The sequence below is a fragment of the Gracilimonas sp. genome, assembly GCF_031581265.1.
GTDB lineage: Bacteria > Bacteroidota > Rhodothermia > Balneolales > Balneolaceae > Gracilimonas.
In genome coordinates, this window is the sequence record NZ_JAVLBQ010000015.1 from 1 (window position 1) to 57,671 (window position 57,671).

The 57,671-nt window shown below is 41.4% G+C and carries 48 protein-coding genes and 1 tRNA gene (1 of these 49 running past the window's edge); 17 read left to right on the forward strand and 32 right to left on the reverse strand.

Annotated elements, in window-relative coordinates; translation table 11 throughout:
• From RI561_RS07070 to RI561_RS07100, 7 genes are all read right to left on the reverse strand, one after another.
• Positions 1 to 611: sodium/proton-translocating pyrophosphatase (locus RI561_RS07070; protein WP_395079531.1), on the reverse strand; the 611-nt coding region annotated here is incomplete at its 3' end.
• Between the two features lie 47 nt (positions 612 to 658).
• Positions 659 to 1,216 (reverse strand): aminoacyl-tRNA hydrolase, encoded by a 558-nt coding sequence (gene pth / locus RI561_RS07075; RefSeq protein ID WP_395079532.1) that lies wholly within the window; start codon positions 1,214 to 1,216, stop codon positions 659 to 661.
• A 37-nt stretch (positions 1,217 to 1,253) separates the two neighbouring features.
• A complete protein-coding gene (locus RI561_RS07080) occupies positions 1,254 to 1,973 on the reverse strand; it encodes a 50S ribosomal protein L25 (RefSeq protein ID WP_395079533.1) in 720 nt (239 codons plus the stop codon).
• Positions 1,974 to 1,991: 18 nt separating this feature from the next.
• Positions 1,992 to 2,924 carry a ribose-phosphate diphosphokinase gene (locus RI561_RS07085; protein ID WP_395079534.1) on the reverse strand — a complete coding sequence of 311 codons (933 nt, stop codon included), beginning with the start codon at positions 2,922 to 2,924 and terminating at the stop codon, positions 1,992 to 1,994.
• 107 nt (positions 2,925 to 3,031) lie between these two features.
• Positions 3,032 to 3,102: transfer RNA gene (locus RI561_RS07090), tRNA-Gln, on the reverse strand.
• A 48-nt stretch (positions 3,103 to 3,150) separates the two neighbouring features.
• Complete coding sequence (locus RI561_RS07095; protein ID WP_395079535.1) at positions 3,151 to 4,317, reverse strand: DUF2851 family protein; 1,167 nt, start codon at positions 4,315 to 4,317, stop codon at positions 3,151 to 3,153.
• Positions 4,310 to 4,621, reverse strand: a complete 312-nt coding sequence (locus RI561_RS07100) for a YtxH domain-containing protein (RefSeq protein ID WP_395079536.1) — start codon at positions 4,619 to 4,621, stop codon at positions 4,310 to 4,312. The genes RI561_RS07095 and RI561_RS07100 overlap by 8 nt, the downstream gene beginning before the upstream one ends.
• 123 nt (positions 4,622 to 4,744) lie before the next feature.
• Here RI561_RS07100 and RI561_RS07105 point away from each other — a divergent pair, with 123 nt between their 5' ends.
• Genes RI561_RS07105 through RI561_RS07120 form a run of 4 tightly spaced genes read left to right on the forward strand, consistent with a single transcriptional unit; the run spans position 4,745 to position 8,166 of the window.
• On the forward strand, positions 4,745 to 5,242 hold the full coding sequence (locus RI561_RS07105; protein WP_395079537.1) for a phosphoribosyltransferase family protein: 498 nt from the start codon (positions 4,745 to 4,747) through the stop codon (positions 5,240 to 5,242).
• Between the two features lie 11 nt (positions 5,243 to 5,253).
• Positions 5,254 to 6,129, forward strand: coding sequence for a DUF3078 domain-containing protein (locus RI561_RS07110; protein WP_395079538.1), 876 nt, complete (start codon positions 5,254 to 5,256; stop codon positions 6,127 to 6,129).
• On the forward strand, positions 6,129 to 7,469 hold the full coding sequence (locus tag RI561_RS07115; RefSeq protein ID WP_395079539.1) for a pyridoxal phosphate-dependent decarboxylase family protein: 1,341 nt from the start codon (positions 6,129 to 6,131) through the stop codon (positions 7,467 to 7,469). The genes RI561_RS07110 and RI561_RS07115 overlap by 1 nt, the downstream gene beginning before the upstream one ends.
• Before the next feature lie 28 nt (positions 7,470 to 7,497).
• Positions 7,498 to 8,166 carry a hypothetical protein gene (locus tag RI561_RS07120; RefSeq protein WP_395079540.1) on the forward strand — a complete coding sequence of 223 codons (669 nt, stop codon included), beginning with the start codon at positions 7,498 to 7,500 and terminating at the stop codon, positions 8,164 to 8,166.
• 154 nt (positions 8,167 to 8,320) lie between these two features.
• On the opposite strand, the gene RI561_RS07125 is transcribed toward RI561_RS07120, so the two are convergent.
• Together RI561_RS07125 and RI561_RS07130 are read right to left on the reverse strand one after the other, a co-directional pair.
• The gene (locus RI561_RS07125) at positions 8,321 to 9,427 is read right to left on the reverse strand and encodes a carboxypeptidase-like regulatory domain-containing protein (protein ID WP_395079541.1); all 1,107 of its coding nucleotides are present in this window, start codon (positions 9,425 to 9,427) and stop codon (positions 8,321 to 8,323) included.
• 62 nt (positions 9,428 to 9,489) lie between these two features.
• A complete protein-coding gene (locus RI561_RS07130) occupies positions 9,490 to 12,825 on the reverse strand; it encodes an amidohydrolase family protein (RefSeq protein ID WP_395079542.1) in 3,336 nt (1,111 codons plus the stop codon).
• 463 nt (positions 12,826 to 13,288) lie between these two features.
• Here RI561_RS07130 and pyrF point away from each other — a divergent pair, with 463 nt between their 5' ends.
• The 5 genes from pyrF (at position 13,289) to RI561_RS07155 (ending at position 18,318) form a co-directional block, all read left to right on the forward strand.
• Entirely contained in the window at positions 13,289 to 14,128 is an 840-nt protein-coding gene (gene pyrF, locus RI561_RS07135; protein ID WP_395079543.1) for an orotidine-5'-phosphate decarboxylase, read from the forward strand.
• Entirely contained in the window at positions 14,121 to 14,564 is a 444-nt protein-coding gene (gene rnhA, locus RI561_RS07140) for a ribonuclease HI (RefSeq protein ID WP_395079544.1), read from the forward strand. Before pyrF ends, rnhA begins: the two co-directional genes overlap by 8 nt.
• Before the next feature lie 152 nt (positions 14,565 to 14,716).
• Positions 14,717 to 16,036 carry an LVIVD repeat-containing protein gene (locus RI561_RS07145; RefSeq protein ID WP_395079545.1) on the forward strand — a complete coding sequence of 440 codons (1,320 nt, stop codon included), beginning with the start codon at positions 14,717 to 14,719 and terminating at the stop codon, positions 16,034 to 16,036.
• Between the two features lie 30 nt (positions 16,037 to 16,066).
• Positions 16,067 to 16,621, forward strand: coding sequence for a hypothetical protein (locus tag RI561_RS07150; RefSeq protein WP_395079546.1), 555 nt, complete (start codon positions 16,067 to 16,069; stop codon positions 16,619 to 16,621).
• Complete coding sequence (locus RI561_RS07155; RefSeq protein ID WP_395079547.1) at positions 16,621 to 18,318, forward strand: multicopper oxidase family protein; 1,698 nt, start codon at positions 16,621 to 16,623, stop codon at positions 18,316 to 18,318. Before RI561_RS07150 ends, RI561_RS07155 begins: the two co-directional genes overlap by 1 nt.
• Positions 18,319 to 18,606: 288 nt before the next feature.
• Here RI561_RS07155 and tsaD read toward each other — a convergent pair whose 3' ends face one another.
• The 5 genes from tsaD to RI561_RS07180 form a co-directional block, all read right to left on the reverse strand.
• On the reverse strand, positions 18,607 to 19,581 hold the full coding sequence (gene tsaD, locus RI561_RS07160; RefSeq protein ID WP_395079548.1) for a tRNA (adenosine(37)-N6)-threonylcarbamoyltransferase complex transferase subunit TsaD: 975 nt from the start codon (positions 19,579 to 19,581) through the stop codon (positions 18,607 to 18,609).
• A 613-nt stretch (positions 19,582 to 20,194) separates the two neighbouring features.
• The gene (locus RI561_RS07165; RefSeq protein ID WP_395079549.1) at positions 20,195 to 23,272 is read right to left on the reverse strand and encodes a peptidase S9; all 3,078 of its coding nucleotides are present in this window, start codon (positions 23,270 to 23,272) and stop codon (positions 20,195 to 20,197) included.
• 498 nt (positions 23,273 to 23,770) lie between these two features.
• Positions 23,771 to 25,735: a molecular chaperone DnaK gene (gene dnaK, locus RI561_RS07170; protein WP_395079550.1), complete on the reverse strand. Its 1,965-nt coding sequence runs from the start codon at positions 25,733 to 25,735 to the stop codon at positions 23,771 to 23,773.
• Between the two features lie 198 nt (positions 25,736 to 25,933).
• The gene (locus RI561_RS07175; protein WP_395079551.1) at positions 25,934 to 26,368 is read right to left on the reverse strand and encodes an Hsp20/alpha crystallin family protein; all 435 of its coding nucleotides are present in this window, start codon (positions 26,366 to 26,368) and stop codon (positions 25,934 to 25,936) included.
• Between the two features lie 195 nt (positions 26,369 to 26,563).
• On the reverse strand, positions 26,564 to 27,805 hold the full coding sequence (locus RI561_RS07180; protein ID WP_395079552.1) for a 6-bladed beta-propeller: 1,242 nt from the start codon (positions 27,803 to 27,805) through the stop codon (positions 26,564 to 26,566).
• 208 nt (positions 27,806 to 28,013) lie between these two features.
• Between RI561_RS07180 and RI561_RS07185 the strand changes: the two genes are divergently transcribed.
• On the forward strand, positions 28,014 to 28,541 hold the full coding sequence (locus RI561_RS07185) for a macro domain-containing protein (RefSeq protein ID WP_395079553.1): 528 nt from the start codon (positions 28,014 to 28,016) through the stop codon (positions 28,539 to 28,541).
• Positions 28,542 to 28,639: 98 nt separating this feature from the next.
• Here the strand turns inward: RI561_RS07185 and RI561_RS07190 are convergent, their stop codons facing one another.
• The 5 genes from RI561_RS07190 to RI561_RS07210 form a co-directional block, all read right to left on the reverse strand.
• Positions 28,640 to 30,004 (reverse strand): replication-associated recombination protein A, encoded by a 1,365-nt coding sequence (locus tag RI561_RS07190; protein WP_395079554.1) that lies wholly within the window; start codon positions 30,002 to 30,004, stop codon positions 28,640 to 28,642.
• A gap of 116 nt (positions 30,005 to 30,120) precedes the next feature.
• A complete protein-coding gene (locus RI561_RS07195; protein ID WP_395079555.1) occupies positions 30,121 to 31,599 on the reverse strand; it encodes a hypothetical protein in 1,479 nt (492 codons plus the stop codon).
• Positions 31,600 to 31,675: 76 nt separating this feature from the next.
• Positions 31,676 to 32,497, reverse strand: a complete 822-nt coding sequence (locus RI561_RS07200; RefSeq protein WP_395079556.1) for a hypothetical protein — start codon at positions 32,495 to 32,497, stop codon at positions 31,676 to 31,678.
• Positions 32,481 to 33,119 (reverse strand): hypothetical protein, encoded by a 639-nt coding sequence (locus RI561_RS07205; protein WP_395079557.1) that lies wholly within the window; start codon positions 33,117 to 33,119, stop codon positions 32,481 to 32,483. The genes RI561_RS07200 and RI561_RS07205 overlap by 17 nt, the downstream gene beginning before the upstream one ends.
• A 75-nt stretch (positions 33,120 to 33,194) precedes the next feature.
• Positions 33,195 to 34,766: a cryptochrome/photolyase family protein gene (locus tag RI561_RS07210; RefSeq protein WP_395079558.1), complete on the reverse strand. Its 1,572-nt coding sequence runs from the start codon at positions 34,764 to 34,766 to the stop codon at positions 33,195 to 33,197.
• Between the two features lie 74 nt (positions 34,767 to 34,840).
• On the opposite strand from RI561_RS07210, the gene RI561_RS07215 reads away from it, so the two are divergent.
• From RI561_RS07215 to RI561_RS07240, 6 genes are all read left to right on the forward strand, one after another.
• A complete protein-coding gene (locus RI561_RS07215; protein ID WP_395079559.1) occupies positions 34,841 to 35,332 on the forward strand; it encodes a TIGR00725 family protein in 492 nt (163 codons plus the stop codon).
• Positions 35,333 to 35,387: 55 nt separating this feature from the next.
• On the forward strand, positions 35,388 to 35,765 hold the full coding sequence (locus tag RI561_RS07220; protein ID WP_395079560.1) for a BlaI/MecI/CopY family transcriptional regulator: 378 nt from the start codon (positions 35,388 to 35,390) through the stop codon (positions 35,763 to 35,765).
• Between the two features lies 1 nt (position 35,766).
• Positions 35,767 to 37,821, forward strand: a complete 2,055-nt coding sequence (locus RI561_RS07225; protein WP_395079561.1) for a TonB family protein — start codon at positions 35,767 to 35,769, stop codon at positions 37,819 to 37,821.
• Positions 37,822 to 37,953: 132 nt separating this feature from the next.
• On the forward strand, positions 37,954 to 38,136 hold the full coding sequence (locus RI561_RS07230; RefSeq protein WP_395079562.1) for a PspC domain-containing protein: 183 nt from the start codon (positions 37,954 to 37,956) through the stop codon (positions 38,134 to 38,136).
• A gap of 63 nt (positions 38,137 to 38,199) precedes the next feature.
• The gene (locus RI561_RS07235; protein WP_395079563.1) at positions 38,200 to 39,054 is read left to right on the forward strand and encodes a hypothetical protein; all 855 of its coding nucleotides are present in this window, start codon (positions 38,200 to 38,202) and stop codon (positions 39,052 to 39,054) included.
• A 98-nt stretch (positions 39,055 to 39,152) separates the two neighbouring features.
• On the forward strand, positions 39,153 to 39,506 hold the full coding sequence (locus RI561_RS07240; RefSeq protein WP_395079564.1) for a hypothetical protein: 354 nt from the start codon (positions 39,153 to 39,155) through the stop codon (positions 39,504 to 39,506).
• Positions 39,507 to 39,737: 231 nt separating this feature from the next.
• On the opposite strand, the gene RI561_RS07245 is transcribed toward RI561_RS07240, so the two are convergent.
• The 4 genes from RI561_RS07245 to RI561_RS07260 form a co-directional block, all read right to left on the reverse strand.
• A complete protein-coding gene (locus RI561_RS07245; protein ID WP_395079565.1) occupies positions 39,738 to 40,595 on the reverse strand; it encodes an SDR family oxidoreductase in 858 nt (285 codons plus the stop codon).
• A 78-nt stretch (positions 40,596 to 40,673) separates the two neighbouring features.
• The gene (locus RI561_RS07250; RefSeq protein WP_395079566.1) at positions 40,674 to 41,858 is read right to left on the reverse strand and encodes a thiolase family protein; all 1,185 of its coding nucleotides are present in this window, start codon (positions 41,856 to 41,858) and stop codon (positions 40,674 to 40,676) included.
• A gap of 26 nt (positions 41,859 to 41,884) precedes the next feature.
• On the reverse strand, positions 41,885 to 44,230 hold the full coding sequence (locus RI561_RS07255) for a 3-hydroxyacyl-CoA dehydrogenase/enoyl-CoA hydratase family protein (RefSeq protein WP_395079567.1): 2,346 nt from the start codon (positions 44,228 to 44,230) through the stop codon (positions 41,885 to 41,887).
• A gap of 115 nt (positions 44,231 to 44,345) precedes the next feature.
• On the reverse strand, positions 44,346 to 46,133 hold the full coding sequence (locus RI561_RS07260) for an AMP-dependent synthetase/ligase (protein WP_395079568.1): 1,788 nt from the start codon (positions 46,131 to 46,133) through the stop codon (positions 44,346 to 44,348).
• A 183-nt stretch (positions 46,134 to 46,316) separates the two neighbouring features.
• On the opposite strand from RI561_RS07260, the gene RI561_RS07265 reads away from it, so the two are divergent.
• Positions 46,317 to 46,745 (forward strand): hotdog fold thioesterase, encoded by a 429-nt coding sequence (locus RI561_RS07265; RefSeq protein WP_395079569.1) that lies wholly within the window; start codon positions 46,317 to 46,319, stop codon positions 46,743 to 46,745.
• Between the two features lie 20 nt (positions 46,746 to 46,765).
• Here RI561_RS07265 and RI561_RS07270 read toward each other — a convergent pair whose 3' ends face one another.
• From RI561_RS07270 to RI561_RS07310, 9 genes are all read right to left on the reverse strand, one after another.
• Positions 46,766 to 48,412: a class I adenylate-forming enzyme family protein gene (locus RI561_RS07270; protein ID WP_395079570.1), complete on the reverse strand. Its 1,647-nt coding sequence runs from the start codon at positions 48,410 to 48,412 to the stop codon at positions 46,766 to 46,768.
• Positions 48,413 to 48,530: 118 nt separating this feature from the next.
• A complete protein-coding gene (locus RI561_RS07275; protein WP_395079571.1) occupies positions 48,531 to 49,880 on the reverse strand; it encodes a M24 family metallopeptidase in 1,350 nt (449 codons plus the stop codon).
• A gap of 152 nt (positions 49,881 to 50,032) precedes the next feature.
• Positions 50,033 to 52,048: an LVIVD repeat-containing protein gene (locus RI561_RS07280; RefSeq protein WP_395079572.1), complete on the reverse strand. Its 2,016-nt coding sequence runs from the start codon at positions 52,046 to 52,048 to the stop codon at positions 50,033 to 50,035.
• A 44-nt stretch (positions 52,049 to 52,092) separates the two neighbouring features.
• Positions 52,093 to 52,824, reverse strand: a complete 732-nt coding sequence (locus RI561_RS07285; protein ID WP_395079573.1) for a DUF305 domain-containing protein — start codon at positions 52,822 to 52,824, stop codon at positions 52,093 to 52,095.
• Between the two features lie 134 nt (positions 52,825 to 52,958).
• The gene (locus RI561_RS07290; protein ID WP_395079574.1) at positions 52,959 to 54,749 is read right to left on the reverse strand and encodes a M61 family metallopeptidase; all 1,791 of its coding nucleotides are present in this window, start codon (positions 54,747 to 54,749) and stop codon (positions 52,959 to 52,961) included.
• A 258-nt stretch (positions 54,750 to 55,007) separates the two neighbouring features.
• A complete protein-coding gene (locus RI561_RS07295) occupies positions 55,008 to 55,565 on the reverse strand; it encodes an ABC transporter permease (RefSeq protein ID WP_395079575.1) in 558 nt (185 codons plus the stop codon).
• A 19-nt stretch (positions 55,566 to 55,584) separates the two neighbouring features.
• The gene (locus RI561_RS07300) at positions 55,585 to 55,893 is read right to left on the reverse strand and encodes a hypothetical protein (protein WP_395079576.1); all 309 of its coding nucleotides are present in this window, start codon (positions 55,891 to 55,893) and stop codon (positions 55,585 to 55,587) included.
• 83 nt (positions 55,894 to 55,976) lie between these two features.
• Complete coding sequence (locus RI561_RS07305; RefSeq protein ID WP_395079577.1) at positions 55,977 to 57,344, reverse strand: ABC transporter permease; 1,368 nt, start codon at positions 57,342 to 57,344, stop codon at positions 55,977 to 55,979.
• Between the two features lie 240 nt (positions 57,345 to 57,584).
• Positions 57,585 to 57,671, reverse strand: the final stretch of a protein-coding gene (locus RI561_RS07310; protein WP_395079578.1) for a homogentisate 1,2-dioxygenase. It continues 1,068 nt past the right edge of the window; the window shows 87 of its 1,155 coding nt (coding positions 1,069-1,155); its start codon lies beyond the right edge, outside the window; the stop codon is at positions 57,585 to 57,587.

A 57,671-nucleotide genomic window follows, 5' to 3' on the forward strand; every position in this document is an offset into this window, starting at 1 on the left:
CCTACAAGGTCCGCTCCTACATCGGCAGCTTTAGTATAGATACCACCGCCTACACGTGCAAAAAGAGCAATAGAAGATGCCCCAAAAGAAAACCCGGTTACAACAGCCAATACTTTATTCACTGCACCGGCTCCTTCAAGACCAAAATACATTCCGAAAATGATAAACAGCAAACTAAGTCCCAAAACACCAAGACCAACAACACCAAGCCCCATAACAGAACCGCCGGCAAACGCTACTTCAAGACCTTTACCAAGGCTTGTTCGTGCTGCATGAGTGGTTCTAACATTGGCTTTGGTTGCAACCTTCATACCAATAAAACCGGCAAGACCGGAACAAATTGCACCTACAATAAAGGAAATGGCAACCATCCAGCTAGAAGTTGTTGGATCAGCGCTAAAAGCTAATAAAACAGCTACAACAGCTACAAAGATAGAAAGTACTTTATATTCCGCTTTAAGAAAGGCCATCGCTCCAGAAGCAATGTGCTTGCTGATGCGTTCCATTTTTTCTGTCCCGATTTCCTGCTTGGAAACCCAAGAAGTTTTAAAAAGAGTGTACAAGAGTGCAAGCACCCCAGCCACCGGTATTAAATACATGATTGTTTGCATAGTTCCGATTGCGTTAGTTGTGATTTACTTGTGCCCTTAAGGCTGTATTAATTAAAATGGTTCATCGTTTTTTGAATGCCTTCCCGTGTAAAATAAAGAGCAGCATCATGGGCTTTATCAATACCCTCTTCTAAATACTTTTGATCAGTTTTTTTAAATGGAGATAAAACATAATCAACTTGTTTGCCTCTTGGAAAATCGTTACCGATTCCAAATCGTAAGCGGGGGAAATCCCTGCTTCCCAACAGATCAATAATATTCTGTATTCCATTATGGCCACCGGCACTACCCGTTGATTTAAGCCTGACATCACCTACCTCCAGGTTTAAATCATCATAAACAATCAGGCAATTTTCTTTATCTGATTTATATGACGAAAGGGCTTTACGCACTGCCAGCCCACTTTTATTCATATAAGTAGTGGGCTTTATCAATACGACATTTCTGCCTCTGTGTCTGCCCTCTGCAACCACAAAAGGCCCGTTGCCCGGGCCAAATGTAGTAGAAAGTGTTTCTGCTAATGCATCAACAATTTCAAAACCAATGTTATGGCGCGTACCTTCATACTCCTGCCCAATATTTCCTAATCCTACGATAATGGACATGATTGAAGGCTTGCGTTACAAGGTTGAAAGTTTAGAATTATTCTTCTGTACTTTCGTCAGACTCTTCATCTTCACCTTCTGCAGGCTCCTCACCTTCAGCTAATTCTTCTTCACCTTCAGCAACCTCTTCTCCTTCAGCAGCCACTTCTTCTTCAGCTTCATCCGTAACTCCGGCAACAAGACTTTCAAGGAAATCAGCTCCTTTAGGAGGACGAATAGTTACTATCGTTCGGCTCATATCATCCAAAGGAATAATGCCTTCAAGATCCAAATCTGAGATATGGAAAGACTGACCAATACCTAATTCACTGATATCAATCTCGAATTCTGCAGGAATCACTTCCGGAAGAACTCGTACTCGTACAAAATTCATAGGCTTGAATACACGCCCACCGTCTTCTACTACACCTCTTGCGCTACCAGTAATTTTTATAGGAACTCGGATGGTAACTTTATGACCATCTGCAAGAACATAAAAATCAGCGTGAACAGGACGGTCAGTAACCGGGTCAAATTCAGTTCTTTTTAAAAGTGTTTTATATGTTTTTCCGTCAACAGTTAGTTCCTGAAGCTTCGTTTGAGGCTTTCTGAGAATTTTTTCTAATTCAAGTTCGTCAATGGAAAAATGAACATTCTCTTCAATTTCAGGACCATAGAGTACCGCAGGAACGCGAAGTTCTTCTCTAAGCGCTTTATTCGCTTGTCTGCTGGTCTCTCTTTTCTTTCCTTCAAGTTTTACTAATTCTGGGTATGCCATAATGCGTTTACCTTAATCTTAATTATCAAACAGTGCACTGATTGTGTCGTTAGTATGTATGCGTTGTATAGCTTCAGCAAATATATTCGCAATGCTCAATACCTTTATCTTCTCTGAAGGTTGGCGAAGCTGAACCGTATCTGTTACTAACAACTCGTCAATTGGCGAATCTTCTATTCGCTGATATGCCGGACCCGACAAAATCGGGTGTGTACAAATTGCGATAATGTTTAGCGCTCCTCTTTCTTTCAGAGCTGCTGCTGCATTCGTCAATGTTCCGGCGGTGTCGATTAAATCATCGACTATTAACACATTCTTTCCTTCCACTTCTCCAATCAGATTCATAATCTCTGATTCATTGGCTTTGGGTCTTCTCTTATCAATAAAAGCTAAACTCGCGCCTAACTTTTTAGAATATGCCCGCGACATTTTAAGGCTACCTACATCAGGCGCCACTACAACCAAATTATCTATTGGATTGGAGGTGAAATGATCAATAAAAGCCCTGCTTGCATATAAATGATCAAGAGGGATATCAAAAAATCCTTGTATCTGAGCAGCATGTAAATCCATGGTCAGAATTCGATCTGCACCGGCTTGAACCAATAAGTTTGCCATCAGCTTCGAAGCAATGGATACCCGCGGCTGATCTTTTCGATCTTGGCGTGCATATCCAAAATATGGAATTACTGCTGTTACCCGTTTCACAGATGCCCTTTTTGCTGCATCTAATAAAAGCAACAACTCTAAAATATTATCTCCAGGCGGTGGTGTGGATTGTATGACAAAAATATCCTCACCACGAATGCTTTGCTCATATTTAACATATTGCTCACCATCAGAAAATTTCCGGATAGTAACTTCACCTAATGTTGTACCATATTCTTCGGCAATTGCTCTTGACAGAGCCGGGTTACTGGTACCGGAAAAAATCGCCAGGGGAGTATCCACAAGTGCGGGCTTTCTATTTAGGTTAATTTAATATGGTTTATTTATCTGCCAATCATTGACAAATAAACAAAAAGGATGGCTTACCAGTCATCCTTTTAAAATCTGTGTTGCCCGGGGAGGATTCGAACCCCCACTGACTGGACCAAAACCAGCTGTCCTGCCATTAGACGACCGGGCAATGCATGTCGTTGACAGACTCCAAAGATAGAAATCACTTTAAAAGCAATCAAGACTGAATCGCATTTTTTAGTACAAAACATTCTGAACACCGAACGGGACCACAATATGATTTTAATTGATGTATAGTCCCTAGTTTTTTGCGATATAATTTTGAATCAACCGGCAAAAAATTGAACTTTTTAAGTAATGAAGAGGGAATCGGTGTTTTCAATTCTTTCCATTTTGAGAGTACTTCTTCGGAAAGCTTTTGATGGGCATATAATTTTGATAATACATACAAGGAAGGCAGGAAAACTGTACCATATAATATTTCCATTCTTGAAGAGCGTTTCACAGAAATATTTTGCGTCCATGTTTGCCACAGATTTAAGGAACGGATGCTTAAAAAATCTTCAAAGGAATTTGCTAAAATTTGAAGAGTAATTACTACCGCCTGCTCTATTCGTTTTTTTGGATGATTGGCGGGACGTACTGATTTAAAATTCCAGCTTATATCAGATGTTTCTTCTCCTACCCCTGCTAAATTCTTAGCCAAATGGATACCTTCCTTTACAGAACCACCCTTCCATCTTTCTAAAAAATACCGGGCTGTTTGCTGCATGGACTGCCGGTTATATGAAATACCCAATCCATCCCAAACGGATAGTATCAATGCATGCTTCCATGCTTTTGAAGGGAGTAGTTCCGGGTTATAAAATTTCAGAAAGTCATCCGATTTCTTTTCAAAATATTCGATGTGTGCTTTCTCTATTTGCTTAAGAAAAGCTTCTTCTGAAATAAAATTTAAAGCTGAACCACAAGGGAGTCCTTTTGTAGTTTGAAAGCTTTTAAGAAATACTTTCAGTTCATCCGGTAAATAATTTGATAAATTTAAGATATACGGCTTTGCCCCATTTTCGCATGTAACTTCTCTATTCTCTCCTTCTGCTACTACATGAAGTACCACCGTATTGAAATTTGGATCTTTATCATGACCATGTGCATGCCAGCCATTACTTTTTAGGTGAAGTTCTATATCTCCGTACCATTTTACCCCACCAATATCTAATTTGGCTTGTTTAAAATCAGGGCCATCGGTACTGTTAAGGCTTCCCGGATTAATGATTTGGACACGTTCTCCGCTAGCGGTTTCGAGTTCCGCAAAGTCGAAAAGTAAATTTTCCCAGATCCATTGTAGAAAAGCTTCTGAATGCTGGAATTCAGATTTAGCCATTTTGAGTTAATTCTTCCAATTCTTCTTCCTCGGAGAAACTAATGTCTTCTGTAGCTTCATACAAATCGGGGAGAGAATCTTTGACCGTTTTTTTAATACCTTTAGATACACGATCGATCCTTTTCTCACTGTCGTTTTTAATTTTCCGGCCTTTGATTTCTAACCATCGTTTGGTTTCATCACTTTGATCTTTAACCCAGCGACGATTTTCTTTTCCACTTTTAGGAGTAAGTAATAAACCGGCCACGATGCCCCCGGTAAAGGCTGCAGCTCCAAATAATAATGTTCCAATTCCTTTTTTCATAGGTCTCTCTATTTTAGTTCAAGTTAACACTGTTAAGATAAGAATTTCGAGTATGTTTTTTTGTTATTTTTTGAACACTATGTATAGAAAACCCTACCTTTCAACGAAATTTAATATCGTCCTATGGAAAAGCAACTTACTTTAATGGATCAACCTCGCATCAAGCGCACACTAAAGCGTATTGCTATTCAGGTTTGGGAAAAAATAGAAGATGTCGACGATTTAATTATTATTGGGTTAAATGAACGGGGATTTGCGGCTGCAAATGAACTCGCCAACCATTTATCTACCTATACCGAAAATGCCTCACCTGTGTACCAATATACGGTATACGGTACTTCAACAGATACTAAGCTTCCGGATTGCAACGATAAATTTGTGCTTCTGGTTGATGATGTAATATTTAGCGGAAAAACCATGTTCAGTGCACTATCTGCTGTTTGCAGTATATACGATCCAAAGGCGGTTGAGATTGGGGTTTTAATTGACCGCGGACATCGTAAATTTCCTTTATCTACCAATATGTCGGGTATTACAGTGCCTACTGAAACCGGTGAGCACATTGAAGTAATGCTAAAAAATGGTCAGTTGGAAGAAGCTATACTTTTCAAAAATAAATAATTACATCACCAATGAAGTTTTTTACTAATTCTCTTTTATTAATCAGCATTTTTATTCTAAGCAGTTCTTTAACCACAGCTCAAAGTATTTCCATCCCGGATACCCTGAGTGGCTGGGATAAAAGCTGGACCGCCAGTGCCAATGGCTCACAGGCTGCCTATGACAATTGGTCTCAAGGTGGTGTAAGTTCCATAAGCGGTACTGCTTCATCTGTTTTTACTTTACTGCATCGAGATGGTCAATTTAGTTACGGATTTCGCACCAGCCTAAAATACGGCCAATCTAACATCAGAGATGGTGGTGTCAGAAAAACGGATGATCAGATTTCAATAAGAAATCGCTTTAATTACCTTTTTCGGAAAGATGGTTCTATTTCTACTTACGCTACCATTCATTTCAGAACCCAGTTTGATAAAGGGTACGAATATTCTGATCAAGCCGGGAAGCCGAACATTTTAATTTCCAGATTTATGGCTCCAGCCTATCTCAGCGAGGGATTAGGTCTCTCATTCAGCACCTCAAGCACATTCTCGCTTGAAGCTGGTTTAGGTCTTAAACAAACTTTTGTGACTGACGATAATCTTGCCTCTGTTTATGGATTGGAGCGAGGAGAAAATTTTCGTTCAGAGGGTGGTTTAACTACCGGTATCAATTTTGAAAAAGAAGTTTTTGAAGATATTCTGTACTCAAGTTCCCTGGAAACATTTACCAACTTACTTATTCCTGTTGATGAAACGGATGTATTCTGGTCTAATGAAATTGTTGGAAAAATTAACAGCATTGTAAGTGCCTCTTTCCAATTTGAACTTCGCTATGACAATGATTATTCCAGTGAGCTACAGGTGAAACAGGTTCTCTCAGCCGGTGTTTCTGTAAGCATTTATTAATGGATAAGCAGTCTAACAATACTTTAGATCAATCACTTAACGCATTAGAAGAATGGAAAAATTCTTTCGGTGAATGGGAGCAAGATTCAACACTTGTTGTTCCTTCACAAAAAGTGGAAAAAGTATTTGATCGTTTAGCCCAGCGGCTTCAATGTAATTTTCCGTTTCACCATCCAATTTATGCCGGGCAGATGCTCAAGCCCCCACACCCTTTAACTTGGGCAGCATATGCCATGGCGATGAGTATCAACCCCAATAACCATGCACTGGATGGAGGACCACCTTCTTCTGAAATGGAAAAGGAAGCCGTTGCCATGTTAGCTGATTTTTTTGGTTATGGTGATTCCCACTTAGGCCATCTAACCGCAAGCGGTACCATCGCCAACCTTGAGGCGCTTTGGGTTGCACGAGAATCTCATCCCGATAAAAAAATCGCCTACTCTGAAAACTCTCATTATACCCACGAAAGAATGTGTTCTGTATTAAGGGTTGAAGGAGTTAAAGTTCCTGTAATGCAAACCGGACTTTTTGATCTTGATTCCATCAATCCTAAAGAAATTGGAACCATTGTGGTGACTCTGGGTACCACCGGTCTTGGAGAAGTTGAACCACTGGATCAGATTTTACCCTGGGCAAAAAAACATGGCGTTCGGATTCATATAGATGCTGCTTATGGAGGTTTTTTCCGGGCATTAAAAAACTCCCAACTCATTGACGGGGCTTCATGGAATTTGATGCAAGAGGCTGACAGCATAGTTGTAGATCCCCATAAACATGGACTTCAACCTTATGGATGCGGCTGTGTACTTTTTAAAGACCCGGCTGTCGGTAAATTTTATAAACACGATTCTCCATATACCTATTTTACCTCAGAAGATCTTCACTTTGGAGAAATAAGTCTTGAATGTTCCCGGGCCGGAGCGGCAGCTGTTGCCTTTTGGGCTACCCTGCAAATGTTCCCGCTAAAAGAAAATGAAGGCTTCGGACCTATACTTACCAAATGCCGAAATGCAGCTTTAAAAATGTATGGCCTTGTGGAATCAAGCTCAAAACTTAGAGCATACAAAAAGCCGGAACTCGACATTCTTGGTTACTTCCCATGCAATGTTGTTTCGACTTCAGAAATTTCGGCTAAATCAAAAGAGGTATTCAAAAAGGGAATGAAAGACAAAACGTTCTATTTGTCTCTGTACCGCATCCCATCATCTATTTTTAAGATCCGCCACCCAAACTTTGAAATAGATTCTGAGAATGTTACCATTTTAAGAAGTGTGTTTATGAAGCCGGAACATCATCGTTTTGTGAATGAACTATTCAATAGAATTCAAAGTGCATGCTGATTAAATCAGCTTAAATATATCTTTAGAAATGAATACTGATATCTTCAAACTTATTTTCCAACACGACCAACGCCTTGATAAACTGGCAGAACGTAATACCTGCGATAATCCCAAAGAAATGGAATCAACGCTCGAAGATTTCATGAAACCTGACCCTACTTACTCTAAATTTTATCTTACAGGAACCGATCTTGCCAATGAACGATTTGGACTAAATATGCTGTCAGCATATGAGGAAGTTATTGGTGCATTAGAAACTGCCTTCCCTGATAAGAGTATCTTCACCCAAAAAGCTCAATTTCCTTCCCTTAGAAAAGCCATTCAGGATTTAGAATTGGGCAAAGTTTTTATCCTGTCAGATAATGAAGAAATCAATCTCGACATTTCCACTTTACACATTGATGTGAATTCCAATGTTGGACATCTGAAGGAAGAATTAAAAGAAGCCCTGGAAGCCGGACAAATTGTAGTCTATAAAGAACAGGCCAAAGATGGCTTTGATCTTCACATATTTTCCAAGAAAAATGTATATCGCGAGATGTTTTTCCCCCTCCAAAAATTAGTGCCCGATCACTTCCGCTTTTTCAGTATCAACGGCAAGAAGTTCAGGTCTGAACGGCATTTCTATTTCGAGACCTGGACCCTGGATCGCCCTCCCCACGGATTTGAAGAAGTACACCCTGAGACGGTTTTATAGTGACGAAGTGATAGAAGTGATTAAGTAGGCATTAGTTACTGAAGTTTCATACGACAAGTTCCGTTCGTTTCTCAAATTCTTAGAGGCAAAATGAAATAAACACTTCTGTATCTCGGTTTGAGGTTGTAGGGGAGGAAAAATTTATCATTTCACATCAATTATCGAACCTGATGTCATCGGGAAGAAAATTGGCTACTCTTTTATTTGACCATTCGCCATCAAACCGAATTGATTTTGGATCATTCAACTTCCCATTTTCCGAGATAAGAAAAATTCCGGATTGGTTTAGCGGTACCAGCCTGGACCGAGTCCTTTCCTCTTTTAAGTTGCTTCTCCTGCCATAAAGAATATCCACCGGCCGGCTTAGTTTAAAGGGTTTCCAGTTTCTGCTTATCTTTAAACGTGCCTTTGAGTTTCTAATCAAAAATTGATTTAATTCCACTTCATCAGGCCGTGCTACCTGAACCCGTGCATCGGTGCCTGGTAAAACTGTTTCGAATCTGTTGCGTGATAATTTATCATCATATAAACTGATAAAGAAATGTTTAGAAGAACCTTTGAAGACTCTCTCCCTAGTTTGATTCCATTCTCTTTGTTGTGCCCTGTTTACAGGCTCTAACTCCTCAAACAGGGAGTAAAACGTATAAAAATTTGTAAAGCCACTTAGGCCCCAGTTAAAATCAATAAGGTCGATATGTATTCTGTATCCGAGTGCATGGTTAGTTATAATAACAGGTTCAGATGCACTTGCACTTAAATTTCCATCGTCGTCTTTTTCAAAGTCGAGAACCCAGGGGTTTTCAATAACGGTCCGTTTAGCATATCGGTTTGTTCCAATAAAGTGGCGTTTGAACTCCTCATAATTTTGCTGCCACTCCTTGTTTGACCCTATTACCTCAACCTCATTTAGTTCAATAAGTATTGGTTCCAGCTCAATATTTATGTGATGTGAGCTTTGTTCAGAATCCAGATTCAACTCATATGTGTCGGTCTTATAACCAATAAAACTAAATACAACCGTTACACGACCCGTCAAATTGGTTGAAAATTCAAACTCGCCATTCGCATCTGTTGTGGTACCGATTGTAGTATGAGAGAGATATACATGTGCAGCCGAGATAGGTTTTCCAGTTTCCTTGTCAGTTACTACACCCTGAATAGAGTTCACCTGATGGTTATTCGATGATAGATATCCCGGAAATAGAAGGAGTACAAAAAAAGCCAGAGAGAAGCTATAGCTATATATGTATGTTTTCCCCATACTACAAACTATTAGTGTATGCTATTACAAGTTTAAATGAATATATATTATAAATTCGGCGTTTAATTATCAACTCCGGGAACCCCAACAGGCTCATTATTCTGCCACCAAAACGTTGGTAATTCTTTTTGATTTGGGAATACTTCATCCAGCGTTTCGGCTTCATACATATAACCGTTTTTTATTATGAACTCGAGATCCTTGGAATTGCGGATGTCTTCCAATGGATCAGAGTTTAAAATCAATAGATCAGCAAGTTTACCTTCCTCAATGGTTCCGAGATCGGTATCTAATCCAATTGCTTCTGCTCCCTGTATGGTGGCTACTTTTAGAATATCATGCTCAGAAATGCCACCGGCTTGCATAGCCCATAGCTCCCAATGGAAACCAAGTCCCTGTAACTGTCCGTGACTTCCTACACCGGCTCTGCCGCCTGCTTCCACTAAGTCTTTCACGAATACGGATAGCTCTTCAAATACGTGCTCCTCTTCCATAAACCATCCGGCCGTTCTGCGGCGGGTGCGTTCATCTAAGTTTTGATGTGGCATAAATCGCTGAAGCTTGGGCTCGTCATGTGGGCGTTCAATTGCATAATAATAGTTCTCAGCCCATGGCCCACCATACGCAACCAACAAAGTGGGTGTGTAAACAGTTCTGGAAAAGGCTGTCATATCGATCACATCTCTATATAGCGGAAATACGGGAAATGAATGCTCATGGCCGGGGTATCCATCAATAACCTGCGTTAAGTTTTCTTTGAAATCGAGTGAGCCTTCGGTTGTTGGCATGAGCTCCATTTCTCTTGCAGCTTGAATAATCCACTGTCGCTGTTCGCGATTTCCAGCTCCATACATCTTGATTGTTTTAGTGTCGTAATAATCACTGTAACGCTTCATCACTTCGCGGGCATGATCTAAGTCGCTTATATTTTCACTGCTGAAAACACCCGGGCCGGTAGAATACACTCTTGGACCCAATAGTTTTCCGGCATGAACCAGGTCTTGGTAGGTCAGCACATCCGTAGTTGCTGTTTGTGGATCTCTGGTGGTGATCACCCCATAAGCCAGGTTCGTAAGATAACTCCAAAACTCACCACGGTGTAAATTTACAGGATGGCGAAAATGCGCGTGCGTATCAACAAAACCGGGAATAATAGTCTTACCGGAAACATCTTTGATCTCAGCGCCCGATGGGATCTCAACTTCACCCCGTGCTCCTAATCCCACGATTCGATTATTTCGAATTACGAGATCGGCATTTTCAATGATCTCATCGCCGTTCATGGTAATCACTTTGGCACCGCGAAGCACTAATTCACCTTCAGGGATGTCACGGTTGGCCATCACACTGATTCGGATTTCCTGCGGTTGATATCCTTCTTCTTTTTCTTCCTCCTCTTGATCTTCTTCGGATTCCTCTTCACTTTCTTCATCAGATTCGGATTCTTCTTCCTCCTCAGCCTCCATCTCGGCGGCCGCTTCCACACTATCCTGATAAGCTTCTTCAGCTTCAAAATCATAAATCACGTGAGCATTTCCGATAGACCAGTGTGCTCGATTGGCATCCCAACTCCAGGCCGGGAATTGACCTCCGATATCAGTTAGTTGGTTACTTGGAAATGCACTTGAAGAACCTCCCACTCTAATACTTGGAGCTTCACCACCAACCTGAGGAACCGTCACTACAAAAAGATCTGTGCCAATTTGAGCCAGGGCCTGATCACCTTCTGGAGCCATGCGAATCCAAGAAGCACGGCCTCCACCACTACGGGTGACTTCCAGATGCTCTTTTTCATCGGTTCCATCCCAGCGAATAGACGTCAAACCCATCCAGCTTGAAAGATAGATACGGTTCGAACTTTTAATAAAGTGCGGATTCGACCGGCCATTGGTATACGTAATGAAGTTATTTTCACTTCCATCCGCATCAATCCAAATCAAATCACTGGTTCCCTGAAAAGCAGACCGACGAGTAGCATTTCTGAAATCCTGAGGTTGTCCTTTAATCACCACTATACGATCCCCGTCATTATTCCAAACAGGATCTTGAAAAACGCCCTCTTCCTCATTCAGTTGCTGTAGCCTTCTTCCATTGGGACGAACTTTGTACAATTTCCCGGTTTCCGGTGTCCAGGTTACGAAAGCAATCCATTCTCCATCCGGTGACCATACCGGTTGTGCCTGCGTTTCATCCAGATCAACTAACTTCTCCGGTTCACCATCCGGCAACTCCATCGTGTAAATCTCATTTAGGGCAGTGAAGGCAATTGTACTTCCATCCGGTGAAGGAACTGCATCCCGGATCTGAGTAATTTCAAACTCTGGAGTGTCTTCAATAGGATAATCGAAATCCAGTTCAGGGCCTAAGTCAATGCTTCCTGTAACACGAAATGGGATCTCTTCCGCATCTCCTCCATCAATAGGAAGTTTCCAGATCTTTCCGCCATATGAAGTCACAACATATTCGTTATCCGGTGTGAAGGACATTCCGGGCAGCACATCCCGCGAAGCTCTCGACTCCTGATCATCGTGCTGAACGGGATAGGCCAGCCAGCTTTCATCTCCGGTTTCCAAATCACGTTTCACCAAACCGGTATGCTCATCGTGACGGGTTCCATATACCAGCCACTTGCCGTCACTCGAAAGTGTGGCTCGAAATGATGATCCATATCGATCGCTTTGCGTCGTGATATCTCCTGTTTCCCGATCATAAGTTGCAATCTGGTACTGCGGCATAGATGCGTTGTAATCCCATGTCCCCGACCTTCTTGAAAACCATACATACCGGTCATCCGCTCCAAAAGCACCCTCCGTCATACGAAGATTTCCCGGTTCATCTACCAGGGGTGTTCCGGAACCACCGTCAATGTGATACATCCAGATTTTATGGTTTCCTGGATCGTCCTTTGAAGCTATTATATATTTGCCATCCGGAGTCCACTCAGGGGACTGATACTCATTGTCTTTACCCCTTGTAAGCTGTTCCGTTTCTTCATTCTCCATATCATAGATCCAAACACCTTCTCCGCCGGAGGCATCCGAGATAAAAGCAATTTTTGTGCCCTCCGGGTTGAACCGGGGCTGACTGTCGAACTGCATCCCTTCTGTAATCTGAGTTGCTTCTCCACCCTCCATCGGTATGGTGTATAAATCTCCCAAAAAATCGAACACAATAGTTTCGCCATCAGGACTTACATCAAGCGAAATCCATGATCCTTCCGTCAAGTCAAAAGAAAATTCACGACCGGGTTCAAGAGGCAAGTCATTGAGTTCTTCTGATTCAGTTGAATCAGATTTAGTGTCTTCATCCTGCCCCATCACCATTTCGGAAGTGAATGGAATGATTAAGACCATTAAAAATAATTTCAAAAAATTGGATACAGTATCAGTCAGTTTCATAGCAAACTATTTGTTTTTAGTGAATGAGAGAAGCTAAAAAATTGCCAAAGCTCCCCAACGATTCCACAAGTATAAACAAGCAACAGGTGGATTGCCACGAAATCTCAAAAACACAAAAAAATGCTGAGCCTGCTCCTGAGGTAAAATATGTTCTCCCCTAATACCAATACCAGGTCAAATTTTGGGTAACCGATCTAATCTCCTTAAACCATTTTGAAATGGGAAATCGAAAAAGTATCCCCAACGAGATGTTGGAAACGAGTACTAACCCTGTAATTTTCAGCGATGATCCGCTCAATCCTTGTTATCAGCGTTCTATTCCCTAGTTTATCAAAGCTCCTGTTTACGTAATCATCTTTAGACAATTTCTTGCTTAACTTGACTTTTTTTCTGTTTTAGAGATTTCGTGGCAATGCCAAACATTGGATTTCAGAAATGTTATCTTCCTCAAAAATTTTCATCTATGACTTTCTCCAAAAATCTAAAAAAATCAGTTTCCAATACCGGGTCAGTACTTTGTGTAGGACTGGATCCTAACCTCGACCTTCTCCCACAGCCGGTCAAAGAACAATTTGATTCCCCCGAAGAACAGGTTATCTATTTTTGCAAACTGGTAATCGATTACACGGCGGAGCACTGTGCAGCATTTAAACCTAATCTCGGATTTTTTGAAGCACTGGGTCCAAATGGTCTTTTAGTTTTTAAGGAAGTCACACAACACATTCCGAATGATAAAATCATTATTGCCGATGCCAAACGCGGCGATATAAGCTCAACAGCGGAACATTATAAAAAAGCGTTTTGGGATGAATTTGAGGTGGATGCCATCACCGTAAATCCACTTATGGGATTTGAAACACTTGAGGCTTTTTCAAAAGATGAAAGCAAAGGTATATATGTACTGACTCTGACTTCCAATCCCGGTGCCAGTGATTTTCTTAAACAACCATTTGGCGGTTTTGATATAATGGCACAATTTATAGCTAACCAACTGGCAATAAGAGTTTCCACTTCTGATGCACATTTAGGAATGGTAATCGGAGCCACGCAAGCAGAAGAGGCAGCATCTGTATTATCTCATCATCCCAAAGGAGCCCTTTTAATTCCGGGTATAGGAGCCCAGGGCGGCTCCATTTCAGAGTTAAGTAAATCCTTAAAAAATCACCAAGGGATTCCTCTTGTTAGTTCAAGCCGAAGTATTATTTATGCCGGAAAAGATGAAGGCAACTGGCCCGAACATGTAGCTGAAGCTGCAAAATCCATGAAAAAACAGCTGAACCAGATTACCAATCAATATGTCTAAGAAACCCGAAGTTATTGTTTATACCGATGGTGCCTGCAGTGGGAATCCGGGTCCGGGCGGCTGGGGCGCAGTTCTAAGATGGAATGGGAAAGAAAAAGAATTATCCGGCGGTGATCCCCAAACCACCAATAACCGCATGGAAATGAAAGCCGTCGTTGAAGCCCTGAATGCACTAAAGAAACCTTGTACGGTTAAAATTCACAGTGACAGTGCCCTGATCATAAATGCTTTTAAACAGGGATGGATAAAAAATTGGCAGAAACGCGGCTGGAGGAAATCCAATAAAAAACCGGTGGAAAACAAAGAACTCTGGCAAGAAATGCTAAAAGCCATGGAACCTCATAAAGTCATATGGGTGAAGGTAAAAGGTCATGCAGGAATAGAATTGAATGAGCGGGCTGACCAATTAGCGGTAGCAGAATCACAGAAATTTTAAGTGTTTGAGTTTCAAATGTTAAATGGAATACCGAGCCATTTAACATTTAAAACTTAGCATTCAACATTCACAAGATAATATTTGTGAAGTCATTTCCATTTCCGGCAAGTATTTTGTAATTATCAGTCTCTTATTAACGAAAAAAAAGATGTATGTATAAGTCAATTATTTTTCTGGTGATTCTATTTCTAAACGTGAGCGGATTCTCCGTTATGGCTCAGCAAAACGACGAGCTGCCAAAGCGGAGTGATAATCTTGAAGTTCTCTCACATGTCCCCCTTGGAGCCCCTTTAAGTGTTACGGATATTGTGATTGAACAGGAAATGGACCGACCCTATGCCTATGTAGGCAGAATGCAGGCAGAGAAAGGATTTGATATCATTGATCTCTCAAATCCAGAGAAAGCAGAAGTGATTTATCGCTGGAGAATGCCCAACGAAGAGCTTCACGTTGGCCTCGGTGGAATGGATCCCAAGTATTTTAAGCATAATGATCGATACTATGTAGTGCAGTCGCTACAGTTTTTCCAAGGCGGACCAAATACCGATGCAGGAGCAGTTGTTGTTGACGTAACAGGTTTACCGGATGTGAGCAAAGTTGAAACAGTGGGCTATGTTCGGAATGCAGAACATCCAGGTGGATTCCATAATATATTTATGTACAAGCATTCGGATGGACGCCCCCTCCTGTTTGCCACTACTTCAGGAGATGCAGCATATGTTTATGATCTTGGAAAATTCGTAGAAGGTGAAGAAGACATTCTTGCCGGAACGGTTCCAAACCCTGATACTCCTGCTCGCAGAGCTGGTGCATCACTGGGTTACCATGATTTTTACGTGGGTTACCACCCGGATAGTCAGCAAGATCGTTTTTATGGTGGTGGAGCCGGCGGTTATTTTGTGTTTGATGTTAGCGACTTCGAATCTGTGAATTTGATCGCTTCCGTAACAGGTGTCAGTGGAGTTGTTTGGGGACATACGGTTACTCCTTCTCCTGATGGTCGCTATATTGTAGGTGAGACGGAATACATGCATGCCCCTCTCCGAATTTTTGACCTCAAACCTGCCCTGGATGGTGAAGTTCAAAATATACGTCAGCCGATCAGTTCCTGGAATTTTGACTATGAGAATCTGGTACATAATCACGAAGTGAGATGGCCGTATCTTTTTGTATCCGGTTATGAGGATGGTTTATTAGTTGTTGATCTATTTAGTCCGGATGAGCCTAAAACCGTAGCTTATTACGATACCTTTTTGGGCAAGCATCAGTCCGGTATGTGCGGTGATAATACCTGTAACGGAGCCTTTGGCGTAGATGTTAGAAATGAAGACGGCCTAATCGTGGTAAGTGATATGGGAACCGGATTCTGGGCCTTTAAATTGGAAGATTTTCAGGGCTGGAATGGCCGCGGTTGGGGACTGCCAAATATCTCCAGTGCACAAAACTGGGATGAAGGACCTCAGGCAAACTAATTTTTTACCACAAGCTAATTTCATTTAGCAATGATACAGACGAGAAATCTTATAATTCCAATACTGCTGATCTGTGCGGCCTTTAGTTCTCAGCTGAAGGCCGAACCAGGTCCACCTATTCAGTGTGTGGATACCGGATCGGATTATTATACCATCGACTTGGTGACTACCAAGAATATTCCGGGCACCGGACAGGCTACCGGTAAAGCGGTGATGAAATTTTCTCCAAACCCTTTTGGCATATCCATCACAAAAGACGGTTCCTTCCGCCACCAGTTAGATATTCAAATCAACAAAGCCAACAAACCTGAAGAGGGCACCTTTGTGGCTTGGGTTACTACCCCCTCACTGGATAAGATCAAAATGATCGGTCCTCTTGATGAAAACATGGAAGTAAGCGGCACGGTAGAGTGGAATAAATATATCGTCGTGATCACTCTTGAAGAGGAAACGCCTGACCCAAATACAAATATGTGGTCCGGGTCCATTGCTTTTCGTGGTTTATCCAGAAGCGGACTCATGCATACTATGGCAGGTCATGGGCCTTTTGCCCAGGAACCCTGCGCTAAATACGGATACTATTAATGTTAAAGCTGTACCCTAAGATTTTTCTTTTTCTCCTGATTGTCGCAGGACTCTCCCATCCATTAATCGCCCAGCATGAACATCATAACATGGATGGTCAGACTATGGACATGGACACTGCCAAGGCCACATGGAGAATGCCTCCCATGAATATGGAAATGCCCATGATGCCTGGGATGCATAACAAATTACCTCCGGTTGAACCTTTTCTGGCCGGAATGGGACTAACCAAAGAAGATATCCCCTACGCAAAACCCCGTGAAATTTTAGATCTGGCAGACGGGGATACCGTTGCTCTTCAGGCTTCTATAGTCCGCCGAAGCTTGGAAGGGAAAGATTATGTGATGTATGGCTACAACGGTCAATATCCGGGTCCCTTACTGAAAGCTCCTCAGAACAGTACGGTGGTGGTAGAATTCAACAATCAGATCGAACTTCCTACTACCGTTCACTGGCATGGATTACGTCATGATTATCGCTTCGACGGAACGATGTTTTCGCAAGACCCGGTGCAAGTTGGTGAGTCTTTTACCTACGAATTGTTTTTCCGAGATGCCGGGGTGTACTGGTATCATCCGCATGTGCTGGAATATATTCAGCAGGACCTTGGGCTGTATGGAAACATGCTTGTAGAACCGCCAGAAGAAGATTACTACAGTCCGGTAAACCGGGAAGAGATGGTGATACTGGATGATATTCTCATCGACGATCAGGGCCTGATCCCGTGGGGAGAATCGAGTCCGAGTCATGCCCTGATGGGACGATTTGGAAACGTGATGCTGGTGAACGGAACAACCGATTACGAATTGAACGTGGATAAAAATGAAGTGCTTCGTTTTTACATCACCAATGTGGCTAATACACGAACTTTTAACATGGTGTTTGAGGGAGCTAAGGTAAAGGTGGTTGGCTCCGACATCAGCAAATTTGAAGAAGAAGTGTATACAGAGAATGTTCCAATCGCGGTGGCTGAGCGATATATCGTGGAAGTTTTATATGAAGAACCGGGGACCTACCCGATTTTAAACTCCATTCAGGCTATTAATCATTTTCGGGGAGAATTCTATCCACAAAAAGACACGCTTGGGATGGTTACGGTTTCTGAGAATGAAGTCGAAGAAACTTATACAGAAGACTTCAACACCCTGAGGGTGAATGAGGATGTGAAAACAGATATCGCCGAATTCGAAGATTATTTTGATAAGCCGGTGGACAAAGAATTGGAGCTGACCGTAGCTGTTCAAGATTTACCCATCCCAATCATGCAAGCCATGGAACTGGATACGGCCTATGTTCCCCACCTCGAATGGAATGATACCATGCCCATGATGAACTGGCTGTCGACTGGGAAACAGGTTAAGTGGATCCTTCACGATCCTGCTACCGGCAAGAAGAACATGGATATCTACTGGGATTTTAAGAAGGGAGATATTGTCAAGCTTAGGATCTTCAACAATCCTGATACTTTTCATCCTATGAATCATCCATTCCATATCCACGGGCAGCGCCACCTCGTATTAAATATTGACGGAGTGGAAAATCCCAACATGGTTTGGAAAGATACTTCCATCATACCGGTCGGTTCTACAGTGGATCTGCTGATCGAAATGTCAAATCCCGGCAAGTGGATGATGCACTGCCATATCGGCGAACATCTGGATGCGGGAATGATGATGGGTTTTGAGGTTGGGGAGTAGGTTACAGACGCTCGCAGGTAATCCTGAACCAAAACAGACTTATAAACCTGAGTCCATTATAAATATCAAAAAATTGTACTCCTGAGTGCTTAAAATACTTTATTAAAAATAGTTACTTAACGCGACGGACCGTGTCCGACCATCGGCCTGATCTCAAATTCCCAAATACTTTTGATGTTATTATTCTTTTGAGACTCTTCGCGTTAAACATGGGAAGTATTTGAAAATTATGATGCGCTCAGAGTGACAACTTTAGCTATTTTTATATCAATACAAATCAAACTCAGGCTACAAAGGCACCATATCCAAATCATCAAACTGACCCCGTTCGGCTTTCATTTTTCCGGTGATGGCGATCATGGCGGCATTATCGGTGCAGTAGCTTATTTTTGCGTAATAGAGCTGCACGTCCATTTCGTTGGCCATTTGTTGTGCTTTCTCCCGCAGCATGGAATTGGCTGAAACGCCACCGGCCAACAGTACCGTTTTCACTCCGGTTTTTTGGATAGCTTTCTTTAGTTTTTTAACCAACACTTCAGCAATCGCAAAAGAGACACTGGCACAAATATCATTCAGGTGATCCTGGATCCACTCGTCTTCTTTTTCCTGTAAATAATAGAGCACGCTGGTTTTTAGTCCGGAGAAACTGAAATCAAGTCCTTTGTGTAATAGTGCCTGGGGGAATTTATGGAAATTTGGGTCTCCTTCTTTAGCCAGTTTGTCCATATGCGGCCCCGCAGGATATGGCAGCCCCAGCAACTTCCCAATCTTGTCAAAAGCTTCACCGGCGGCATCGTCGCGGGTTTCACCTATGATCTCATGTTTAAATGCAGACTTCACATGAACCAGTTGTGTATGTCCCCCGGAGACGGTAAGTGATATCAGTGGGAAATCCGGTTCATGATCAATGAAGTTTGCATAGATATGGGCAGCCATATGGTTCACCCCGATCAGTGGAATATTTCTGGAGAGAGCCAGCCCTTTGGCAAAACAAATTCCAACCAACAGTGAACCAAGTAGTCCCGGTCCTTGCGTTACAGCAATGGCTTCAATGTCCTCTATTGAAACATCTGCTTCTTCGAGTGCCTGCTCTACCGTTTGGGTGATCGTTTTCTGGTGAGCCCGGGAAGCCAGCTCCGGCACCACGCCCCCAAATTTAAGGTGAACAGATTGCGAAGCTATGATATTGGACTGAATGCCCTGATCGGTAAGTACCGCTGCAGAAGTGTCGTCACAAGATGATTCGATGGCTAAAATATTCATATCCCAAAGATACGAATGTTGGGCTTAATCTACATTTCGAATGGAACGCAGATTACACGGATTTTCGCTGATTTGAAATAGACTGTTAAGCAACCTCGCAGGTTCTACACCATTGATGAATTATTTATTCCGTGACTATCCACAGCATCTGCGTTATCCGCGTTCTATTCCATCAGGTTATACTTATCTCAAATACAAAATTTATTTTTTATTTCTCTCAATGTCATTTCTATCTGACAAGCTTCTTGCAATTCGTTCTGTGTTAGCGGCTATTTGTTCTGTTGCGGTTATCAATCGCAATACCAACCATAAAACAACACCAATTATAATTGTGTAAATAATTAACGGAATAAGTACAAATAAAGAACCGGCTGCAAACATATTTTCTATGTATTAGTTATAGTTTAGTCTCATAAATAAGTTTTATTCTTCAGCCTTTCAATAACAAAATTTGCCTTATTTAATTCTTGGAGTATGATGAAGCCCCTAAACCTGAGTTCGATTAAAAGTTTCAAGAAGTTGTCATCCTGATCGCTTAGAATGCATTTTAATACGCTCAGAGTGACAACTAAAGCCTTTTGTAAATCAATATAAATCAAACTCAGGTTTAAACTCACCAGCCTGGTGATATCTGAAATCCAAATACTCCTGTTTTGTCGGGTCGCTGAAAGGGGACGGCGTAGTAGAATTCGGTAATCAAGTATCCCAGGATATTTATACGAAGACTTAAGCCGGTACTGAAAACAGGTACATTGTCTGACGTTTCATCGGTGGTCCATTTAAAATCCGGAGTACGAGTATCGCTCCAGGCAAGTCCGCCATCCACGAAAGCAGTAAGTGTACTGGGTAGTATCCTTGATCTGAATAATGCCAAATCCTCAACACCTGTAACCGGCAGCCGAACTTCAGCATTTAACACGCCTATTCGGTTGCCATAAAGGCGATCAAATTCCGGGCAACCATCCCCGGGAGAGTCACTGCATTCTACTGCGGTAAACGAACTTAAATTATAGCCCCTCACCAACCTTGGATTACCAACATAATTAGGACTCAACCGGCGGTCACCTAAATCTTCGAAATATCTTCCGCTGTGTAGGGCTCGGAAGCCAATCGTGATCGGTTCTACGTAAAAATATTTCTTGAAATCAGCCAAAGCCTCCACATAAGATAATGAGCCTACAGTCGGTGATACTTCAAACCGCATCCGGTGACCGTTAATTGGTCCCGTGAAAGCGGAAACTGAGTTATCCTCCACATAAGCTGTGGAAGCGTTAAATAAATTAAGTGGGGACGGCTCCAGAATATTCGCATCTGTAAACTCTCTTTTAAAAGGGACACCACGTCCCGAGAAATAAACTTGCTGTCGCTCAGTATCATACCAGAGATGTGTATATCCGGCTGAAAACTCAAATCGCTGAGTACCTGTGAGCGGATACAATCCCAAGGCAGAAATTCGTTCCTGAAATACTCGCTGCCTCAGGCTTATCACTGATACGGGAGCAATTACTTGCTCACCATCTAAAGTTGTGGTATCGTTTCTACTCGTGGCTCTCTTGGTATTTCTGTACACTTGGTGACTCGCCGAAGCCCCCCAAATAAACCTGTTATCCCGATTCAAGTAAGCTACCTGACCGGCTACATCCTGTATACGCCCCTGCATTCTGACTGTTGAAAAAAGCTGATGCTGATTCAGCATATCGCTGAAACTTACACTGACACCCCCTGCTACTCCGGCACCAAACTGACTGGAAATGCCTACACCCCCACCCCCGGTAATATAATCGAGCATTAGTTTAGGATGATAATCTTCTATACCAAAGCTGGTGTCGGCCGGTAAATCAGTAATTGGGTTTTCCAGATTGGATAGCATCTGGTAATTTCCTTCAGCAGTCCGTCCAGGTAAAGCATCTGAATTTGCAATTTGGAATGTTGGGCTTACCGGAGTACCGGCTTTCATATCTTCGTTGATCTGATAAACACTGTAGTTAGATTTTTCAAAAACCGTAGCCATCATCTCACCGGTATTAGATGCTACTGTTAAAGCAGGTGAAAGTTTACTAATTCCTGAAACACCTGTATTAGCATCGGTTACCCGATAAGCACTATTTGATGAAAATTCATACCTGAAAATATCACTAAAACCCTCATAATCGGATACAAAATAAATTGAACGGCCATCCGGGCTGTACTGAGGACTGATATGTTTTGCTTCCTCAAAGTAAGGCAATAACTCAATATCTCCAGTTTTAATAGTGAGTTCTGCAATTTTTGTATTACCGAATAACATCTTTTCAAAATCAGTATCTGATCCGCGATCAGTCACAAAAGCAATGTTACTGCCATCAGGAGACCAAGTGGGTTGTAAATCTGAATAGGAGTCTTGTGTTAAATTTTTCAGTGAATCTGTTTCTAAGTTGTATAGGTATAAATCGGTATATCCTCCATCAGCGCCGGAAAAGGCAATGGTATTACCATCGGGAGACCATGCCGGATTTGTGATCGCATCCACATCCCCAAAACTCAAGCGTCTTTCTATCTTCCCCGATTGTACATCAATGATTGCGATCTGGTTGTCTCCTTCTGCAAAAACGACGGCCGCAAATTTTTCACTATCCGGCGACCAGCTTCCTGAAGATTCAACAAATCGGAGTGCACTCAGGTGAGGGTCCATATTTGTGGACGTTAATTTTCGAATGATTTCCCCGGATTCAGCATCGGCAAGGAATAGTTCAATTGAAAAAATGTTCTTTTCTGAAATAAAGGCAATGTAATTTCCGTCGGGACTTAATGATGGGGCAACATTGATGGTCCCTGTATCCTTTTCTTCCCCTAGTATTAACTCTCCTACCTCATTGGGCTTTGACCTGATTTCAATATCATCTTTGTATTTATCCCTGATGGAATTTTGCCATAGCGTAGAAACGGAATCTCTTGATATCCCTAAAACATCCTTGAAGCCTTGATTCAATCCGTTTTTTGCTGAGGCTATATATAAATCTGACACAGATTCATCTCCCCAATTTCCTGCAATGAATGTCCAAACCGAATGACCAAATCTATAGGGAAAATATTCGCGACTATTTGACAATTCTTTTATAGTGGGTAAATCGTCATTTTGAAGGGCATCCCGAAGCCACATAGCCGTGTGTGGATCTTCAGGCCCAACAGAAAGATATTCAGCCATTCCCTCTATAAACCAAAGTGGTAATTGACTGGTTGACTGAATTCCGCCGATTTCGTCCTGACGAGCGATATCATATTGAAAAGCGTGCACCAACTCATGCCCAAGCACATGATTCGTGCTTTGATTGGCTTCCGCAAAAGGCATTACAATGCGATTTCTGAGTCCTTCTGTTACTCCTCCCGTGCCAACTCCTACTCGTGGAACTATATCATTTTGTTGAAAATCAGCATGGTTAGCATATATTATCAGTGGATTTGGTGAGCTAAAACTGTGCTCCAAAATAATGGAATGCCTCATATACCACCGTTCCGAAAGTCGCCCCAGATCTTTTATAGCTTTCTCTTCTTTAGGGTAATGATAGATATCAAAATGATCTGTTTTTAAGATCTGGAAGTCAAAGTCTTCATATTGCACATTGTATCTTCCAAAATATTGAGCCTCCAAAGAGAATGGAACGAGGGTTAAGATTAAAACAATGAGACTTAGTAATAATTTACGTAAAGACATTTATTCAGCTATCTGATTAATTTTATATCAACTTTTCATTTACACCAATAAAAAAGTTATTAGATAGCAAGCGTTCATTTTAATAACCATTTATACTTAAGACTATGATAAGTATTATCCTGAAAATTTTAGTCTTCTATAAAATCAGGATATTACAAGTTGCTTAATCTTTTGGAGGAAATTACGTAGGACGAATTAGGTGGGTTTTCGCTGATTGGATATGCTACCTACCAACTTCGTATTGTCAGCAGGTCCTACTTTTTGTTAAATCAATTTGCTCAGCGACCATCCGCTCAATCGGCGTCATCCGTGTTCTTTGCCAATTTCCGCTATTGTGAAAAACCCTTCCAGAATTCAAACAATTAGCCTAAATTTGGCAACCAGCTCAAGACTCTGGAAGGGGTGTGATTGATTTAAAACCCCAAAAAAATCCCGCTTCGGAAAACCAAAGCGGGATTTTTAAATTTATCGAGAGTAAGTGAGAAAACTCAGCTTACTTTATTTCTTTTCGTCTTCGTCGTCAACTACTTCGTAATCTGCATCAACGGCTTCTTCGCCATCTTCTGATTCTGAAGAAGCACCTTCTCCGTCAGTAGCACCTGCTGCACCCTGAGCTCCTGCTCCGGGACCACCTGCTGCGCCACCGGCGGCAGCTTCTTCCTGAGTAGCCTTATAGATTTCCTCGGAAGCACCTGACCAAGCTTGGTTCACAGCTTCTATAGCTGCATCAATCTCGTCCATGTTTTCTTCCTTATGTGCTTTCTCGAGGTTTTCAACGGCCTCTTCAATGGCTTTCTTATTTTCATCGGAAATCTTGTCACCGTATTCATCAAGCTGCTTCTTGGTTGAAAATACAAGACTGTCTGCCTGGTTGAGCTTTTCAATGCGCTCACGCAACTTCTTGTCTTCTTCTTCGTGCTCTTCGGCAGCTTGCTTCATTTTTTCGATGTCTTCTTCGCTTAACCCTGAAGAAGATTCGATTCGAATACTTTGCTCTTTTCCGGTTCCTTTGTCTTGTGCCTTAATGTTCAATACACCATTTGCATCAATATCGAATGTTACTTCAATCTGGGGCACCCCGCGTGGAGCCGGGGGAATTCCATCTAAGTGGAAGCGACCAAGCGTTCTGTTATCTTGAGCTTTGGCACGCTCACCTTGAAGCACATGAATTTCAACACTGCTTTGATTGTCGGCAGCGGTTGAGAACGTCTGTGATTTGCTGGTTGGGATCGTACTGTTGGCTTCGATCAATGGAGTCATAACACCACCCATTGTCTCGATACCAAGAGTAAGCGGGGTTACATCAAGCAGTACTACATCGTCAACATCGCCGGACATCACACCACCTTGAATAGCAGCTCCCACAGCAACAACTTCATCAGGATTTACTCCTTTGCTTGGATCTTTACCAAAGAATTCCTTCACCGCTTCCTGGATTTTAGGAATTCGGGTTGATCCACCAACAAGAATTACCTGATCGATTTCGGATTTATTCAACCCGGCATCATCCATTGCTTTTTTGCAAGGATCAATGGAGCGTTTCACCAAGTCATCCACCAACTGCTCAAATTTGGCACGGCTTATGTCGATATTCAGGTGTTTAGGTCCTGAATCCGTGGCTGTTACAAATGGTAAGTTAACATTGGTTTTTTGTGAACTTGAAAGCTCAATCTTGGCTTTCTCAGCAGCATCTTTGAGTCGCTGCATAGCCATTGGATCTTCGCGAAGGTCAATACCCTCGTCTTTCTTAAACTCATCAGCTAAGAAATCGATAATGCGCTCGTCAAAGTCATCGCCACCAAGGTGGGTATCGCCACTGGTTGACTTCACTTCAAAAACACCGTCACCTAATTCCAGAATAGAGATATCAAAAGTACCTCCACCCAAGTCATAAACTGCGATGGTTTGATCGGTTTCTTTTTTATCAAGTCCGTATGCAAGTGATGCCGCGGTGGGCTCATTGATAATTCGTTTCACTTCAAGTCCGGCAATTTTACCGGCTTCCTGCGTAGCCTTTCGCTGAGCATCATTAAAGTAAGCCGGTACGGTAATTACCGCTTCCGTTACTTTCTCACCTAAATACTCTTCTGCAGTTTGCTTCATTTTTTGAAGTACCATTGCAGAAATTTCCTGAGGTGCATACAGGCGATCTTCAATTTTTACACGAGCAGTATTATCGTCTGCTTTTGTAATTTCATACGAAACCTGCCTGGTTTCGTCTTTTACCTCATCATACATTCGCCCCATGAAACGCTTCACAGAAGCAACGGTTTTATCCGGGTTGGTGATAGCCTGACGTTTTGCAGGCGCTCCCACCAAGCGTTCACCATCTTTGGTGAAAGCAACAACTGAAGGCGTCGTTCTTCCTCCTTCGCTGTTTTGGATTACAACCGGCTCGTTACCCTCCATTACGGCAACACACGAGTTGGTAGTTCCTAAGTCAATTCCTATAATTTTTCCCATTGGTCTGTTCTGTTTTACTTTTTACTGTTATTAATATTCTTATCAATTTTCGTACCGACGCGGAGCGTCAGGTACAAGAGTCAGTATATATTTTTCTAAAACTCGTTACGATCGCTCTGCGTCGTAGCGAATGTCTGAAAAGTGATGAAGTAGGCTAAATTCTACTTCTGATCTACTTTATCACTCATCACTTCATCACTACTTAACCGGAATGGATTGTGAGTCTTTTAATACCTCTGATTTTGGCATCGCAATTGTCAAAACTCCATTCCTGAAACTGGCGGATACTTCCGCCGCATTTACATTTTGAGGAACGGCAAACGCACGGGCAAATGCACCGCGACATCGTTCCTGTCGTTTAAATTCTTCCCCATCACTTGCGGTGATTTCACGCTCACCTTTCACAGTCAATACATTATTTTTCAGGGATATCCCGATTTCTTTTTTCGATAGTCCCGGAAGATCTAATAAGATTTTGAATTCATCTTCGCTTTCCAGGATATCGCAATCGGGAGCAAAGTCTTTGTCTTCATTGGCTAGCGGTACCACTTTCTCTACAAACTGCTGAATATCTTTACCCAGCTTGGATAAGTGTCGCTCTATTTCAATACCAAATTCTGTAAAATCTCCCATATGCGTGATGGTTTGTTCTAATTCACTGGTATTAAAGCAATACCAATGCCAAGTAAGGAAGGGTGGAAGAAAACTGACGTATTGACCGACGTATTGTCAGGATGGGGAGGGAACATTTAATATTGAACAAGGAACGCCGAACTCAGAAGTGGTTTCGGATAGTTGAGAGTTGATAGGGTGATTTTACTTATCTATCTATTTTCCTCTGAATTCTATTCTATACTTTACTATTCGGTCAATGCTTTCTGACAGATTCCTCTCTCTTGTATAGAAATATCCGTTTTTTATTATTGGAAGTTGACGTTCAAACATCGGGCTGCTCTCTGATCTTTTACCCGGAAATGTAAACTCAGCTTTTAATTCGCCGTTATTTTCAAGCACATACCATTGATAGGTTGAATCGCTGTCGATTATAGTTGCAACCCAAAGCCGCTCTTCCTCATCAACCCGTATTTGATGAAGTGCAGGCCAGGTATCCGGGACGTCTATTCCATCAAATGTCTCTTTCATTCTTTCATGAATATCCAATGTTTCGGTATTCAACACACTATTGTCATATGAGTGATAAATAGCTCGTTGATAATCCACCTTTGAATCAAAAACTTTAATCAAGAAATCTTGGGTCCATGCGTCATATATATAACCGCTGTCTGAGATCACAAACAAAGAGGAGCGATGGAATGGTAAAGTCCGAACTCTCATTCCAAAAAACTCGCGGTCTCCATCTCCCTGTTTATAGTGATTTAGATCATATTTCTTTTGAGAAAATACTTCATCCGGTAAAATTTGCCCAGACTCAGACACCGGATAATAATAAATCTGCCCCAGCGTATCAGAAAGTGCAAAGTTGTTGAATTTCATTAAAACTCTTTCCTGTTCATCTACATATAAATCTGAAGCCCGCATTAAGCTGAGTTTTTTATCTGAAACACTATCCCGCTTTAAAACTGCATCTCTTATAAACGCAAAATCTGATATTGAATACACTAAATATTTTTGAAGACGAGACCCTAATAAGTAGATCTTGTCGTCTTTTATTTTTATCGATCCAATTGCCTCTGATTCTCCTGGCCCTCTCCCTTCCCTATAAAATTTGGTGATAAATTCACCATTCGGTTCAAAAACATACACATGTACCGTTCCCGGAATCGATGAAACTATATAAACGCGATCCTGGTCATCTACTGCAACTTCTCCAAGATAACCTGCCATATATACATCTTCATTACTTTCAAAAACAGTTTCACGAATCAGTTCTACGGTGTCTGCATTGGCAAGCTGTTCTTCCAGTGAATACACGGATACATTTTGTAGATCTTTTACATGATCAGGTAATGCTGTCGTGGATGATTGGACCTCTTCTGTTTCTACATTGCACCCAAGTGATATCAACACAATATATAGTACCCACATTAAATTTGTTTGAAGAGCAGCCATAGATTATTCCGAATATTTATTACTATCTAAATGGCACATTTTATTTCTGTAATGCAAGGATTAAAATTTTACTCATCAATGTTGCTTGAATATGCCCCATCTCTTGGGCAGGCTGGAAACTGTGTATAATCCGAACCGAAAAGACTATTTTACCTTATCTAATATGTTATACAACTTACATCCCATTATTTAAAATTCATTTTTCGCAATGACTGATTTTCAAGACACACAAATCCATTGCATCCAAGGTGACATTGCCAACCAACCTGATGTTGATGCAATCGTTAATGCAGCAAATGCTCAGCTTAAAATTGGCGGAGGTGTAGCCGGGGCAATTCATCGGGCTGCCGGACCCGGATTAGCCGAAGAGTGTGCACCGATGGCTCCCATTAAACCAGGAGAGGCTGTTATTTCTGGTGCTCATGATCTTCCCAATGATTATGTAATCCATTGCTTAGGACCTGTATACGGAAAAGATAAACCGGAAGATAAATTACTGGCAGATTGTTATCGCAATGCACTCAAACTGGCAGAACAAAATGACATTGAATCCATTGCATTTCCGGCTCTTTCAACCGGAGCGTTTGGATATCCGATGCGGGAAGCTGCAGAAATTGCTTTTTCAACTATAAAGAAAGAATTGCCTGATCTATATTCTGTTAATGAAATTCGATTTGTACTATTTAGTGCTGATGATTTAGAATTGCATCAAGAGGTGATGAACGAAATATTTTAATCCATTATTCGCTCCGACGCGGAGCGTCAGGAGCGAGGTAAATTAGTTACCTGCTCATGGAGTAAAAAACATCAGCGTAATCAGCGTAATCAACACAATCAGCGATCCTTGTTCTTAATCTCTTGCCACTTTTTCCACAACAGTGCTTCTCTTCCCTGATTTCCCGCTTCGTACCATTTTTTATTTTTTAGCTCATCAGGTAAGTATTGTTGGTCCACCCAATTATTGGGATGATCATGGGGATATTTATAATCATCTGATGCATTTTCAACACCGAGATGTTTGGCTCCCAGCTTGTTGGCCGTTTTATCCTTTAAATAAGGGGGAATATCTTTCACCCCACGTTCACTGATTTCACGATTCACTTCAAAGATCGCTTTGGTGCTGTTACTTTTCGGACACTGACTCAGATATAAACAGGCGTGCGACAAAAAGTACATTCCTTCTGGCATCCCACATTTTGTAAAAGCATCCTGACATGCATTCACCATTGTGATGGCATTGGGTTCAGCCAGGCCCACATCTTCGCTGGCAAAGATGAGCATTCTTCTGAAAATAAAGATTGGATCATCACCACCTTCCAGCATCGCATTCATCCAGTACAGCGCTGCATCAGGATCAGAACCGCGCATAGACTTTATAAAAGCAGAGGCATAGTGATAGTGTTCATCCCCGGTTCGATCGTACCGAACATTTCTTCGCTGAATGCTTTCTTTGGCTACTTCTAAATCAATGGTGATCTTTCCTTCTTCATCCTGTTGACTTGAAAGCACGGCCACTTCCAGCGCATTCAAGGCATTTCGGATATCACCACCCGCCATTTCTGCTAAGTGATTGAAGGCATCTTCCGCAACCTCAATCTCTTTTTCACCCAACCCTCTTTCTTCATCTTTAAGCGCCCGATTCAGCATTAGCTTCACTTCATCCATAGTTAAGGGGTGAAGTTCAAAAAGCTGACATCTCGATAGTAGTGGATTTACCAGTGAATAAAATGGGTTTTCAGTGGTAGCGCCTACCAAAGTAATGATTCCGGATTCCAGGTGAGGCAGCAAGGCATCTTGCTGTGCCTTATTCCAGCGGTGAATTTCATCTACAAATAAGATGGTCTTTCGCCCGTTCAGCTTTCGAAATTTCTCTGCTTTATCCACCACTTTTCGCAGTTCCTTAATGCCATCCAATACCGCATTGATGACTTCAAATTGGGCCTTAATTTCCCTCGAAATAACGTGGGCTAATGTTGTTTTACCTGAACTGGGCGGACCATAAAATATCAGTGATCCAATTACCCCACTCTCGATCATTCGTCGAAGCATTTTTCCCTCACCTACCAAATGCTCCTGACCGGCAAATTCATCCAGCGATTGTGGTCGCATTCGGGTGGCTAACGGCTCACTATACTGTGGATTTTCTTTTTGAGAAGAGGAGGAAGAACTACCGGATTTTTTTTCTTGGAAGAGATCCATGAGTGAATGTCAGGTGATTTAAAAGCATATGTAAGATATGTGTTTTAAGGGAAAGAAGTTGTCAGATTTCAGAATTGTGACTGCTGCATTCTGAGTTCTGAATTCTGAGTTCTTCATTACAATAATGATTTCTGACTTCCGTATTTCTCCAAATACCGATCCAGCTTTAGCTTTTTCCTTGTTGATTCACTCGTCATGTAGCGCAATTTTCCGTAAATGGGGCGTTCTTGCCAGGCGCGATCAAATCTTCCAAAACACCAAAAAATTCCTGAGTAGCTATTTGGGTCCCGACCATCCAGTGCATAACGGTTATTGAGCTCAATCATATAGTCGAGTGCCGTGCGGTAATCTTTAGTCCACTCGATGATTTTTTTACCCCATAGCATCCGCAGGTAATTTTGCATGATTCCGGTTTCCCTAAGTTGCGTTTGGGCTGCATTCCAAATTTCATCATGGGTTTTAGATTGCGCAAATTCCTCCAGTTCATACACCCATTCCCGTTCATCATCCTGATGCTTACTGAGCGTTTTAAGCACCCAATCCGGCAGGCTTTCAAACTGATCATAATCGGGCCGGTGATGCGCAAAATGAAAGCCCACTTCCCGCCAGGTAATTACTTCATCCAGGAAACTCTCCACATTCGGATCGCCATTAAAGAATCCTGAATTTTTACCATTATTGGGAGTGATGTCATCCAGATCCCACCCCTCCGGCTGATGACCCAATACTGCTTTCACAATTTCGTATTCACTGATCAAGCCAAAATGCAGCCATGGGCTTAAACCACTTGCAGCATCTGCGTCGGGATCATTACGCTCTTCATCATATCGGCTCAAACCGTGTGCAATGAAATCACCTAATTTTCCGAGCGCATATTGGCGGGTCCCCTTTTTATCGGTGATACCAATATCATGGTTAATATCTAAGGTGGAAATGAACCTTGGAATGTCATCCAGTATTTCATCCGCCCGCGGGTATTTTTCTTCAAATCCTTTTGGCAAAGGTGCCTCTTCATAATTTTCCAGATCATCGAGCGGATCTTTCTTTGGAGCATGCGTGTAAGCTTCCAGAAAATTTTTCTGCATCACCTTTCGAAACAGGTAAGCAGAATACGGATCCTTGTCTGTAACTTTTAGAGGAATGATGCCATTGGAGTCGATGGAGATGTAGGGAACATCAATTTCACCGGCCATTTTTTCGTTATTTTCTCGAATGATATAGACAGGATATTCATCTGCAACGACAGCAATGGCATTCTCTGCCAAATCATAAAATGATTGTTTTACCGTGCGGGCTTCCTGCTCAGCATAGCAATAATGGGTGACTTCTTTGTCTTTCAATTCATCAAAATGCTCCTTCATCCCCTCCAATAAAAAAGCATGGAAGCGGTCACTTACCCAAGGATAATCGACCATCACACTTTCATAGATCAACAATGGCTTGTCGTATTTATTGGCTAAAGCCACGGCATATTCTAAGGCGAAATTGTACCGCAGGCGCCGGTTGATTTGCATCCAATAGAGTAAATAATCTCCATCCGGATTTACTTCTTTATCGTTTCGCTTAAACTTGCGGAGACTATTGATGTTTTTCATTTAGATAACTGAGATTCGTTTTATCATAAAACCTCATTCATCGTATTTGAATTCCATTTTACAAATCAAACCTCATTTAATTTCTCATTGAATTAGCACGGCTTAAAGTAAATATATTTTCTTCATATGGAGATACAACAACTGAAATCTGCTGTTTCCCTGTTTCTCCATTTGCATTCTCAAAATCTTCGTCTTCCCCCATCCGCTGAGTAACCCCAACAATGGTAAATGAAGAGTCTGTGACCTCCCCTTGAATTTTAAAATCAAACATAGAACTCTCTTCATAGCTATCTAAATGTTCAAGTTTTATATTTTCAGAATTGGTGGTCATATTTGTAAAAGATCCCTCGCCTCCGCCTTTTTCTTGCGGCATAAATATTTTATAGGATGCATCCAGTGCTAAATCCATAAGTTCGGCATTCAATAAATCCTTTTGACGAGAGTCCTCCATTGATTCTTTGGTATTCATATAGACTTTTGTTCCAATAACCGAACTCAATATGGCAGGAATCATAGTCATCATAATCATGATGGCTCCTATATACCAAGACCAACTTCTTTGCTTTGGATTTTCGGACTGATCAGACTGCTTATACCCCCTCAGTAATAAATAAGGACCAACAATAAAGATCACAAAAACACTAATTCCGGTTGTAATCGCAGTTTGTGCAAATTCGGTTAGATCTTTGTGATCTCCTGAAAAATTTAAAATTGCCTGTGCCGTCTCATATCCGGAGATCTTTAAAGCCGGCAACGCAAACACAAAACCAATATCTACCAAATACTCCCTGATGTTTACAGATAGAATGGATGTGATAAATGAAAAAAGAAGTTCTATTCCAATCGCAATTAATATGGCCTTTACCCACGGATTCCAATCTTTAATTAATTCGTACATAGTCTACCCCATTTTCACTTAATGTTGCTATTCCTTCATATTTCCCGGTGCTTCCATCGCTGTTTGAATATTTAAGATCTTGCCCCCGTGCAATATCTGCTACAATGGTAATTACAATAGAATCAGGGTTTACGATATTAGCAGAAAAGTTTAAATCTTGCCCCTGTTCCACTGGCTTTGGAAGTAATGTCCCATCTGCTTTTAAACGATCTCCGGCCACAGTCCTGAAGGCTTCTGCCAGATTTTCTACCTCTTCGTTCTGAGATTTATACCGAAGTCTTTCAACAAATATTTTTTCAGACTGTATCTGAGAGACATTCCCATCTATTGATTGCCTGATTTCAACAAGGATATCACTTTTTTTGTCAGATTTAATCATTTCAAATACAGAATCATATATAACCAATACCGACAATCCCAAAAACAGAAACCCAACCGTTTTCTTTATTCCTGCAGATTTTACCCCGGATAACATTTTTACTGTCATTATTAGTAACAAGCCCACCCCCGCTGTAAGAGCAACAAAAAAGCCAAGCCACAGATCCTGATATATAAATGAAAAGCATACTGCGACCGAAACAACCGCAAAGCCAACTATTGGCCAAATAAAATCTTTACTCATGATTTACCCCTAATTTTAGTTCCCTAATAAATAAGACATAAATTTTAAAAGTACAAAGATATTAATATTAGATACTTACTCTGAATCTCTTTTTAACTTTCTCAGAAATCCTTCCGAACTTTCCCAAATAGCTTTCTTATCCTCTTCACTCTTTTTATCAAACATATTTACCATGAAATTAGCTCTGCCATTATTGGTGAACGTCTCTCGCTGTTTGTCAATAAAATTCCAATATAGGTAGTTGAACGGACAGGCCTCTTCCCCGGACTTCTTACTTATCTTGTACCCACAGTGTTTACAGTAATCACTCATTTTTTTGATGTAATTTCCACTGCTCACGTATGGTTTGGAGGCCAAAACTCCGCCATCGGCAAAAGTGGACATTCCCAACACATTTGGCAACACCACCCATTCATAGGCATCCACATAAGAGAGATGAAACCAACGGTTCAATTCTTTAGGATCTGTCTCTGTGAGATTGCTAAAATTACTGAGCACCATCAGTCTTGGAATATGATGCGAATAGCCTTCTTTAATAACCGGTTTTAGGCATTCACTCATGCAGTTCATTTTGGTCTCTCCCGACCAATACATTTCCGGCAGTCTTTCGGTGAAATTAAAGTGATTAGCCTCCCTAACTTCCGGCATCATGGCCTCATAATACACCCGCACATACTCACGCCAACCTATAATTTGCCGGATAAAACCTTCTACGGAATTCAGCCGGGCATTGTCATTATGGTAAGCTTCTTCAGCTTTATTGCAAACTTCTGTAGGTAACAATAGCCCATTGTTCAAGTACACCGAAAGCTGTGAGTGAAAAAGCTCATATTTACCATGAGCCATAGCGTCTTCATAGGGACCAAATTCATCTAAACGCTCCTCAATAAATTCATTTAACCTATATAGAGCCTGCCTTCGGGTAACTGCATAGGTGAAGTTTTCGCTTTCTCCAAAACTGTCACCATACCAACTATCCACCATCTCTTTAACCTCTTCGGTTATATCATCCGACTCGGTTTTAGCAATTTCTGGCACGGGATGGTCTTTAGGAAGCTTCTCCCTGTTTTCCTCATCATAGTTCCACCCCCCTCCTTCAGGCTCATCCCCATTCATCAAGTACCCTGTCTTTCTTCTCATTTCACGATAGAAATATTCCATCAGCCAGCCATCTTTAACACGCTCCTTGTATTCTTCAACATCTGCCAGAAAAAAGTTATTGGGGATTTCTTCAACGCGATCCAAAAACTCAGACCTTACGTTTCGAAGTCGATTTCGGGAATCCCATTCTGAAGGGGCCATATACGTAAGATTTAATTCCTCATTTTCGGAAAGAATTTCATTCAAACCATCGTCAAAATGTTTTTTTGTGGAGTGATAGTGAACCGGATATCCGGCCTCTGCACACTCCAAGGCAAAATGACGCATGCTGCTTAATAAATAAATGGCCTTTTTTTTATGATGAGGCAACTCGTTCCCCTTTTCTGCAGATTCCATGAAGATAAGTAGCGGCTTTTCTTCCCGAATCCAGCTGGGCCAAACATCAAGGTTAAGCTGATCATGAAGAACAAATACCGCTCGCTCATGATTTGAAAGTTTTGGTTTGGTAATTTGTTGGTCAATATGTTTTAAAAAAGCTCTGCTCATGATGTTAGAATGAAAATAACTCATATTAGCGTTCCGACACTCGAATTTTTGCTTGCTTTAGAGTATCATTAGCTATGGAAGGAAGAAAAATTATTGGCATAATGGGACCCGGCGAAGGAGCTACCACTGCTGATATTGACGCAGCATTTGAAGTAGGGCAACTCATGGCAGAATCAGGTTACCTGGTTTTAACCGGTGGAAGAGCATCCGGCGTGATGGAAGCTGCTATGAAAGGAGCGAAATCGGCCGGTGGGACTACCATCGGAATTTTACCCTCTGAAGACGGAGCCGATCAATCCGAATATGTGGACATCCCCATCAAAACCGGAATGGGTAGTGCCCGAAATAACATAAATGTGTTGACCTCCGATACCATCATTGGTATTGGAGTGGATGCCGGCACGATTTCAGAAATAGCACTTGCCATAAAGGCTAATAAATTAGTTCTATTATTGAATTGGACGGAATCATCCAAAGCTTTTTTTGAAAATATAGAAACAGCTAAACTTACATTTTTCAATAACCCCGACGAGTTGATTAATTACATTCAAGCTTCCGAAAAATAAATGTTGAATTTTAATTCATTACTATTATATTAGTACTAACTAATTCAAAAACGCTATGAAAAAATCACTGACACCCCTTGGAGAATCGGAAATGGAAATCCTGCATCATGTGTGGGAACTTGGAGAAGCAACCGTTGCCCAGGTAAGAGAACGCATCCTAAAAGAGCGAAAAGTCGCTTATACTACGGTTATGACCATTATGAAAAACCTTAATGACAAAGGGTTTTTGAAATATTATAAAGATGGTAATACCTATGTATATAGTGCACGCAAAGAACCTCAGGAAGTTCAATCCAGCCTAATTTCGGGACTGATTGATAAAGTGTTTAAAGGATCGACCTCTGCAATGGTACAAACACTGGTAAAAGAAGAGAAAATCAGTGAAAAAGAATTGAAAGAACTTCGGGATATGATAGATAATATGGAGGAATAAGATGATTGAGCTTGTTTACTACATAAAGCAAATCGGCAATTTTAGTCTCGATGCCATTTGGTTTCCTTTGGGAGTTTGGACTCTTTGTTGTGGACTTGCCTTTCTTGTTTTGAGAAATCGTGAGAAACTAAATCCACTCTTTCACTATCATTTGCGCACCGCAGCATTACTCTCACTTCCATTTGGAATTGGGGTTGCAGCTTTGATGAATCGAATTCCAACTTGGTTTGCTGAATCCAATATTGAAACAGCTTTTATTGTGGTTCAGAATCCTATTGAAGTAGTACCGGCTGCGGCTAATTCATCAGCTACAGTAACTATTAACTGGCTTGAGCCTTCCCTCCTAATTGGCATCGGAACGGTGATTGTAGGCTTGATTTCACTTTTTATGATTGGTCAGCTTGTTAAAAGCTATGTCACCCTTAAATCACTGTATAAAAATCTGGAAATCACTGAATTACAGGATGTGATTTCAAAAGATCTTAGCAATGATCGATTAGTAAAATTAGCTTTTCACGATCATCCGTTGGTTCCCTTCACTTTTGGATGGAAGCAACCGGTGATTGTCCTTCCAAGTATTCTGCAACATGAACCGGAAAAACTGGACATGGCCCTGCAGCATGAGCTCACCCACATAAAACGCGGTGATTACCTGTTGCAGTTAGCCCTGTCTATGATTGAATCGCTTTTTTGGTTTCATCCCCTTGTCAGGTATGGAAATCAGGAAATCGACACCTATCGTGAAATTTCATGCGACCAGGAAGTCCTCTCCAAATCCGATTTCTCTATCAAATCCTACGCCAATCTTTTATATGAATTAGTTCCACTTAGCAGCGGCGCAGGAAAATTATCAGTGAGCATGGCAGTAAAAAATTCAACTTTAAAAAAACGGATTAAAACCATGAAATATCACAAACTCCAAAAAACTTCTTTTCGGCAAAGCATTGCTTTTTTAATGCTGATGATTGTTGGAATAACATTGCCTATTGCCTGTTCTGATTTGCGTGCGCCACAAGGTCTAAGTGAAGAAGAGTTAGCAAACACAGAATTAAATTTCAATAGTCCGAATGTAACGGTTAATGGTATTGAAGTGCTTCAAATGAATTCCAACATAGATGCTATGGCATTTAACGGAATGGTCATGATACTTGGAGAATATGGTAGTTTTGTATTTGCTCCATCTCATTTTGACGGCGCTGTAAAAGCCGGAAATATCTCAGGAAACAAGGCTACTTTTGAAGTAAATAAAATGACTGTAGAAATTACTACCAATGAGGATATTTCAGATAAAAAAATTCCCATTTATGCCCGTCACTTTACTCTTGATAAGGCTCTGGATTTTAAAATTTTCACCAAAATCCCCAACCAAATTTTGACCAATGCCCAAAGATTGAAAGATTTTGGAACCCTTACTAATGTACCTGTAAATCTTTCTGCAGATTTGAAACTTTCAGGAGACTTAAAGCAAAACACTACTGAAGAAGACTTCTTTGTAGTAGTAGAACAAATGCCAAAACTAATTGGTGGTATGGCGGGGCTTCAGAGTAAAGTTCAATATCCAACTTTGGCTCGCCGCGCAGGTATTGAAGGGCGTGTTACCATACAATTCATTGTTACTGAAAACGGTAATGTAGAAAACGCACGAGTGGTTCGAGGCATTGGCGGCGGTGCAGATGAAGAGGCTCTCAGGGTAGTACGCGAAGCCAAGTTTGAACCTGGCATGCAGCGCGGTAGACCGGTTCGTGTTCAATATGCATTGAATATCAAATTTAATTTAGAGGATTCAGGTTTTACAGTTGATCAGGAATCTGCTCAAAACACAATGGTAGTTAATGCCTGGAATAATGATAATGGGACTATTAAAGGAACGGTTAAAAGCAAAGGCGGTGACTTTTTAGCAGGAGCAAATGTAACTATACAAGGAACAAACATCGGAAGCACTACAGGTCCTAATGGAGAGTTCACCATCGAGAATATACCTGATGGCCGAAACTTCCTTGAAGTCTCCTATGTAGGGTACGAAAAAACCAGTTTTTGTATCACCGGTTGTAATTAAAAATTCTTGATTCTGTAACTCTTCCTAAGCGAAGCTTAAAAGGCTTCGCTTTTTTTATTTGAACTTTTTTGAAACATCTGGTTTTATCTGTCGTAATACCGTGTTAGATTATAATCAACCTAATATTTTATCATGCCAGCTAAACTCAGAAAATCAAGAACAGACAAGATGCTTGCCGGTGTTTGCGGTGGCTTTGCTGAATACCTTGGATGGGATGCCACTATTGTACGCATCATTTTTGCACTGATTCTTGTCTCAAGTTTTGGTACAGCCGTACTTGCCTATTTCATCTTAGCTATTGTAATGCCAGACTAATTCCTCTCCTCTTGTAAAATTCATGTGGCCTTAGCATCTTAAGTGTCAACTAACCCCATTATTATGAAAGTTGGAATTGTAGGAGATGCTAAACGTGCTGTAGCTTGGGAACGACACCTTCGTCCACACCATATTGTTAATGAAGTAGAACTTTGTGCCCATATTAATGAAGTAGGCAAAGTAGATGCCTGCTTCCTGGTTGATGAGTCCGAACAAAATCTGGATATTTTATTGAAAGGCATACAACAAGGCCTGAACTGCTTTCTTGTTTCTCGTCAGCCTACCAATTCTGAAAAACTGGAAAAAATATATCGCGCCGTACATGAAGCCGGTGTACATGTTCAATTCTCTCACTGGCCAACCCTCGCGCCAGCCTCACAATGGATGATGGATCGTATGAACCGCCCCTCTTTCCTTAGTATTACCCGGGAAGTAAACTATACCCAATTCTTAAATACAGAAGATGAGTTCCGCCACTTTTGGATTGATGAGCTTGGTTTATGTATGAAATGGATGGACAGTGGAATTCACCATACCGAAGCCAAGCAAATTAAACTGGAAGACAAAACACCTTCTGTCATCCATATTTTCCTACGCTTTGATAATGGATCTACAGCTGACATCAGAATTTATACCGGGGCATCTGAAAATCGACATAAACGTATTGCATCAAATAAAAGAGAGATACTTGAGTGCAGTGTACACGATCAGGATATACGAATAGGAAGACTCAATTCCGGTGACCACCTCTTTTTTGAAAAAAAAGTTTTTGATCCTGCTAAATCTGCCGAAAAGGCGGCCCTAATATTCTTGAAGTCCATTCAAATGGACAAAGAAACGGCCTATACTGCATATGATGCCTACCAGCTTTCTCAACAAATAAAAGTCCTTGAAAAACGGCTCTCACAATTCTCCTGAGGGCTTTGTTAACTTAATGTTAACTTTTCGTTAACAAACCATTTACATTGAGTTAACAATTCCTTAACATTGAAGCAGATCAAATGTGGAGGAATCTTATGAAAAATATCATTTCAGTTATTTTATTGGCCCTGTTATTAACTACAGGGTTAAAAGCACAACAAGATATTACGAATCAAAAACATGAGCGAGTTATAACTCATGTTGAGAATAACCTATACGATGTCAAATTCTTGAATGAAAAAGGTGATGTTGTACAAAAAGGTCAATACTGGAGAGATGGTGAGTCTATTCTTCCACATGGAACCTGGTTATTATTCTCTGGAAATGTAAAAGACAAAGTTGTAACGAAAGCAACTTTTGATAAAGGAGAACAATTAACCGTTGAGACATTTATTAATGGAAAACTGGTACAAGCTGATCAACAACAGCTGGCTGCAAAAAACAATTAACAGCGTTTTCCAAAATCATTAATTACAAATTTGCACCAAAGAAAATATGGAGGTGCCACTATGAGAGCTAAGTTATACGAAAAATATTACAAATTAGGTTTTGACCACTACATTTTTAAAAACATATTCGGATTGCATAAGCCGGATAGAAATGTGAAAAGATTTTATTATGCAATCATTATAACAGTAATGATGGTTGGATTTTTAATTTCCTAATCAAAAATCCAATCCTCATTTTTTGGGCTTCATTGCCTTAAAAGCTTTTTTCAGTTCGCTTCGCGGCATTAAACCGTCAATAAAGTTAAACTGACCGGCCTGAAGCCTTTCACCTCCATCTATGACCACGCATTCACCGGTCATATAGGATGAGAGGTCAGACATAAGAAATGTTGCAAGATTGGCGAGCTCTCCCGGCTCGCCATATCTTTTTAAGGGAACTTTTTCTATAAATTTCTTTTCCATCGTTTTATCAGGAACCAATCTTGACCAAGCTCCCTCTGTTGGAAAGGGACCGGGCGCGATCGCATTTAACCGAATTCCATATTCTGCCCACTCAAAGGCCAACGATCTTGTCATGGCTAAAACCCCGGCTTTTCCGCATGCGGATGGCAGCACGAAGGCACATCCTGTTCCTTCTGCATAAGTCGTAACCATGTTTAATATATTTCCTTCTTTCTCATTATCGATAAGATAATTACCAAACACGTGGGTACAATTGAAGCTGCCATGAAGTACAATATCTACTATTGCTTTAAAGCCTCCGGGACTCAGATCTTCTGAAGCAGACAGAAAATTACCTGCTGCATTATTCACTAATCCCTCCAAAGAGCTAAAATCTTCTACGATCTGTTCAAACATGGATGCCACGCCTTCATAATCCCGAACATCACACTGATAATATCTCGCAACAGCCCCTTCCCTTTCCTTCTCAATTTCTTGAGCAGCTTTTTGAAGTTTATCAACCGTCCTGCCACAAATAGCAATATCGGCTCCGGTTCGTGCAAAAGATTTCGCCATAGCAAGACCTAATCCACTTCCTCCACCGGTTATTAAAATTTTTTTTCCTGATAGTGTGTCTTCTTTGAACATAATTTTCTTAGTGACAGATGACCAATGACGAACGACTACCGACTTTCGTCATTGGCCGTTCGACAATCGTCGTCCAGGTTAAAGATTTTCAAAAATTCCGGCAGCGCCCATTCCTCCACCAATGCACATAGTGACCAAACCATATTTAGACTTTCTGGCTTTCATCTCGTATAAAATCTGTGTGGTTAATTTAGCTCCTGTACAACCCAGTGGATGCCCCATCGCAATGGCTCCTCCGTTAACATTGGTGATTTCTTCATCCAATCCCAACTTACGAATTACAGCCAGTGATTGAGACGCAAAAGCCTCATTCAATTCAATAAGATCAATATCAGATAGCTTTAACCCTGTTTTACTCAAAACTTTTGGAACAGCTTCAATCGGCCCAATACCCATAATTTCGGGAGCCACACCTGCAACCTGGAAACCTACATAACGAGCCATAGGTTCAAGGGCCAGTTTCTTAACCATTTCACCGCTCATAACCACAACTCCTGCAGCGGCATCATTCATCTGAGAGGAATTCCCAGCTGTTACACTTCCACCATTTTTGAATGCAGGTCGCAATCCTGATAAAGCCTCCATCGAAGTATCTTTACGAGGTCCTTCATCTTGCTTAAAGGTGAAAGATTCTTCTACAACATCTCCACCGGCTGTTACTTTCTTTTCTTTCACTTCAACGGGTGTGATCTGCTCATCAAACTTTCCATCTTCCCAAGCCTTTATAGCTCGCTGGTGACTTCGATATGCGAATTCATCCTGATCTTTACGACTCACATCATATTTATCTGCTACATTTTCTGCGGTAATTCCCATGCTTACATAAACACCCGGTTTTTTCTCAACCAGTTCAGGAGTGGGTTGAAACGACATTCCACCCATTGGCACTAAACTCATAGATTCAACTCCCCCGGCAATAATCACATCTGCCCCACCCGCCATTATTCGTTCAGCGGCCATGGCTATTGTTTGTAATCCGGATGAACAAAATCGGTTTACTGTAACTCCGGTCACTGAGTCAGGTAATCCCCCAAGAAGCGCAATTTGCCTTGCTACATTCAACCCTTGAGATGCTTCAGGAAATGCACACCCCATAATAACATCTTCTATTTGATCCGGCTCAAGCCCCTTTGTTCTGGCTAAAAGATCTTTTACTACAGCTCCCCCCATCGAATCGGGTCGCGTAAACCGCAGTGAACCTTTATTCGCTTTCCCACAAGGTGTTCGTGCTGCTGCTACAATGTATGCTTCCCTGTCTGACATAATATTAAATCCTGAATTTTGAATTTTTAATTTCTTAATGGCTTTCCCTTCTTCAACATATGCTCCATTCTGGCCAGTGTTCGGTCATCTTGCAAGCATTCCAAAATGGCTTCTCGCTCTAATTTCAACAGATACGATTCAAGTACTTCTTGCTCTTCACTTAAATCACCGCCGGACAACACATAGGCTACTCGTTCTGCTACTACTTTGTCGTAATCGGTGATATAGTTTCCTTCGTGCATCACATGCAGCATCAATTTCATAGCTGCCAAAGCAGTTTTTCCCAGCACCTTTACCGGTGTTTCTGCGGCAGATCTATATCCGGCCTGTACTAAATTCAACGCCTCTTCTTTTGCCGTTTTGATAACCAAATCCCGGTTCATCACTATGGTATCAGAAGGACGTAAGTAACCTAATTCTTTAGCTAAATGCGCACTTTCGGAAACTTTAGCCATACCAATAGTTTTGAACACTTCCCGTATAAATGGCAGCGGATCGGCTTCTCCCTCAAGCTTGTCCATAGCTCTTCGAAGCAGTTCTTTGGTTCCGCCTCCGGCAGGTATCAAGCCAACCCCTACTTCTACCAATCCCATATACAATTCGTGATGTGCTACTACTTTATCTGAATACAAACAAAATTCAACGCCACCGCCTAATGTTTTCCCGAACGGAGCAGCAACTACCGGGAAAGGGGCGTAACGCAAAGCAACCGCTGTTTTCTGAAAGTTATTTACTGCTTCAACTACACTGTCCCAATCTCCACTTTGCTTGGCAGTTAATGCTTCTTTCAAATTGGCTCCAAAGGCAAAATTATCTCCATCATGGCTGATAACCATGGCCTCAAAATTTTCTTTCACCTTATCTAAAGATTTGTGCAGAGATTCCACCAACTCAGCTCCAAGCGTAGCATTTTTGGTTTTAAACTCAAATAGCGCAACGCCATCTCCCATATCATGAAGTGCGGCACTGTCATTTTTCATAACCGCTACTTGTTCTTTTCGGAAATGCGATACTTTGATTTCGCCCTTGGCTTCCGGCGGAATTTCTACCATAGATTTAGAATCAGGATCATAGACCTTTCCATCCTGATAAAATTGTTCGAATCCGGCATCAAGCATTTTAGAAATCAAATTGGGAATATCTTTTCCTTCTTTCTCAATCTTTTCAGCCGTTTCTTTGATACCGAGGGCATCCCAGCGTTCAAACGGCCCCATTTCCCAATTAAAGCCCCACTGCATAGCCCGGTCAATGGAAAGTGGTGAATCCGTAATTTCCGGAATTCGATTAGCCGCATACATCAGCAGGTCTCGATGTACATTCCATTGAAAATCTCCAATCTTACCATCAGAGTTTACCAAAAACTTCAACCGCTCAGCCGTATCTTTAATCTTATTGGCTTCTTCCAGAATAGGATCTTCAAGACTTTGCTGCGATTCATATTCAAAACTATCCGGATTTAATACCAAATATTCGCCATCTTTTTTGGTGTAAAATCCTTTACCGGCTTTGTTGCCGATCATACCCTCATCTACCATTTTCTCGAACTCGTCTGGAAGGTTGAAGGTCTCCTGCATTTCATCATCAGGTATGGATGGGTACAGGTTTTTGGCTACATGATTGGTAACATCAAGTCCGGCCATATCAGCGGTGCGAAATGTGGCTGCCTTGGAATAACCAGTAAGTTTTCCGGTAAGCAGGTCAATATCTTCTGCTCGAAAATCCCCGTTAAAAAAGTAGGGCATAATATTGGCGATGGAAAAGATACCTACACGGTTGGCAATAAAATTTGGAGTGTCTTTACAAATAACCACTCCTTTGCCGAGTGATTTTTCACAAAAACGATGCATGAATTCGGTTACTTCATCCGATGTCGTATCAGTAGGAATCACTTCCAACAACTTCATGTACCTGGGTGGATTAAAAAAGTGGGTCCCTAAAAAATGTGCCTTAAAATCGTCTCTGCAATCTTCGCTAATCTCACTTATTGGTAATCCGGAAGTATTGGAACTCACAATAGTTTCAGGTTTACGAACTTCCTCAATGCGAGACATCATATCTTTCTTGATGTCCATTTTTTCAATGATAACCTCACAAATCCAGTCCGCATCATTCAGCTTATCAAAATCATCCTCAAAATTTCCGATTTCCACTCTATTAGCGAACTCAGGTTTTCCGAATGGAGCCGGTTTCATTTTTGAAGCCTTTTGCAAACTTTCCTCAACTGTCTTGTTGGGTCGGTCAGGATCGTCACTCTTCAGATCCAACAGCACCACATCCAAGCCGGCGTTTACACAGTGAGCCGCAATTTGACTACCCATCACACCGGAGCCTAAAACTGCTACTTTCTTGATAAAATATTTTCTTGTACTCATAATTTTAACTCTTACAGAAATCTCGTCTTAACGACTTAACCCTTTTTTGACTAATTCTATTTTCAATTCCAAAAATTATTAACAGAAATATTCCAAGTCATTCTATGATTTCGATTTACGATTCCTCATCTGCGTATATGGAATCAATCTGCTCTTTGTATTTCTTATTGATGACGTTTCGTTTGATTTTTAGTGTAGGGGTAATCTCTCCATCATCAATCGTAAATTGATCTTCCAGAAGCTTAAAGCGTTTCACTTTTTCCCACTTTGAAAGCTCTTTATTCACCTTATCAATTTCTTTCTGAATCCTTTTAACTACGAATTCATTTTCAGTGATATTTTCATCGGGAAATTGATGGGCTTTCGTTTCAAACCGTTTCTTCATGTTCTCCCAATTAGGTACAATCAGGGCTGCACAAAATTTATGCTCGCTCCCCACCACAACTGCTTGTTCAATGAATCCACTGTTTACTAATGTATTTTCGATGGGTTGGGGCGCCACATATTTACCTGTGGATAGCTTGAACAGAGATTTCTTCCGATCTGTTACGAAAAGCCATCCATCGTCATCCAAATGGCCAATATCACCGGTGTGGAACCAACCCTCATCATAAATGGCTTCTTCTGTTTTTTCAGGCATCTTGTAATATCCTTTCATGATGTAAGGCCCTTTTGCCAGGATCTCCCCATCTTCAGCTATTTTAATTTCAACATCAGCAATAGGTTTACCTGAGGAACCAATATTTAATTCACCTTTCGGGGGACCGGTAAGTACAGGCGAGGTTTCTGTCAACCCATAACCCAATCCACAATAAATACCGATTCCATTTATAAACCGGGCAATATTTGGTGATAAAGCCGCACCTCCAACATTAAATCCTACCATTCGTCCACCAAATAATTCACGGATTTTGGAATAAACAAGTTTGTCAGCAATCTTCCATTTCCACTTTGAAGGAGGATTATCGGGGTCATAATCTTCTGCTAAATTCACCGCCCAATAATAAAGCTGCTTTTTGATCCCACTCATTTCCTGCCCTTTCACTTTAATTCCGGTAACAATTTTCTCCAGTAATCGGGGTACAGTAACCAGATAAATTGGTTTTACGTGACCAAAATCCTCTTTAATCTCGTCTGTATCTTCAATGTAATAAGGAGGAATTCCGACATATGCATAAATGTAGGATGCCGTTCGTTCAAACATATGTGCTAAAGGCAGGTAAGAAAGAACTGTAGGTTTTTCATACTTGTCTACTTCAAATGGAAAAATTTCATAAGCAGCCAATGCATTTCCGGCAATATTATGATGAGTCAACATTACCCCTTTAGGAACGCCGGTAGTTCCTGACGTGTAGATAAGAGTAGCTAAATCATCCGGCTCCACATCGTTCCTTAGTTTTTCAAAAAGAGAAGGATCTTCTTCTCCCTTTTTGTGTCCCATTTCTAAGATCTCATCAAGAGTGCGTAGTTTTTCATGGTTTGAACCGAGAATAGAAACAATGGCCTTTACATTCGTAACTTCTTTAATGAGAGGTTTGGTTTCGGCAAACACTTCATCATTTGACACAAAATGGACTTTAGCCTCCGAGTTTTCTAATATATATTTGATTTGCTCGCCCGGTTGCGTAGTATAAATTGGAACGACAGCCGCCCCAAGTGAAAGAACGGCCTGATCAATAACCAACCACTCCGTAGAATTTTCGGCATGAAGAGAAATTTTATCCCCTTTTCGAACACCAAGTTCATGTAATCCCAATGCCAGGTCGCGAACCATCTGTTTAAAATCATCAACAGAAGTTTCGATCCATTCTCCATTTCTTTTTACGGCAGAAAATACTCCGGTTTTATTTTTTTCATACCCTTGTTCTACGATGGATAAGATAGTTGTTGGCTCGTATTTCATAATATTTTCCTATCATCAGCTTGGTTAATCGTAATTGGTATATTAGTTAATGGGATTTGCCATGTTTAAAGGCCAATTTTTAGCACTAATCACCATTAACAAATAACAAATTTGCCGCTTATTTGAAAGCGATTCCATGCCTTTATTTTAATAACTTAACACCGTTAATCAAATTCAAATTTTATGTTTATCGAAGATACCCTGAAAAAGAAAGCCGAGATGTACTTCAATTTCGATCATAAACACATGGGACACGCCTTAGGGATTGAATTTCAACACGTTTCTGTAGATAAAATAGTAGCTACAATGCCGGTAAATGAAAATTCGGTACAGCCTTTTGGGGTGTTACATGGCGGAGCTTCAGTGGCTTTAGCCGAAACTTTGTGCTCAGTCGGTGGGTGGTTTTTGCTTGAAGAAGTATCCAAAACAGTAGTTGGTGTGGAGATTAATGCCAATCACATTCGCTCGGTAAAAATGGGTGGAGAAGTTACAGGAACTGCAAAGCCGGTTCATGCCGGGAAAAGAATACAGGTGTGGGAGTGTGAAATTCGGGATGAGCGTGATAAATTGGTGTGTTCATCGAGGTGTACTTTGGCCGTAGTGAAAAGGTAATTTTAAATACTTACAATTAGTCATTTCTTAAACTGAACTTTTTTCCACTCCTCAAATAAATGCGCCACTTTTAATCGCTGGTATTTTCCTGTAGAAGTAACAGGGAGCTCCTCTCCAACGACCACAACCTTAGGAGCTTTAGAAAAGGGTAAATGCTTTTGGCAGTAGTCCAGAATAGCCTGTTTATCTTCTTTGGCTTCCTCCTTGAGTTGAACATACGCGCCCACTTCTTCCCCATACCAATCGTTTTCAAAACCAACCGCGATGCCAGCTTTTACGCCAGGTGCCTTGTTGATTACTTCATCAATCTCCAGCGGTGCCAAGTTTATTCCTCCACGGATAATCAGCTCTTTCAACCGTCCCGTGATGAAAAAATAGGGATTGCCCTCTTCGTCCTTTTTAATAAACCCCTCGTCTCCGCTTCGAAACCAACCGTTTTTAAAAGCCGATTCATTGGCTTCCCGATTGTTGAAATATTCTTTCATCACGTTCACCCCACGTATTACAATTTCGCCTCGCTCCCCTTCCGGTACTGAATTCCCCTGTTCATCCTGAATATCCATTTCATTAGCAGGAACCGGGATTCCAATACTGGGATACCCGAAATCTCTCATCCATTTGTAGTGCTCTTCTCTTGGTTGATCAACAGGGATAAAACAGGAATAGCACGTGGTTTCTGAAAGGCCGTAGCCATGAATAATCGGGATATCGAATTTCTCCTCAAAATTTTGTACTACCTGTACAGTCAGTGGTCCCGCCCCGCAGATAATGTGACGAAAATGACTGATACCAGGTGCTTCTTTGTCTGCATAATAATTGGTGAGATATTGAAGCAACGTTGGCACTACACTTACAACATGCACGCCCTCATTCTCTACAGCCTCAAAAAAATGGCTCGCACTGAATTTCTGATTCAGCACTGTCGATCCACCGGCATAAAACGGTGTAATCATAGTTACCACGGTACCATTAACATGGTGTATGGGGAGCACACACATCATTTTTGTTTGACCATCAATGTTATGCCATTGAGATATTGTCCTGGCATCCTCTAATAGGTTGCGTTGCGTTAAAACCACTCCTTTTGGGCTTCCGGTTGTTCCGGACGTAAACACAATCAGGGCCTCAGATTCCAGATCAACCTTAGGATCATCTAACACACCGTCCTTTTCAGAAAAACACGCTACATCATCATCACACCCTACTACTTCAACTTCGGAAAGAGCTATTTCTTTGTTGATAATGGATTGAATCCTTCCGGTGTACTCATCCCGAACCAATGCCAGTTTTACTTCCGCATTTTCGAGGATATAAGCAATTCGGTTGTCATCTTCCCCAAGATTTACCGGTACTACTACCAATCCACAAAACCATGCTGCAAAATATTGAACAACCGTATGCCAGTGGTTGTGGGAAATGGTGGCAATTTTATCTCCCTGCTGTAGTCCCTTGGACTGATAGAATCGAGCTGTATTCAGCACATACTTGTAAAATTCTCGATAGCTAACATCAGTCCGATTATGTTCTGCATCCCGATATGTCAAGTAAACCTTGCCGCTACCGATACCCCTTTTTAGTAATGATTTAAAATCAACTACCAACTCCGGCAAGGGATTATTGAGACTTCGAGCATGTGTAATTTTCTCTTCTAAGTTTCTGAATTCCATCGTACTACAACTCTTTTTTACAGATGGTAGCAGATGAAATCAAAAAAGGCAAATACTCTTAACCGTTGGTTACTGCGAAATTAATAATATTAAAGCTATTCAAATTAATGTTTATACATCATTGTTTAGCCGGCGTTCTTGGAATGGTCATGATTTCACGTTGACGTCCATCGATATACCAAACCCCTGATGCATCAAAAAAGGCATCTTCTTCCAACATAATGCGAATTTCTTTGCCCCACTCTTCAATATAGGTTGCGTTGTTCAGCTCAATGGAATACGCGGTATTTAGGTGAAGGGGATAGTCTCCATCGCCGGGCACACCGTCCTGCTTATCCCACATTCCCAATGTGGTACCTGCAGCGTGACCGTGGTAGCCAACTGGGTGAGTATAGATGCTCGGCTTGAGACCTTCTTCTTTGGCTTCTTTCAATGACATAGCCAACACCTCATTTCCCGTTCGGCCTTCTTTAAAATTATTGGTGAATATATCCTGCAGTCGATTCCCATTATCAAAAGCTTCTTTCAGGTAGTCGGGAACTTCTGTCTCTCCCGGTCGAAGTACATAAGCATGCTGTTGGGTATCAGTGTTGAGCCGGAGGTATTTTATGCCAAAATCTACGTGTAGTAAATCTCCGGGCATAATCAAATTTTCACCCGGTCGGCTGTCAAATGTTCTTAAATGATCAAAGGATTCGGGATCAGCTCTTTGAATGGACACACTTGGATGAAACCAGGTTATTAAATTCAGATCCCTGATTTTTTCCCTGAACCACCAAACTACGTCTTCTGTAGTTGTCACTCCCGGTTGAATGACATGATCTGAAAATCCTTCTGCTATAATCTCATGCGCAATTCGAACAATCTGAGGATAAATCTGCATTTCTTTTTCAGTCCGTGTTTCCAGCCAACCCACAGCAAGTTTTTCAGCTGACACCAATCGGTTTGCATATTCACTTCCTAAAGCTTCCTTCATTTCCTCATGATCCGTCACAACCAGTCCATCTGCGTGCCCCCAAATTTCAGAAATATTGATTCCAATTCGTTCCGGATCTCTTTCTTCTATAATCTCCGCAAGTCTTTTCCATTGATCCGGTTCCTCTTCCGGATCCCATGCTCTTTTGAACAACTCACCTACATCGTAACGAGCTACAGCAAGGGTTTCTACACCATTCCCCTCTCCAAGGTCGTGCATCACTAAAATGGTTCGGCGCCGGGCTGCATGCCATGTTGCCGGCAGAAAAGTCTTGATCACCGGATCTTCATTATACTCTCTCGATACTATGACCCACATATCAATATCAGCTCTTCGCATCAACTGCGGAAGTACTGTTTCGACCTTATCTATCAAAAGATCGTCAATAACTTCTGCTCTTTCCTGCATGGATAAAACATGGGGGTAATTCTGAGCAAATGGTGAGGTTGTGAATAGAATCACAATAAACAAAAGGGAAACGATTTTCTTCATTTGGGGATGATTTGATGGTTTAAGAGTTTCCCCCGAATATGAAGAGTAATAACCTAATCTGCAAAACTTGATCCCACTATAAACAAAAAAATCCTGACCCGGCTGTTCGCCGAATCAGGATTATAAAATCTAACTTAGATATTTAACTGCAATTACATGTCGGCTAAATCTCGAAGTGTTTGTGCCAGTGTTCGTACTTTCTCTGACTGAGAAGACGAAGCTGCTTTTGACGCTATATTTCCTGCCAATTCAGTCAGTACATCACTATTGCCACGTTCTGCACTTCTGATACCTGTGCGTAAAGCAGCAATATCGGCATCACTTAATCCATCATTACGATCAAGTTGATCTACATAAGCTTTTGCTAATGCATAGGTTGTTGGCCATTCAAACATAGGCTGTCCCTGTGCATTCAGGTAATCAAGCTTAACGGTATTAGCAGCATCAATTTCGTTCTGGGTAATATATGGACTTGGCTCCAGCTCAAAAATATCCAGTCCACGAGCAATCTCGGAATTGATGATCATCCCATTATACCAGTATACCGACCAGCTTCCGCCAGATCCCATTTGATCAGGATTGGAAGGCCCTCTATCGTGGAAAGCAATTTCAACCGGATTTTCAATATCCGTCCAGTCAAATACAGAGATTCCACCCTGATACCAAGACTGAACCATAATTTCTCTTCCCGGAACCGGAATCAACGAACCATTATGAGCTACACAGTTTTCCAATTCCGTTTGAGGAGCAGGTAGTTTGTAATAGCTTTCGAATTCCATCTGGTTATTGTCATTGATGGTGAATAAAGCATTTGCGCCCCACTCGTAAGGATCGGTTTCACGGCATTTTGGTTGTCCGCCACCGCCCCATTCATCAGTGAAAAGTACTTTCTTACCATCATTGCTGAACGTGGCAGAGTGCCAGTAGGAGAAGTTAGAATCTGCTACCGCATCTACCCTTTTGGGATTTTCAGGATCGGTGATATCAAGTAATAACCCGTAACCCTCACAAGCACCACCGGCTAATCCAATTTCAGGATACAGCGTAATATCGTGGCATTGATTTGGGCCTCTTTCCTGTCTTTCATTTCCACCAAACATTTGAGCAATCATATCAGGTAATTGGTCTCTCAATGCGGCACTGTCGGCAGCAGTAGGAGTACCTGTATCATTTCCTCGTTCCTGCATAACATTGCCAATTAATTGTTGCACAAATTGATCAGGTAGAACTTGTGGATTTCCAAAAATTTCTACTACAAATGCTCCTTCTTCTTTTGCTCTTTCAATGCGCTCTAGATCAGCAGGAGCAAGACCATGAGTAGGAGCTGCTTCCAGATCATCAAAAATACGAGGAGAGTTTACAATAGCTGCTTCCTGCGGATTGTCTAAAGGAACTTTGATAACCTCAATTCTAAAGAGTGCTGAGTTTGGATCATCCTCTGGCAACGCATTCACACAACCCGGAAGTTCCTCTTCAGGTCTTACCGGTGCTGAACCGGAAACATAGATAAATACATTGTCGTCATCTTCAGGATCTTTTAATACGGAATGCGTGTGTGATCCACGGCACGTTTGAACATTAGCCACATACTCAGGCTCTTCAACATTTGTGATGTCGAAAATTCTGATACCTCGTAACCGTTCCTGACTTACTGCTTGGTCTATCCCTTCAGTACCGCAATCGAGTCGGCCACCAAAGCCTTCACCGGAAACAAACATTAAGTTTCCATACACGGAAACATCACTCTGTGAAGCCGGGCATAAGTAATCGACTACCAATTCAGGAGAACGTGGATTAGTGACATCCCATACAATCACTCCATTATAATTTCCCTGGAAAACATAATTGTCTTTAAAGGCAAGGTCTGAGTTTGTAACCCCTACAAAGTTTTCAGGCGGAGGTGTTTGTGAAAGCATATTCAAGTTCCAAATAGCTTCTTCAGCGTCAAATAATCCGGCTTCTAATCCTACTCGTGGGTCCGGACTTGGAGGTGTTACTTCCGACATTGGTTTTGGTTCTATTTCCGGTACTACGGGACTCATGTCATCGTCAACCATAGAGGATGAACAACCATAAGCTCCAAATACCACAGCAAGAACCAGCATACCTAATAATTTAGCAGAACCAAGTCGTACCGACGAGGTCCATTTCGTATCTGATCTATTCATGTGTTTGTATTGATTTGTGTTGTTGTTAAAATTTGCTTGCAGTATTAATTGGAAGCGGTTATCTCATCCAGCATTAACTGCATTCGTGCAATTTCTGTTTTTTGATCTACTTGTATATCTGTAGCCAGCCTGAACGCCCCTTCATCTTGTGCGGCCCCATCTGTGCTGAACAGCTTATCTACCATAGTTACTGCTCCTTGGTGATGCTGAATCATGTATTTTAGGAATAACCGGTCAAATTCGACTCCCTCAGCATCTGCCAATTCCCTAAGTTGTTGATCACTCAACATACCCGCCATCTTTGAATGATCCATATCGGCGTGATGTCCTTCCAACCCATGGATCATTAAATTTAAACCTTCAATATGAACTTCAGGCACGGGCTGCTCTCTGTCTTCCAACCACCGCTGCATCGTTTTGATCTCATCTTTTTGAGCATTGATAATCCGTGCGGCCAGTGTTTGTACTTGTGAACTTGCATTGTTTTCCGGGGCGAGCCGAGACATGATCAACGCCTGAGCGTGGTGAGCAATCATACCAATCATAAAATCAGTATCAGCTTGTGTAAAATTCATTTTGGCGCTATCCTGTCGAGCATAAAACAGACGTTCCAACTCTTCAATAGATCTTCCATCCTCAACGGTATCAGAAGTATCTTCATTTTCAGTAACTGTTCCACTTCCGGTACACGCCGAAAAACCAATCACCAAAATAAAAAGTAGAACGAAGTTTCCTGTTGACCTTCCGAAAAGGGATTCTAATCTTTTATTAACCATAACTTATTTTAAAATAATGCTGTTTTGTTATTATTGAATGATAATAGCATTAGGAATCAAATACCATCACCATAATTTTATATTGACATACCTATTAATCTACGGATTGATTTCCTAAAAGTTTTCTCTGATCTCTAATTCTTTAACCAATCAGATTTTTTTGCAATCTGAGCTTCATTGGCTCTTTGATTAATCTCTGTCTTGAAGGACGGATCCTCAGCTAATTTCACCTGTACCGTTTTTGTTTCATTCCACCGACGAAAGATGATCTCAACTTCATCACCCGGTGCATAATTCTGCAAAATTTCATCTACGTCAGAAACAGAACTGAGATCTGTTCCTGCGATTGATATAATCTCGTCAGTAGATTCAATTCCTGCCTCATAAATGGGCGAGCCCATAATGGCATTTGATCTCAATAATCCTACTCCATCTTCGATTAGAATATTTGTTCCAAGAGTAACATTTCCTGGATTAGCTTTCCCAAAATTCACCCCAACACTGGCGAACAAAGACTCATAATCCGGCATTTGGCTATCGTAGATGTATTTACTAAAAAATTCAGATGCAAATTCCTGTCCAGCATATTCTCCCAAAGTTGCCTCAATATCACGATTGGTGTATGGTATTTCCGTCTCACCAAATTCATGCCACATCAACTTCATGAAATCGTCCATATTTTTATTGCCATCTAAGTTTCGAAGAGATAGATCCAAAGCCAACCCAAGTACACTTCCATAGGTGTAATAGGAAATAAAGGTGTTTTCTTTGTTTTGAGGATCTACAGAAGTGGCCGCATCTACAAATGGAGCCTGATAGCTCATTTCAACCGGACTGAAAAAATCTCGGCCGGGATGATTGAATGCGTAATTAATTCCTCCGGCTAACCCTTCAATATATTCTTGCTCAGTTCTGATCCCGGCTCGTGCTAAAATTAATCCTGTGTAGTAACTCGTAAAACCTTCTGCAAACCAAAGCTCGCCACTCATGTTGGCTTCCTCAAAATCGAAGGGTTCCAAACTTGCCGGACGAATACGCTCCACATTCCAGGTATGAATAAATTCGTGGGAAATCGTCCCGATGCTGGTTTCGGCAAGTGGTCGGTCTAACGGCTTCGAATTAGTGACAATCGTTGAGTTTCGATGCTCCATTCCATCTCCGCTGGCATTGGGCATAAAGCAATTGAGGAACACATATTCGCTATAATCCAGCTTCGGTAACTCCCCGAAAACTTCTACTTGCTCATTCACTATCGCCATCACCTTTCCGAAATATTCATCTACTTCGCTTTCAGTTGCAGAAGTATGGAGTGCCATTTTTATGAGCTGCCCATTAACCTCATCCTGTCTTTCAAAAAAGTCAGCAATTTCTACCGGACTATCTAAAAAGTAATAAAGGTCCGGTGCGTAATAGGTTGTTCCCTCAAGTGGTTTGAGTTGGGTGGCAATTTTCCAGCTTAGATCCTCACGAACATCAAAAGTGATTTCAATTGGACGATGTTCATAATCGCGTGCCCAGGCAAAGGTTGCCGGCATGTTGAGGTGGGCGTGCGTTTCATCCACCTGCGAGTAGGTTCCATCTCCCCGATTGGCAAACAGTGTGTACTCAAATTTCACGGTTCCGTCATGTCCGCTTACGTTCCATTGATGTGGATTAGGGCGCGTAACTTCCAACTCATTTCCTTTGCCATCAGTTGCCTTTACCCCATATACATTCTTGGCAAACTCGTGCAGTGCATATCGCCCCGGAGAAGTGCGGCTCATTCGAACTTCTAAAATCTTGTTATCTAAATTGGTGTAGGTTATGCTGATCTCAGCTTCATGGTGGACGGCGTTTTCGAAGGAGATTTCGTATTTGGTGGTGGTTTGTGCGGTAAGTGATAAAGTGAGGAGTGATAGAGTGAGCGTTAGTAGAATTTGTCTCATGACGGAATTTTGAGGTTTTGATTTGATAGGTGGGAATATGTAGAGGATTGGAGTAAGGTTCAAGGTGTTAGGTGCGAGGTGCAAGTTTCCTTCGCTACGATCGCTCTGCGTCTTAGCGTATTTGGTGACGACGGTAATAGTGGCATGTTAATGTCAGGTCCAATCGGATGCTTGAACCAGATCAGAGTCCCTACAATTATGGCAAAATTGCTCTATTCATTATCATCCAGCCAGGGAAAGTCCAATCATTTTTGGTGTTTATCCCTGAATTGTATCAGCTGGATTTGTCATGGCAGCTTGCAAAGACCTGATCCCGGTTGAAAATAATGCGATTATTAAAACAGTAAGTCCCGCCCCAATAAATATCATGGGCCCCACCTCTATCCTGTAAGTAAAGTGCTCCAGCCATTTATTGGAGATGATATAAGCGATAGGTACTGCTACTACAAAAGCTGCCATAACCAGTTTCCCAAAGTCTTTCGACAGAAGCAGTAGAATATTTCCCACACTGGCTCCCAAAACTTTTCGAATTCCAATCTCTTTTATGCGTCGTTCCGTCATAAAAGTAGCAAGGCCAAATAATCCAAGGCATCCTACAAAAATGGACATGAAGGCGAAAAAGCCGATGATTTTAGCCGTTTTCTGCTCTTTCTCATACAGGCTGTTTATCTGGTCATCCAAAAAAGTGATCTCCAAGGGACCATTAGTGCCGATCCCTTTCCATGCCTCCTGTAAGGCATCTAAGGTATTGGTAATGTTGCCCCCTTCAATTTTAATCAATAAGGTAAAGGCTCTCCCCCATTGATTTTGACTCATTATTACAGGTTGAACTTCTTTATGAAGTGGTTTGATATGAAAATCTTCCACGACTCCAACGATGTTGTAAAGCCCCACCTTCTCGCCTATGGCGTCCTGTATTGACTCCCAGCCCATTGCTTCTACCCCGGAACGATTTATCTAAGCCTTCCCTGCCACCCTCCGGGATTTCTGGCGAGATATTTCTTCCTGCTATTAATTCAATCTCTACGGTTGAAATTAATTCTTCATCAATCGTTGGTGTTACAAAAGTAATGGGAACATCATCTATTCTATGAATATAATGAGATCCGCCCCTGCTCATAGGCACACCATGGGAAGCAGACACATGTTTTACTGATGCAATTTTTTTGAATTCATCCTTCAACACCTGGTACTTCTGCGTGAAAGCCGGATCCCCTATTGTTGCTACTACAACTTGATCTGTTTCAAAACCCAGGTTTTTTCTTGTATATAATTCAACTGTTGAACAATAACTCCCGTTACCACAATCATTACCAAAGCAATAAGGAATTGAAAAACTACCAGGGACTTTCGAATCCCGGTAGCTGATAAACTCGGTTTTAATGTGCCTTTAATTACATCGCTTGGTTTAAATGAGGATAAAAACAAAGCCGGATAACTTCCCGCTATTATTCCAATAATCACTAAAAGACCGAATATAGATGCATATACCGAATAATTGCTGTACCAATTAAGTTGAATTTCGGTATTTGCAAGGTTATTGAAATATGGCAAGGCAACAGTCAGCAGTACCATTGCCAAAGGAAGTGCCAGGACGGTTAATGCAATGGTTTCCAAGTAAAACTGTTTCATCAACTCTAAGCGGTGTGCACCCAACACATTTCTAACTCCAATTTCTTTGGAGCGTTGTGAAAATCGTGCTGTTGCCATATTCATATAGTTCGCACAACCAATCAGCAAGATTAATAAAGCTATGGCACTCATTATCAGCACATATTGAAAATTCCCCTGGCTGTTTTCTACCAAACTTGAAAAATAGATGTCCGTAAGCCGCTCCAGTTTTATATCCTCCACATAATCCCGCCCATCAATTTCACGAACATGGGTTAATGCACTGCTTGCCACAGAGTCCGGGTTTGTTCCTTCTTTTAACAACACGTACATAGATTGACCACAATCCATACAGCGACGAGTACTCCGCAGCGATTCATAGGAGATCATTAAATCAAAGCGAAAGTGTGAATTGGTTGGTACATCCTCCATTAACCCCGTAATTTCAAAATCCGTAAGTTCAGGACCGTCAAAATTTATTGGTAAAGATTTTCCCACCGGGTCCTCATCCCCAAACAATCGTTCTGCCAGTGATTTTGTTATAACTGCTGTATTTGGAGCTTCCAGAGGTTTTTCGGCATTACTCGAAAGCAAATTAAAGGAGAAAATATTAAAGAGATTGGGTTCCCCACATAACATTGTGATGTCTTCATACCTTGTTCCTTCAAGCGTGATATTATCGGTACCGCAATTCATGTATTTTGCGGCATCTTCTACCCCCGTATAATTTTCTCTCAATTCGGGAACCGGGTCACCCGCTACATATCCTCCCCAGCTTTTCTCGGCAAATCCGCTGTACGAAGACAGCCTGTATATACGATCTTTCTTCTCATGGTATTGATCAAAACTAAGCTCGTGCTGCACATAAAGAGCTATAAGCAATACCGTTGCAATTCCAACAGCCAAACCAATGATATTGATAGAGAGATACCCCGGATTTCTTTTCAAGTTTCGAAAAACTGAGATGAGATAGTTTTTAAGCATGACCAATCATTACGTTTACGTTTTACAAACACAATAATCTACTACATCTCTAGTAAAAATCAAGGGATTATAAGTGAGCCCCGGTCTTATCTTAACCCAAACAAGAAATGTGCAAGGTTTTAGGTGAATTCAACTATTCTCCTCGCTACGATCGCTCTGCGTCGTAGCGAATTGGTGACGACGCAGAGCGATCGTCACCAGGGCTATAATTACTTGCACCTTGAACCTCGCGACTTGTACCTAATCCTCCAGCCAAGAATATGGATAGCTTGGATCGTCTAATCTCATCGCTTCTTCTGTGACGTACATTGGATGAAAGGTATCAAT

Excerpts from the sequence above, each read along its gene's own strand:
- pth (WP_395079532.1), bottom strand. The coding sequence starts at position 1,216 with ATGTCCATTATCGTAGGATTAGGAAATATTGGGCAGGAGTATGAAGGT.
- RI561_RS07080 (WP_395079533.1), bottom strand. The coding sequence starts at position 1,973 with ATGGCATACCCAGAATTAGTAAAACTTGAAGGAAAGAAAAGAGAGACC.
- RI561_RS07095 (WP_395079535.1), bottom strand. The coding sequence starts at position 4,317 with ATGGCTAAATCTGAATTCCAGCATTCAGAAGCTTTTCTACAATGGATC.
- RI561_RS07100 (WP_395079536.1), bottom strand. The coding sequence starts at position 4,621 with ATGAAAAAAGGAATTGGAACATTATTATTTGGAGCTGCAGCCTTTACC.
- RI561_RS07105 (WP_395079537.1), top strand. The coding sequence starts at position 4,745 with ATGGAAAAGCAACTTACTTTAATGGATCAACCTCGCATCAAGCGCACA.
- RI561_RS07110 (WP_395079538.1), top strand. The coding sequence starts at position 5,254 with ATGAAGTTTTTTACTAATTCTCTTTTATTAATCAGCATTTTTATTCTA.
- RI561_RS07115 (WP_395079539.1), top strand. The coding sequence starts at position 6,129 with ATGGATAAGCAGTCTAACAATACTTTAGATCAATCACTTAACGCATTA.
- RI561_RS07120 (WP_395079540.1), top strand. The coding sequence starts at position 7,498 with ATGAATACTGATATCTTCAAACTTATTTTCCAACACGACCAACGCCTT.
- RI561_RS07125 (WP_395079541.1), bottom strand. The coding sequence starts at position 9,427 with ATGGGGAAAACATACATATATAGCTATAGCTTCTCTCTGGCTTTTTTT.
- RI561_RS07130 (WP_395079542.1), bottom strand. The coding sequence starts at position 12,825 with ATGAAACTGACTGATACTGTATCCAATTTTTTGAAATTATTTTTAATG.
- pyrF (WP_395079543.1), top strand. The coding sequence starts at position 13,289 with ATGACTTTCTCCAAAAATCTAAAAAAATCAGTTTCCAATACCGGGTCA.
- rnhA (WP_395079544.1), top strand. The coding sequence starts at position 14,121 with ATGTCTAAGAAACCCGAAGTTATTGTTTATACCGATGGTGCCTGCAGT.
- RI561_RS07145 (WP_395079545.1), top strand. The coding sequence starts at position 14,717 with ATGTATAAGTCAATTATTTTTCTGGTGATTCTATTTCTAAACGTGAGC.
- RI561_RS07150 (WP_395079546.1), top strand. The coding sequence starts at position 16,067 with ATGATACAGACGAGAAATCTTATAATTCCAATACTGCTGATCTGTGCG.
- RI561_RS07155 (WP_395079547.1), top strand. The coding sequence starts at position 16,621 with ATGTTAAAGCTGTACCCTAAGATTTTTCTTTTTCTCCTGATTGTCGCA.
- tsaD (WP_395079548.1), bottom strand. The coding sequence starts at position 19,581 with ATGAATATTTTAGCCATCGAATCATCTTGTGACGACACTTCTGCAGCG.
- RI561_RS07165 (WP_395079549.1), bottom strand. The coding sequence starts at position 23,272 with ATGTCTTTACGTAAATTATTACTAAGTCTCATTGTTTTAATCTTAACC.
- dnaK (WP_395079550.1), bottom strand. The coding sequence starts at position 25,735 with ATGGGAAAAATTATAGGAATTGACTTAGGAACTACCAACTCGTGTGTT.
- RI561_RS07175 (WP_395079551.1), bottom strand. The coding sequence starts at position 26,368 with ATGGGAGATTTTACAGAATTTGGTATTGAAATAGAGCGACACTTATCC.
- RI561_RS07180 (WP_395079552.1), bottom strand. The coding sequence starts at position 27,805 with ATGGCTGCTCTTCAAACAAATTTAATGTGGGTACTATATATTGTGTTG.
- RI561_RS07185 (WP_395079553.1), top strand. The coding sequence starts at position 28,014 with ATGACTGATTTTCAAGACACACAAATCCATTGCATCCAAGGTGACATT.
- RI561_RS07190 (WP_395079554.1), bottom strand. The coding sequence starts at position 30,004 with ATGGATCTCTTCCAAGAAAAAAAATCCGGTAGTTCTTCCTCCTCTTCT.
- RI561_RS07195 (WP_395079555.1), bottom strand. The coding sequence starts at position 31,599 with ATGAAAAACATCAATAGTCTCCGCAAGTTTAAGCGAAACGATAAAGAA.
- RI561_RS07200 (WP_395079556.1), bottom strand. The coding sequence starts at position 32,497 with ATGTACGAATTAATTAAAGATTGGAATCCGTGGGTAAAGGCCATATTA.
- RI561_RS07205 (WP_395079557.1), bottom strand. The coding sequence starts at position 33,119 with ATGAGTAAAGATTTTATTTGGCCAATAGTTGGCTTTGCGGTTGTTTCG.
- RI561_RS07210 (WP_395079558.1), bottom strand. The coding sequence starts at position 34,766 with ATGAGCAGAGCTTTTTTAAAACATATTGACCAACAAATTACCAAACCA.
- RI561_RS07215 (WP_395079559.1), top strand. The coding sequence starts at position 34,841 with ATGGAAGGAAGAAAAATTATTGGCATAATGGGACCCGGCGAAGGAGCT.
- RI561_RS07220 (WP_395079560.1), top strand. The coding sequence starts at position 35,388 with ATGAAAAAATCACTGACACCCCTTGGAGAATCGGAAATGGAAATCCTG.
- RI561_RS07225 (WP_395079561.1), top strand. The coding sequence starts at position 35,767 with ATGATTGAGCTTGTTTACTACATAAAGCAAATCGGCAATTTTAGTCTC.
- RI561_RS07230 (WP_395079562.1), top strand. The coding sequence starts at position 37,954 with ATGCCAGCTAAACTCAGAAAATCAAGAACAGACAAGATGCTTGCCGGT.
- RI561_RS07235 (WP_395079563.1), top strand. The coding sequence starts at position 38,200 with ATGAAAGTTGGAATTGTAGGAGATGCTAAACGTGCTGTAGCTTGGGAA.
- RI561_RS07240 (WP_395079564.1), top strand. The coding sequence starts at position 39,153 with ATGAAAAATATCATTTCAGTTATTTTATTGGCCCTGTTATTAACTACA.
- RI561_RS07245 (WP_395079565.1), bottom strand. The coding sequence starts at position 40,595 with ATGTTCAAAGAAGACACACTATCAGGAAAAAAAATTTTAATAACCGGT.
- RI561_RS07250 (WP_395079566.1), bottom strand. The coding sequence starts at position 41,858 with ATGTCAGACAGGGAAGCATACATTGTAGCAGCAGCACGAACACCTTGT.
- RI561_RS07255 (WP_395079567.1), bottom strand. The coding sequence starts at position 44,230 with ATGAGTACAAGAAAATATTTTATCAAGAAAGTAGCAGTTTTAGGCTCC.
- RI561_RS07260 (WP_395079568.1), bottom strand. The coding sequence starts at position 46,133 with ATGAAATACGAGCCAACAACTATCTTATCCATCGTAGAACAAGGGTAT.
- RI561_RS07265 (WP_395079569.1), top strand. The coding sequence starts at position 46,317 with ATGTTTATCGAAGATACCCTGAAAAAGAAAGCCGAGATGTACTTCAAT.
- RI561_RS07270 (WP_395079570.1), bottom strand. The coding sequence starts at position 48,412 with ATGGAATTCAGAAACTTAGAAGAGAAAATTACACATGCTCGAAGTCTC.
- RI561_RS07275 (WP_395079571.1), bottom strand. The coding sequence starts at position 49,880 with ATGAAGAAAATCGTTTCCCTTTTGTTTATTGTGATTCTATTCACAACC.
- RI561_RS07280 (WP_395079572.1), bottom strand. The coding sequence starts at position 52,048 with ATGAATAGATCAGATACGAAATGGACCTCGTCGGTACGACTTGGTTCT.
- RI561_RS07285 (WP_395079573.1), bottom strand. The coding sequence starts at position 52,824 with ATGGTTAATAAAAGATTAGAATCCCTTTTCGGAAGGTCAACAGGAAAC.
- RI561_RS07290 (WP_395079574.1), bottom strand. The coding sequence starts at position 54,749 with ATGAGACAAATTCTACTAACGCTCACTCTATCACTCCTCACTTTATCA.
- RI561_RS07295 (WP_395079575.1), bottom strand. The coding sequence starts at position 55,565 with ATGAGTCAAAATCAATGGGGGAGAGCCTTTACCTTATTGATTAAAATT.
- RI561_RS07305 (WP_395079577.1), bottom strand. The coding sequence starts at position 57,344 with ATGCTTAAAAACTATCTCATCTCAGTTTTTCGAAACTTGAAAAGAAAT.